This is a genomic window from Micromonospora sp. NPDC000663, from assembly GCF_042898105.1.
In the GTDB taxonomy this organism is placed as follows: Bacteria; Actinomycetota; Actinomycetes; order Mycobacteriales; family Micromonosporaceae; genus Micromonospora.
This window is the reverse complement of the sequence record NZ_JBIAYR010000007.1, coordinates 112,310-166,494: the sequence shown is the minus strand read 5'-3', so window position 1 is coordinate 166,494 and position 54,185 is coordinate 112,310. Positions and strand designations below refer to the sequence as shown.

General features: G+C 72.6%; 61 protein-coding genes (2 of these 61 running past the window's edge). 32 read left to right on the top strand and 29 right to left on the bottom strand.

Annotated elements, in window-relative coordinates:
- Positions 1-218, top strand: the final stretch of a protein-coding gene (locus ACFY1S_RS23100) for a phosphoesterase (RefSeq protein WP_387121585.1). 1,291 nt of this gene lie to the left of the window's left edge; only the last 218 of its 1,509 coding nucleotides appear in the window; its start codon lies off the left edge, out of view; its stop codon occupies positions 216-218.
- 96 nt (positions 219-314) lie between these two features.
- On the opposite strand, the gene ACFY1S_RS23095 is transcribed toward ACFY1S_RS23100, so the two are convergent.
- Positions 315-875 (bottom strand): MarR family winged helix-turn-helix transcriptional regulator, encoded by a 561-nt coding sequence (locus tag ACFY1S_RS23095; RefSeq protein ID WP_387121582.1) that lies wholly within the window; start codon positions 873-875, stop codon positions 315-317.
- 102 nt (positions 876-977) lie between these two features.
- On the opposite strand from ACFY1S_RS23095, the gene ACFY1S_RS23090 reads away from it, so the two are divergent.
- The 3 genes from ACFY1S_RS23090 to ACFY1S_RS23080 are packed head-to-tail and all read left to right on the top strand — an operon-like array spanning position 978 to position 4,442.
- Positions 978-2,543: an LLM class flavin-dependent oxidoreductase gene (locus ACFY1S_RS23090; protein ID WP_387121579.1), complete on the top strand. Its 1,566-nt coding sequence runs from the start codon at positions 978-980 to the stop codon at positions 2,541-2,543.
- A 49-nt stretch (positions 2,544-2,592) separates the two neighbouring features.
- Positions 2,593-3,189: an ArsR/SmtB family transcription factor gene (locus ACFY1S_RS23085; protein ID WP_387121576.1), complete on the top strand. Its 597-nt coding sequence runs from the start codon at positions 2,593-2,595 to the stop codon at positions 3,187-3,189.
- A complete protein-coding gene (locus tag ACFY1S_RS23080) occupies positions 3,186-4,442 on the top strand; it encodes an MFS transporter (RefSeq protein WP_387121573.1) in 1,257 nt (418 codons plus the stop codon). Before ACFY1S_RS23085 ends, ACFY1S_RS23080 begins: the two co-directional genes overlap by 4 nt.
- 7 nt (positions 4,443-4,449) lie before the next feature.
- Here ACFY1S_RS23080 and ACFY1S_RS23075 read toward each other — a convergent pair whose 3' ends face one another.
- The 4 genes from ACFY1S_RS23075 to ACFY1S_RS23060 form a co-directional block, all read right to left on the bottom strand.
- Positions 4,450-5,145, bottom strand: coding sequence for an alpha/beta fold hydrolase (locus ACFY1S_RS23075; protein WP_387121570.1), 696 nt, complete (start codon positions 5,143-5,145; stop codon positions 4,450-4,452).
- Positions 5,146-5,184: 39 nt separating this feature from the next.
- Positions 5,185-5,565, bottom strand: coding sequence for a VOC family protein (locus ACFY1S_RS23070; RefSeq protein ID WP_387121567.1), 381 nt, complete (start codon positions 5,563-5,565; stop codon positions 5,185-5,187).
- Positions 5,566-5,611: 46 nt separating this feature from the next.
- A complete protein-coding gene (locus ACFY1S_RS23065) occupies positions 5,612-6,649 on the bottom strand; it encodes an SMP-30/gluconolactonase/LRE family protein (RefSeq protein WP_387121565.1) in 1,038 nt (345 codons plus the stop codon).
- 107 nt (positions 6,650-6,756) lie between these two features.
- Positions 6,757-7,167, bottom strand: a complete 411-nt coding sequence (locus ACFY1S_RS23060) for an MmcQ/YjbR family DNA-binding protein (protein ID WP_387121562.1) — start codon at positions 7,165-7,167, stop codon at positions 6,757-6,759.
- A gap of 141 nt (positions 7,168-7,308) precedes the next feature.
- Here ACFY1S_RS23060 and ACFY1S_RS23055 point away from each other — a divergent pair, with 141 nt between their 5' ends.
- Entirely contained in the window at positions 7,309-9,111 is a 1,803-nt protein-coding gene (locus ACFY1S_RS23055) for an acyl-CoA dehydrogenase (RefSeq protein ID WP_387121559.1), read from the top strand.
- Positions 9,112-9,117: 6 nt separating this feature from the next.
- Here the strand turns inward: ACFY1S_RS23055 and ACFY1S_RS23050 are convergent, their stop codons facing one another.
- Together ACFY1S_RS23050 and ACFY1S_RS23045 are read right to left on the bottom strand one after the other, a co-directional pair.
- Positions 9,118-9,294: a hypothetical protein gene (locus ACFY1S_RS23050; RefSeq protein WP_387121556.1), complete on the bottom strand. Its 177-nt coding sequence runs from the start codon at positions 9,292-9,294 to the stop codon at positions 9,118-9,120.
- A 211-nt stretch (positions 9,295-9,505) separates the two neighbouring features.
- Positions 9,506-10,219, bottom strand: a complete 714-nt coding sequence (locus ACFY1S_RS23045; RefSeq protein ID WP_387121553.1) for a spermidine synthase — start codon at positions 10,217-10,219, stop codon at positions 9,506-9,508.
- A 127-nt stretch (positions 10,220-10,346) separates the two neighbouring features.
- On the opposite strand from ACFY1S_RS23045, the gene eccB reads away from it, so the two are divergent.
- Entirely contained in the window at positions 10,347-11,732 is a 1,386-nt protein-coding gene (gene eccB, locus ACFY1S_RS23040; RefSeq protein ID WP_387121550.1) for a type VII secretion protein EccB, read from the top strand.
- A gap of 12 nt (positions 11,733-11,744) precedes the next feature.
- On the opposite strand, the gene ACFY1S_RS23035 is transcribed toward eccB, so the two are convergent.
- The 4 genes from ACFY1S_RS23035 to ACFY1S_RS23020 form a co-directional block, all read right to left on the bottom strand.
- Positions 11,745-12,350: a class I SAM-dependent methyltransferase gene (locus ACFY1S_RS23035; RefSeq protein ID WP_387121547.1), complete on the bottom strand. Its 606-nt coding sequence runs from the start codon at positions 12,348-12,350 to the stop codon at positions 11,745-11,747.
- A gap of 73 nt (positions 12,351-12,423) precedes the next feature.
- Entirely contained in the window at positions 12,424-13,290 is an 867-nt protein-coding gene (locus tag ACFY1S_RS23030) for a carbohydrate ABC transporter permease (protein WP_387121543.1), read from the bottom strand.
- Positions 13,290-14,246, bottom strand: a complete 957-nt coding sequence (locus ACFY1S_RS23025) for a carbohydrate ABC transporter permease (protein WP_387121540.1) — start codon at positions 14,244-14,246, stop codon at positions 13,290-13,292. The genes ACFY1S_RS23030 and ACFY1S_RS23025 overlap by 1 nt, the downstream gene beginning before the upstream one ends.
- Positions 14,243-15,637, bottom strand: a complete 1,395-nt coding sequence (locus tag ACFY1S_RS23020; protein WP_387121537.1) for an ABC transporter substrate-binding protein — start codon at positions 15,635-15,637, stop codon at positions 14,243-14,245. Before ACFY1S_RS23020 ends, ACFY1S_RS23025 begins: the two co-directional genes overlap by 4 nt.
- Before the next feature lie 114 nt (positions 15,638-15,751).
- Between ACFY1S_RS23020 and ACFY1S_RS23015 the strand changes: the two genes are divergently transcribed.
- The 5 genes from ACFY1S_RS23015 (at position 15,752) to ACFY1S_RS22995 (ending at position 19,908) form a co-directional block, all read left to right on the top strand.
- Entirely contained in the window at positions 15,752-16,789 is a 1,038-nt protein-coding gene (locus ACFY1S_RS23015) for a zinc-binding alcohol dehydrogenase (protein ID WP_364376511.1), read from the top strand.
- Positions 16,790-17,611: a TIM barrel protein gene (locus tag ACFY1S_RS23010; RefSeq protein ID WP_387121532.1), complete on the top strand. Its 822-nt coding sequence runs from the start codon at positions 16,790-16,792 to the stop codon at positions 17,609-17,611.
- A complete protein-coding gene (locus ACFY1S_RS23005) occupies positions 17,608-18,984 on the top strand; it encodes a hypothetical protein (protein ID WP_387121529.1) in 1,377 nt (458 codons plus the stop codon). Before ACFY1S_RS23010 ends, ACFY1S_RS23005 begins: the two co-directional genes overlap by 4 nt.
- Before the next feature lie 56 nt (positions 18,985-19,040).
- Entirely contained in the window at positions 19,041-19,439 is a 399-nt protein-coding gene (locus ACFY1S_RS23000) for an NUDIX domain-containing protein (RefSeq protein ID WP_387121526.1), read from the top strand.
- A gap of 61 nt (positions 19,440-19,500) precedes the next feature.
- Positions 19,501-19,908 (top strand): DUF2267 domain-containing protein, encoded by a 408-nt coding sequence (locus ACFY1S_RS22995; RefSeq protein ID WP_387121523.1) that lies wholly within the window; start codon positions 19,501-19,503, stop codon positions 19,906-19,908.
- Between the two features lie 24 nt (positions 19,909-19,932).
- On the opposite strand, the gene ACFY1S_RS22990 is transcribed toward ACFY1S_RS22995, so the two are convergent.
- Positions 19,933-20,169, bottom strand: coding sequence for a flavin reductase (locus tag ACFY1S_RS22990; protein WP_387121520.1), 237 nt, complete (start codon positions 20,167-20,169; stop codon positions 19,933-19,935).
- Positions 20,170-20,248: 79 nt separating this feature from the next.
- Complete coding sequence (locus ACFY1S_RS22985; RefSeq protein ID WP_387121517.1) at positions 20,249-20,503, bottom strand: hypothetical protein; 255 nt, start codon at positions 20,501-20,503, stop codon at positions 20,249-20,251.
- A 212-nt stretch (positions 20,504-20,715) separates the two neighbouring features.
- Between ACFY1S_RS22985 and ACFY1S_RS22980 the strand changes: the two genes are divergently transcribed.
- Entirely contained in the window at positions 20,716-21,483 is a 768-nt protein-coding gene (locus ACFY1S_RS22980; protein ID WP_387121514.1) for a DUF5753 domain-containing protein, read from the top strand.
- On the top strand, positions 21,474-21,665 hold the full coding sequence (locus ACFY1S_RS22975) for a DUF397 domain-containing protein (protein ID WP_387121511.1): 192 nt from the start codon (positions 21,474-21,476) through the stop codon (positions 21,663-21,665). Before ACFY1S_RS22980 ends, ACFY1S_RS22975 begins: the two co-directional genes overlap by 10 nt.
- 120 nt (positions 21,666-21,785) lie before the next feature.
- Here ACFY1S_RS22975 and ACFY1S_RS22970 read toward each other — a convergent pair whose 3' ends face one another.
- Positions 21,786-23,012 (bottom strand): hypothetical protein, encoded by a 1,227-nt coding sequence (locus ACFY1S_RS22970; protein ID WP_387121508.1) that lies wholly within the window; start codon positions 23,010-23,012, stop codon positions 21,786-21,788.
- A 26-nt stretch (positions 23,013-23,038) separates the two neighbouring features.
- Positions 23,039-23,554: an NUDIX hydrolase gene (locus ACFY1S_RS22965; RefSeq protein WP_387121505.1), complete on the bottom strand. Its 516-nt coding sequence runs from the start codon at positions 23,552-23,554 to the stop codon at positions 23,039-23,041.
- A 63-nt stretch (positions 23,555-23,617) separates the two neighbouring features.
- Between ACFY1S_RS22965 and ACFY1S_RS22960 the strand changes: the two genes are divergently transcribed.
- Complete coding sequence (locus ACFY1S_RS22960) at positions 23,618-24,109, top strand: type II toxin-antitoxin system PemK/MazF family toxin (protein ID WP_354818926.1); 492 nt, start codon at positions 23,618-23,620, stop codon at positions 24,107-24,109.
- Between the two features lie 6 nt (positions 24,110-24,115).
- Here the strand turns inward: ACFY1S_RS22960 and ACFY1S_RS22955 are convergent, their stop codons facing one another.
- The gene (locus ACFY1S_RS22955) at positions 24,116-24,766 is read right to left on the bottom strand and encodes a flavodoxin family protein (RefSeq protein WP_387121502.1); all 651 of its coding nucleotides are present in this window, start codon (positions 24,764-24,766) and stop codon (positions 24,116-24,118) included.
- A 194-nt stretch (positions 24,767-24,960) separates the two neighbouring features.
- Here ACFY1S_RS22955 and ACFY1S_RS22950 point away from each other — a divergent pair, with 194 nt between their 5' ends.
- Complete coding sequence (locus tag ACFY1S_RS22950) at positions 24,961-25,950, top strand: phosphotransferase (RefSeq protein ID WP_387121498.1); 990 nt, start codon at positions 24,961-24,963, stop codon at positions 25,948-25,950.
- A gap of 18 nt (positions 25,951-25,968) precedes the next feature.
- On the opposite strand, the gene ACFY1S_RS22945 is transcribed toward ACFY1S_RS22950, so the two are convergent.
- Positions 25,969-26,619 (bottom strand): GGDEF domain-containing protein, encoded by a 651-nt coding sequence (locus ACFY1S_RS22945; RefSeq protein ID WP_139584594.1) that lies wholly within the window; start codon positions 26,617-26,619, stop codon positions 25,969-25,971.
- A gap of 267 nt (positions 26,620-26,886) precedes the next feature.
- Between ACFY1S_RS22945 and ACFY1S_RS22940 the strand changes: the two genes are divergently transcribed.
- The 6 genes from ACFY1S_RS22940 to ACFY1S_RS22915 all read left to right on the top strand — a co-directional run bounded on the left by ACFY1S_RS22940 (position 26,887) and on the right by ACFY1S_RS22915 (position 31,751).
- Positions 26,887-27,126, top strand: a complete 240-nt coding sequence (locus ACFY1S_RS22940) for a DUF397 domain-containing protein (protein WP_151488475.1) — start codon at positions 26,887-26,889, stop codon at positions 27,124-27,126.
- Between the two features lie 125 nt (positions 27,127-27,251).
- Positions 27,252-28,139, top strand: a complete 888-nt coding sequence (locus tag ACFY1S_RS22935) for a helix-turn-helix transcriptional regulator (RefSeq protein ID WP_364376469.1) — start codon at positions 27,252-27,254, stop codon at positions 28,137-28,139.
- Positions 28,140-28,269: 130 nt separating this feature from the next.
- Positions 28,270-29,313: a substrate-binding domain-containing protein gene (locus tag ACFY1S_RS22930; RefSeq protein WP_387121494.1), complete on the top strand. Its 1,044-nt coding sequence runs from the start codon at positions 28,270-28,272 to the stop codon at positions 29,311-29,313.
- A gap of 2 nt (positions 29,314-29,315) precedes the next feature.
- A complete protein-coding gene (locus ACFY1S_RS22925) occupies positions 29,316-29,510 on the top strand; it encodes a hypothetical protein (protein WP_364376463.1) in 195 nt (64 codons plus the stop codon).
- 105 nt (positions 29,511-29,615) lie between these two features.
- Positions 29,616-31,052, top strand: a complete 1,437-nt coding sequence (locus ACFY1S_RS22920; protein WP_387121490.1) for a serine/threonine-protein kinase — start codon at positions 29,616-29,618, stop codon at positions 31,050-31,052.
- Positions 31,053-31,085: 33 nt separating this feature from the next.
- The gene (locus ACFY1S_RS22915; RefSeq protein ID WP_387121487.1) at positions 31,086-31,751 is read left to right on the top strand and encodes a histidine phosphatase family protein; all 666 of its coding nucleotides are present in this window, start codon (positions 31,086-31,088) and stop codon (positions 31,749-31,751) included.
- On the opposite strand, the gene ACFY1S_RS22910 is transcribed toward ACFY1S_RS22915, so the two are convergent.
- The 4 genes from ACFY1S_RS22910 to ACFY1S_RS22895 are packed head-to-tail and all read right to left on the bottom strand — an operon-like array spanning position 31,748 to position 34,415.
- Positions 31,748-32,257 carry a GNAT family N-acetyltransferase gene (locus tag ACFY1S_RS22910; RefSeq protein ID WP_387121484.1) on the bottom strand — a complete coding sequence of 170 codons (510 nt, stop codon included), beginning with the start codon at positions 32,255-32,257 and terminating at the stop codon, positions 31,748-31,750. The genes ACFY1S_RS22915 and ACFY1S_RS22910 overlap by 4 nt on opposite strands.
- A 10-nt stretch (positions 32,258-32,267) precedes the next feature.
- Positions 32,268-32,765: a DinB family protein gene (locus tag ACFY1S_RS22905; RefSeq protein ID WP_387121481.1), complete on the bottom strand. Its 498-nt coding sequence runs from the start codon at positions 32,763-32,765 to the stop codon at positions 32,268-32,270.
- Positions 32,766-32,811: 46 nt separating this feature from the next.
- On the bottom strand, positions 32,812-33,642 hold the full coding sequence (locus ACFY1S_RS22900; protein WP_387121478.1) for an MOSC domain-containing protein: 831 nt from the start codon (positions 33,640-33,642) through the stop codon (positions 32,812-32,814).
- Between the two features lie 20 nt (positions 33,643-33,662).
- Complete coding sequence (locus tag ACFY1S_RS22895) at positions 33,663-34,415, bottom strand: carbon-nitrogen hydrolase family protein (RefSeq protein ID WP_387121475.1); 753 nt, start codon at positions 34,413-34,415, stop codon at positions 33,663-33,665.
- Here ACFY1S_RS22895 and ACFY1S_RS22890 point away from each other — a divergent pair.
- The 3 genes from ACFY1S_RS22890 (at position 34,414) to ACFY1S_RS22880 (ending at position 37,266) form a co-directional block, all read left to right on the top strand.
- Positions 34,414-35,196, top strand: coding sequence for a DedA family protein (locus ACFY1S_RS22890; RefSeq protein WP_364376445.1), 783 nt, complete (start codon positions 34,414-34,416; stop codon positions 35,194-35,196). The genes ACFY1S_RS22895 and ACFY1S_RS22890 overlap by 2 nt on opposite strands.
- Positions 35,197-35,934: 738 nt before the next feature.
- Positions 35,935-36,492 carry a hypothetical protein gene (locus tag ACFY1S_RS22885; protein ID WP_387121471.1) on the top strand — a complete coding sequence of 186 codons (558 nt, stop codon included), beginning with the start codon at positions 35,935-35,937 and terminating at the stop codon, positions 36,490-36,492.
- A 354-nt stretch (positions 36,493-36,846) separates the two neighbouring features.
- On the top strand, positions 36,847-37,266 hold the full coding sequence (locus ACFY1S_RS22880; protein ID WP_387121468.1) for a protein-tyrosine phosphatase family protein: 420 nt from the start codon (positions 36,847-36,849) through the stop codon (positions 37,264-37,266).
- 127 nt (positions 37,267-37,393) lie between these two features.
- Here the strand turns inward: ACFY1S_RS22880 and ACFY1S_RS22875 are convergent, their stop codons facing one another.
- Positions 37,394-39,676, bottom strand: coding sequence for an ATP-binding cassette domain-containing protein (locus ACFY1S_RS22875; RefSeq protein WP_387121465.1), 2,283 nt, complete (start codon positions 39,674-39,676; stop codon positions 37,394-37,396).
- Positions 39,677-39,841: 165 nt separating this feature from the next.
- On the opposite strand from ACFY1S_RS22875, the gene ACFY1S_RS22870 reads away from it, so the two are divergent.
- From ACFY1S_RS22870 to ACFY1S_RS22860, 3 genes are all read left to right on the top strand, one after another.
- Positions 39,842-40,591, top strand: coding sequence for a MerR family transcriptional regulator (locus ACFY1S_RS22870; RefSeq protein WP_387121462.1), 750 nt, complete (start codon positions 39,842-39,844; stop codon positions 40,589-40,591).
- 10 nt (positions 40,592-40,601) lie between these two features.
- A complete protein-coding gene (locus tag ACFY1S_RS22865) occupies positions 40,602-41,807 on the top strand; it encodes a D-alanyl-D-alanine carboxypeptidase family protein (protein WP_387121459.1) in 1,206 nt (401 codons plus the stop codon).
- Positions 41,808-41,877: 70 nt separating this feature from the next.
- Positions 41,878-42,717 carry a peptidylprolyl isomerase gene (locus ACFY1S_RS22860; protein ID WP_387121456.1) on the top strand — a complete coding sequence of 280 codons (840 nt, stop codon included), beginning with the start codon at positions 41,878-41,880 and terminating at the stop codon, positions 42,715-42,717.
- A 127-nt stretch (positions 42,718-42,844) separates the two neighbouring features.
- On the opposite strand, the gene ACFY1S_RS22855 is transcribed toward ACFY1S_RS22860, so the two are convergent.
- Entirely contained in the window at positions 42,845-43,882 is a 1,038-nt protein-coding gene (locus ACFY1S_RS22855) for a LacI family DNA-binding transcriptional regulator (RefSeq protein WP_364376901.1), read from the bottom strand.
- A 231-nt stretch (positions 43,883-44,113) separates the two neighbouring features.
- Between ACFY1S_RS22855 and ACFY1S_RS22850 the strand changes: the two genes are divergently transcribed.
- From ACFY1S_RS22850 to ACFY1S_RS22830, 5 genes are all read left to right on the top strand, one after another.
- Positions 44,114-45,082 carry an acetylxylan esterase gene (locus ACFY1S_RS22850; protein WP_387121453.1) on the top strand — a complete coding sequence of 323 codons (969 nt, stop codon included), beginning with the start codon at positions 44,114-44,116 and terminating at the stop codon, positions 45,080-45,082.
- A gap of 39 nt (positions 45,083-45,121) precedes the next feature.
- Positions 45,122-45,955: a M15 family metallopeptidase gene (locus tag ACFY1S_RS22845; protein WP_387121450.1), complete on the top strand. Its 834-nt coding sequence runs from the start codon at positions 45,122-45,124 to the stop codon at positions 45,953-45,955.
- A 156-nt stretch (positions 45,956-46,111) separates the two neighbouring features.
- Entirely contained in the window at positions 46,112-47,422 is a 1,311-nt protein-coding gene (locus tag ACFY1S_RS22840) for an RICIN domain-containing protein (protein WP_387121447.1), read from the top strand.
- Between the two features lie 94 nt (positions 47,423-47,516).
- A complete protein-coding gene (locus ACFY1S_RS22835; protein WP_387121444.1) occupies positions 47,517-47,873 on the top strand; it encodes a hypothetical protein in 357 nt (118 codons plus the stop codon).
- A gap of 764 nt (positions 47,874-48,637) precedes the next feature.
- A complete protein-coding gene (locus tag ACFY1S_RS22830; RefSeq protein WP_387121441.1) occupies positions 48,638-49,837 on the top strand; it encodes an RtcB family protein in 1,200 nt (399 codons plus the stop codon).
- A 42-nt stretch (positions 49,838-49,879) separates the two neighbouring features.
- Here ACFY1S_RS22830 and ACFY1S_RS22825 read toward each other — a convergent pair whose 3' ends face one another.
- The 6 genes from ACFY1S_RS22825 to ACFY1S_RS22800 form a co-directional block, all read right to left on the bottom strand.
- The gene (locus ACFY1S_RS22825; protein ID WP_387121437.1) at positions 49,880-50,158 is read right to left on the bottom strand and encodes an SCP2 sterol-binding domain-containing protein; all 279 of its coding nucleotides are present in this window, start codon (positions 50,156-50,158) and stop codon (positions 49,880-49,882) included.
- Between the two features lie 9 nt (positions 50,159-50,167).
- Positions 50,168-50,671 carry a maleylpyruvate isomerase N-terminal domain-containing protein gene (locus ACFY1S_RS22820; protein ID WP_387121434.1) on the bottom strand — a complete coding sequence of 168 codons (504 nt, stop codon included), beginning with the start codon at positions 50,669-50,671 and terminating at the stop codon, positions 50,168-50,170.
- Positions 50,672-50,776: 105 nt separating this feature from the next.
- On the bottom strand, positions 50,777-52,270 hold the full coding sequence (locus ACFY1S_RS22815) for an MFS transporter (protein WP_387121431.1): 1,494 nt from the start codon (positions 52,268-52,270) through the stop codon (positions 50,777-50,779).
- A gap of 33 nt (positions 52,271-52,303) precedes the next feature.
- Positions 52,304-52,933, bottom strand: a complete 630-nt coding sequence (locus ACFY1S_RS22810; RefSeq protein WP_387121428.1) for a TetR/AcrR family transcriptional regulator — start codon at positions 52,931-52,933, stop codon at positions 52,304-52,306.
- Positions 52,934-53,046: 113 nt separating this feature from the next.
- Complete coding sequence (locus tag ACFY1S_RS22805; RefSeq protein ID WP_387121425.1) at positions 53,047-53,940, bottom strand: Gmad2 immunoglobulin-like domain-containing protein; 894 nt, start codon at positions 53,938-53,940, stop codon at positions 53,047-53,049.
- Positions 53,937-54,185, bottom strand: the 3' portion of a protein-coding gene (locus ACFY1S_RS22800; RefSeq protein ID WP_387121422.1) for an ATP-binding protein. The gene runs 1,200 nt beyond the window's last position; the window shows 249 of its 1,449 coding nt (coding positions 1,201-1,449); its start codon lies beyond the right edge, outside the window; it ends in the stop codon at positions 53,937-53,939. Before ACFY1S_RS22800 ends, ACFY1S_RS22805 begins: the two co-directional genes overlap by 4 nt.

Below are 54,185 nucleotides of genomic sequence, written 5' to 3'. Positions count from 1 at the left end.
CCACCACGAGCGTGGTGGCCAGGTTCGGCCCGCGCGACTGGCGTCGACAGGGCGACGAGTACGTCATCAGGCACACCCTGCGCAACGTCGAGGCCGACACGTACGCGCGGGTGCGCGGCACCAGCACCGACGAGGCCGAGCCGCTCGCCGACGGGCTGGAGAGCCCGTGGGACGATCTGTGGTTCTACTCGAACCCGGTCTTCGTGCACGTGCGCTGATCCGCAGGCACAGCGGGTCCGCCGGAGCCGCTCGACGCACCAACTGTCGGGCGGCGCCAGCGGACCCGTGCCGTATCCGGCGCCGGCGGCTGGTGCTCAGGAGGCGCTGGCGCGGCGGCCGGCCCGGCGCGCGCCGGTCGGTGGCTCGGTCGTGTCTGGCCGCACCTGCTCGACCACCTCGCAGAGGTTCCGCAGCGGGTCGGTCGCCTGGGTCGAGCAGGCGACGCGTTGCAGCAGGGCCCGCAGCGTCGCCGACTCGGCAGGCGTGAGCGCCCCCAGCAGGTGTGCCTCGACCTGTCGCAGCGCCCGCCGTCGCTGCTCCCAGGCCGCCCGGCCGGTGTCGGTGACGTCCACCAGCCGGCTGCGTCGATCGGCCGGGTCGGCCCGTCGGGCGACGAACCCGGGCCGCTCCAGGTCGTCGATCAGGTACGTGAGCACCGTGCGGTCGATGCCGAGTTCCTCGGCGATCGCGCCCTGGTTGCGGGCCGGCCCGTTGGCGGCGGCGGTGAGCACCTGGTAGCCGCGCGGGCCACCGGGGAAGTCGGCCAGGGCGTGCTCGGCCGCCTTGATGTGGCCCCGGAACACGATCCCGAGCATCCAGCCCAGGTCGTCGTCGAGCGGATCGGGCCGGTCCGGCCGGTCGGTGGCACCCGTCATAGGACGACAATAGCGCAGCACGGCATACCTTGTTGGCAGAAGATGTTCTGTCTGGCATAAGGTTGTGCGCATGACGCATTGCGCGGAACGGGAGGCTCGCAGATGAGCGACTACGGCCACGAGCTGATCTTCGGCTCGTTCACCACGCCCGGCAACGACGATCCGGACCGCACCGTCGGTCTCGCCCTCCTGGCCGAGCAGGTCGGGCTCGACCTCGTGACCTTCCAGGACCACCCGTACCAGCCACGGTTCCTCGACACCTGGACGCTGCTGAGCTTCGTGGCGGCCCGCACCGATCGGGTGCAGCTGTCGGCGAACGTCACGAACCTGCCGCTGCGCCCACCTGCGGTGCTCGCCCGCAGCGTCGCCAGCCTCGACCTGCTCACCGACGGCCGGGTCGCGCTGGGTCTCGGCGCGGGCGCGTTCTGGGACGCCATCGAGGCGATGGGCGGTCGACGGCTGACCGCCGGGGAGGGCGTACGGGCGCTGGAGGAGGGCATCGAGGTCATCCGGCAGATCTGGGACGCCGAGGCGCGCGGCGGCGTCCGGGTCGACGGCGAGTTCCACCGGGTGGTAGGCGCCAAGCGTGGGCCGTCCCCCGCCCACGCGGTGCCGATCTGGCTGGGAGCGTACAAGCCGCGCATGCTGGCGCTCACCGGTCGCCGGGCCGACGGTTGGCTGCCCTCACTGGGCTACCTCCAGCCCGGTGACCTGGCCAAAGGCAACGCCATCATCGACGACGTCGCACGCGAAGCGGGCCGCTCGCCCCGGGACGTGCGCCGGCTGCTCAACATCTCCGGCACGTTCTCGACGGTCGGGCGCGGACAGCTGAACGGCCCCGCCGAGCAGTGGGCGCGCGAGCTGGCCGAGCTGGCTCTGGGCGACGGCGTCAGCACGTTCATCCTCGCCAGCGACGACCCCGACGACCTGCGCCGGTTCGCCGGCGAGGTGGCGCCCGCCGTCCGCGAGCTGGTGGCCACCGAGCGCGAGCGGGGCGACGTGCCCGCCGCGGTGCCGCCGGTGGCCGTCGCGCCGGCGGCGCCTCCGGCGCGGGCGAGGGTGACCGCCGGCGCCTTCGCCGTGGTACCGACCCCCGACGACGGCCGGCGGCTCAGTGACCGCCAGGTGTGGGACGAGTCGGCCCGCCCGACCGGACCGGCGCCCGATCCGACGCGCACCTACACCGCGCACGAGCAGGCGAACGGCCAGCACCTGGTGCAGGTGCACGACGGGCTGCGGGGTGAGCTGGCCCAGATCCACGATCTCATCGAGCAGGTAGCGGCAGGTGAGATCGACGCCGGCGCCGCCCGTTCCCACATCAACACGATGACCATGCGGCAGAACCGGTGGACGCTCGGCGCGTACTGCGAGTCGTACTGCCGCATCGTCACCACCCACCACACCATCGAGGACCAGGCGCTCTTCCCGCGCCTGCGGCAGGCCGATCCCCGGCTGCGTCCGGTCATCGACCGGCTGGAGCAGGAGCACCACGTCATCCACGACGTGCTGGAGGGGGTCGATCGCGCCCTGGTGGCGTACGTCGGAGCGCCGGACGGCCTGGCCGAGCTGCGCGCCGCGGTGAACCTGCTGACCGACACCCTGCTGTCGCACCTGAGCTACGAGGAGCGCGAGCTGGTCGAGCCGTTGGCCCGGTTGGGGGTGAGCTGACCGCCCCGGGGGCTTGCCCTCGAATGACGTGAGAGACTACTTTCGAAACATGTCTCTCAAGAACCCGTACGGGGATTTCGAGATCACCGAGCCGCAGGCGCTGCGGGCGCTCGCCCATCCGGTGCGGCTCGCCATTCTCGACCGGCTCCAGCGGCACGGCCCGGCCACCGCCACCGGGCTGTCGCCGCACGTCGGCGCCACCCCGTCGGTGGTCAGCTGGCACCTGCGGCACCTCGCCACGTTCGGCCTGGTCACCGACGCCGAGGGCACCGCCAGCAAGCGGGAACGCTGGTGGCAGGCAGCCGCCCGCGGCTTCCGTTTCAGCCTGCCGGACGACGCCGAGGGGCAGGCCGCCGGCCGGCAGCTGCGCGGCGAGATGTTCGCCAGGTACGCCGAGACGCCGCAGCAGTGGTTGCTGCACGAGGAACCCCGGCTGGACGCCGAGTGGCGGGGGCTGGCCGGGGTCGCCAACACGCGGTTCGTCGCCACCCCCGACGAGCTACGGGAGCTGGAGAGCGCCATCGAGGAGTTGCTCGCCCCGTACGTGCGGCGCGAGGACGACGAGACGCCACCGGACGGCGCGCGGACCGTGCGGATGTTGCGCTACCTGCTGCCCGAGACCGGCGACGACAGGTCCGCGTCATGACCACCGTCGACACCGCGCCCCCGCCAGCCCTGCACCGTGACAGGCGGTTCCGCACCTTCTGGATCGGCGAGACGATCTCCCAGTTCGGTGACCGGATCAGCGAACTGGCCCTGCCGTTGATCGCCGTCACCCTGCTCGCCGCGACGCCCGTGCAGGTAAGTGTCCTCACCGCGTTGATCTGGCTGCCCAACCTGCTGGGCCTGTTCCTGGGCGCGTGGGTGGACCAGCGCACCCACAAACGGCGGCTCCTGATCATCGCGGACCTGATCCGGGCGGCGGTGCTGTTCAGCCTGCCGGTGGCCTACCTGTTCGACGCGATCACCCTCACCCAGCTCTACCTGGTGGCGCTGCTCACCGGCGTCGGAGCGGTGCTGTTCGCCATGGCGCACCAGGCGTTCTTCGTCGCGCTGGTGCCCCGGTCGGCGTACGTGGACGCGAACAGCAAGCTGAGCATGAGCCGGTCGCTGTCCTTCATCGCCGGGCCGGCCGTCGGCGGTGGGCTGGTCCAGGCGCTCAGCGCGCCGGTGGCGATCGTCGTCGACGCGGTGTCATTCCTCGGCTCGGCGCTGCTACTCGGCCGTATCCCGGTCACCGAGTCGCCCCCACCGCCGAGTCAGTCGTCCACCCTCCGGCTGGTCCGCGAAGGGCTCGTGCTGGTGCTGCGCCACCCGGTGCTGCGCGCCGCGCTCGGCTGCACCACCACCGTCAACTTCTTCACCTTCATCACCGCCGCGCTGCTGGTGCTGTACGCCAGCAACGACCTGCACCTGTCGGCGGGCGCCATCGGCGTCGCCTTGGGTGTTGGCGCGCTCGGCGGGCTGGCCGGCGCCGCGCTCGCCCCCCGGGTCTCGCGCGCCATCGGGCTCGGCCGCACCGCGATGATCGGTGCGGTGCTGTTTCCCGCACCGCTGGCGCTGACCGCCCTGATCGCCGGCCCCACCTGGGCGAAGGTGGCCACCCTGGCCGCCATCGAGCTGGTATCCAGCGTCGGGGTGATGCTGATGGACGTCAACCTCAACGCCCTGATCGCCGCCGTCACGCCCGACGACGCGCGTGGCCGTCGGGCCGGTGCGTACAGCGCCGTCAACTACGGCATCCGGCCGCTGGGCGCGCTTGTCGGCGGCGCGCTGGGCACCACCATCGGCCTACGGCCGACCCTGGCCGTCGCCGGGTTGGGCGGCACGCTCGCCGTGCTCTGGCTGCTCGCGTCACCGGTACGCCACATCGCCAACCTCGACGAGGCGGCGACCTGACCGCCGGTCAGCCGGCCGCCTCCAGCAGCAACCGCGCCAACTCGGCCGGCTGGGAGAACATCGGCCAGTGGCCGGTGTCCATCGTGACCAGACGCCACTGCTCGCTGGTCAGTAGGCCGGCGACTGTGTCGTTGGGCTCCGGGCCGTCGAGCAGGCACTTGACGTACGTCGCCGGCAGCTCGCCCAGCGGCCGGTCGAGCACCGCCGGCTCGGTGAGCGACGCCCCCGGGTGCGGGGTGGCGCCCCCGATGAGCCGGGCGACCTGCTCGTCGGTGAGCCCCTGGCCGTCGAACTCGGCCGGGCCCGGCGGCGGCCAGTAGCCGCCGTTGTCGGCGATCAACGCCTCGAACACCTCCCGACCCTGCCACCAACCGGACGCGAACGACAGGCCGTCGACAGGCACCTCCGCGTCGACGAAGACCACCCGGGTCAGCCGGTCGCCGATCCGCTCGGCGGCCTGCCCCACCGGGATGCCCGAGTAGCTGTGCCCGACCAGCACCACATCGCGCAGGTCCCGTCGCTCGATCTCACCGACGATGTCCCGCACGTGGGTCTGCTGCCCGGCGGGCGCGTGCCGCCTCTCGGCCAGACCGGAGAGGGTCAGCGGATGGACGCCGTGCCCGGCCGCACGCAGCTGCGGAGCCACCTCGTCCCACGCCCACGAGCCCAGCCACGCCCCCGCCACCAGAACGAATTCAGCCATGGCGGGGACCCTAGCGTCGACCTGTGACAGCACGGCGGTTCAGGACCAGGTTCGGGCCTGCGCCGCGAAGACCTCCGGTGGGCTCTCCACCGGCAGCACGCACAGCAGGTGGCCACCGGGCGCCCGCAGGATCCGGCATTCCAGCCACCGCGTCACCTCGGTCGCGCCAAGACCGATCAGCCGGGCGGTCTCGGCCGCCACGTCGTCGGTCTCGATGTCGAGGTGGTAGCGCGGCGCGTCGTCGACCGCCTGAACGGCGGTGACCAGCCCCGGCAGGGCCCCGTGCAGACCGACGAACTGTGGCTCCTCGGGATGGGTGCGGGTGGGCACACCCAGGGCCGCGGACCAGAACTCCGCCGCCCGGGCCGCCTCCGCCTTCGGCGCGTCGATGAGCAACGCGTACACACGGCTTCGATGCATGCGAGGCAGGATATCGACGACTCCGCCGCCCCGCCCGACCCGTCGCTCAGCAGTGGTCCAGCGGCGGTGGGCCGACGTCGACAGGCAACCGGTAGATCCGGACCGGATAGTCGACTGCCGCGTGCCCACCGTTGAGCCCTGCGGTCAGGTGCAGTTGGGCCGCCGGCATCCACAGGTGCCCGTCGGCGTCGAGCCACATCGCGTCCACCCAGGACAGACGGGGGTCGTCGACGAGCGTACGCACACCACCGTCGGGAGCCAGTGCCAGGATGCGCCGGCGTTCCACGTCGCTGAGGTAGATGGTGCCGTCGGCGTCGATCGCCGTACCGCCGGTGCTGGGCGTGGCGCACCATGGCTCCACCCGACGGGCCAACTCGTCGGCGGAGACAGTCGGGTCGTTAAGCCATCGGATGCCGATCCGGGACATGCCGCCGGATGCCGGTTGGTAGTACAGCCACCGCCCGTCCGGCGACACCTCCAGCTGGTCGGCGTGGACGCGCACCTCGGCACCGGCGGGATCGCGCAAAGCCCGGCCGTCGGCGACAAGCGTGCCGCCCACCGTGCTCGGATGTCCGTCCAACACCCGCCGGCACCGGCCCGAGTCGAGGTCCAGCACGATGAGGCCTGGCGCACCCGCGTCGGTGAGGTACGCGGTGCCACGGTGGAACCGGACGTCGTCCACGTAGCTGTCGGGACGTACCGCCTCGTCGAGACGGTGGATCCGCTCCACCCGGTCGCCGTCCACGTCGACCACGATCAGCCGTGCTCCACCGGGCACCTGCCGCCCGCCGATCTGCGGCGCCCCCGAGTCGACGATCCACAGCTTGCCGTCCGGCCCGGCGCGCAGGCCGTTGACGTGGACGAACGCGCCGTCCGCCGACTGGCCCACCCGGTTCCACGCGGCGTCCGGGTACGGCCGGCGACCGCCGCCCGGCAGCGCCTCGGCCACCTGCACCCCCGGCCCGTCCGCCGACGGGTAACTCAGGAACACACGACCCCGCAGGGTGGTCACCCCCGTGCACACCCGGTCCTCGGCGCGCACCGACGTCAACCGGGGATCCTCCTCGGTGCGAAGCAGGGACACCGGTCCGCTCCTCATCCACTCGGCGGCGTCTCGACTCGGCGGCCGACGGGACCGACCACCATCGGCGCGGTATCCCCGAGCCGGAACCCGCGAAACGCCTGCCGCTCTCACACCGGGCGGTCGACCAGGGCGGCGAGCCGTTTGGGCGCCAGCACGCAGTAGCTCTCGGTGAGCAGCTCGCCGACCTCGTCCCAGTCGGTGTCGTCGGACAGGACCATGCCCATCACGTCCCGGCCCCAGTCCGGCTTGTAGAAGGGGTGCCCACAGCCCAGGAGGCCGGCGATCTCGTCGAGTGGCGACCGGAAGACCAGCAGGCAGGCAGGCCGGTCGAGCGCCGCCGCGCGCGCGTGCACCGCCTGCCGGGCCGGGTCGACGGTGAGCACGTGGGCGAAGGTCCGTCTGCGGATCCGCCAGCGGACGCCCACCCAGGCCGGCTCCTCGTACGTCTCCGGCAGCCCACGGCAGATCGGACGCAGCCGGTCGAGGATCTCGGGGTCGACGTCTCCGGGCGCGCTCACGGGCCGTACCCTAGTGACCGGGTACGACACGTCCCCGAGTCGCCGGGCTGTGGTGTGCGCCCGGTCGATCCGCCAGTATGGGCCGGGGCGATGTCGGGCCGTCGCCCGCGCCGACCCGCCCCGTGCCCGCTGAGGAGTACCGTGTCGTCCACCCTGCTCTCCCGCCGCGACCTGGACTTCCTGCTGTACGACTGGCTGCGGGTGGCCCACCTCGTCGAGCGTCCCCGCTACGCCGAGCACTCCCGGGAGACGTTCGACGACGCGCTGGACCTCGCCGAGCGGGTGGCCACCGAGCAGTTCGCCCCGCACAACCGGGCTGCCGACCTCACCGAGCCCACCTTCGACGGGCAGCGGGTGCGGCTCATCCCGCAGATCCGGGCGGCACTGGACAGCTTCGCCGAGACCGGCCTGCTCACCGCCGGGCTGGACGAGTCGGTCGGCGGCCTGCAACTGCCACACGCCGTCGCCGCCGCCTGCTTCGCCTGGTTCCAGGCCGCCAACGTGGCCACCTCCGCGTACCCGATGCTCACCCTCGGCAACGCCAACCTGCTGCTGACGTACGGCAGCGTCGACCAGGTGGACACCTACGTACGGCCCATGCTGGACGGCCGGTTCTTCGGCACCATGTGCCTGTCCGAGCCGCACGCGGGCAGTTCGCTCGCCGACATCACCACCCGTGCCGAGCCGCAGGACGACGGCACCTACCGGCTCTTCGGCACCAAGATGTGGATCTCCGGCGGTGACCACGAGCTGGCCGAGAACATCGTCCACCTGGTGCTGGCCCGGATCCCCGGCGGGCCGCCCGGGGTCAAGGGAATCTCGCTGTTCATCGTGCCCAAGGTGCTGGTCGGCACGGACGGGTCGCTCGGCGAGCGCAACGACGTGGTGCTGGCCGGGCTCAACCACAAGATGGGCTTCCGGGGTACCACCAACACCCTGCTGAGCTTCGGCGACGGCCGGCACACTCCCGACGGCCGGCCCGGGGCGGTGGGCCACCTCGTCGGCGCCCCGCATCAGGGGCTGGCGCAGATGTTCCACATGATGAACGAGGCCCGGATCGGCGTGGGGGCCGGCGCGACCGCGCTGGGCTACACCGGCTACCTCAAGAGCCTCGCGTACGCCCGGGAACGGCCGCAGGGCCGGCCGGTGGGCGCCAAGGACCCGGCCGCGCCGCAGGTGCCGATCATCGACCATCCCGACGTACGACGGATGCTGCTGGCGCAGAAGAGCTACGTGGAGGGGGCTCTCGCGCTGGTGCTCTACTGCGCGAGGCTGCTCGACGAGGAGAAGACCGCCCCGGCGGACGCCGACCGTGAGCGGGCGCACCTGCTGCTGGAGGTGCTCACCCCGATCACCAAGAGTTGGCCGTCGCAGTGGTGCCTGGCCGCCAACGACCTGGCGATCCAGGTGCTCGGCGGCGCCGGCTACACCCGCGACCACGACGTGGAGCAGCACTACCGGGACAACCGGCTCAACCCCATCCACGAGGGCACCCACGGCATCCAGGCGCTGGACCTGCTCGGCCGCAAGATGACCATGCGTGACGGCGCGGGTCTGTCGCTGCTGACCGAGAAGATCGGGGACACCGTGGCCCGGTGCCGCAAGGCCGGAGGGGAGCCCGCCGAGCTGGCCGACCGGCTCGCCGACGCGGCGGACCGGGTGGTCGCGGTGACGCGTCGACTCTGGGCGGATGGCGACCCGGTGCTCGCGCTGGCCAACGCCAGCGCCTACCTGGAGGCCGTCGGGCACGTGGTGATCGCGTGGATGTGGCTGGAGCAGTGGTTGGCGCTGCCACCCGAGGAGGCCGGCGACGCGTTCCACGCCGGCAAGCGGCAGGCCGCGCGTTACTTCCTCACCGTCGAGCTGCCCCGTACCGGCCCGCAGTTCGACCTCCTGGACAGCCGGGACCGCACCGCCCTCGACATGCGTACCGAGTGGTTCTGAGGCGCGTCAACGCCGACGGGTCTGGTGCTGGACCGCCTGCCGTCCCTTGACGAAGGCGAGCACGATCACCGCGACGAGCGCGATCAGCCCGATGATGACCAGCCAGCGAACCGCCTCGAGGATCAGCCCGAGCAGGATCAGCACACCGGCGACGACGCCGACGACCCAGAGCAAGGCACGCATCTCGACCTCCCGTGACGGGTGGCCGCTCGACACGACGACCCCGGAGCGGAACCTTCCCGCCCCCACAAACCCCAAACCCCACCCCGCCCTCCCGGCCGCCCTTTCGCGATCTTGCACTTACTGCCGGGACAACAGCTGGCAAAAGGGGCGAATTGGCGACCGAAAGTGCAAGATCGGCGCGGGGCGCGGGGCGCGGGGCGCGGGGGCGCTGTTAGGGCTGGGATACGTAGACGGTGTTGGCGGACTGGCCGCCCGTGAGGGGGTTGGCGAACGGTACGACGTGCGCCTGCGTGGTGCCGAACACCTCGCCGAGAGTCGCGGTGAACGCGTCGTCGGGTGGGTCGTCCGACCACAGCGCGAAGACCCCCTCCGGGCGCAGCAGCGCGGCCAGCCGGCGGAGGCCCTGCGGCGTGTAGAAGTCGGCGTGGCTGGGGTGCAGCACGTTGCGTGGTGAGTGGTCGACGTCGAGCAGCACGGCGTCGAACCGCCGGCCGGGCTCGTCGGCGTCGAAGCCGGTGCCTCCGGCGACCGCCGCGAAGAAGTCGGCCTGGACGAAGCGGGTTCGCGGGTCCTCCGCGAGCCCCGCGGTGAACGGCAGCAGCCCGCGCCGGTGCCAGTCGATGACATCCTCGATCGCCTCGACCACCAGCAGCGACCGGACTCTCGGGTCGTCAAGCGCGGCCTTGGCCGTGTAACCGAGACCGAGGCCGCCGACCACCACGTCCAGGGTGTCGCCGGTCAGCGCGGCGAGGCCCAGCCGGGCCAGCTCGATCTCCGCGACCGGGAAGAGGCTGGACATCAGGTACTCGTCGTCGAGCTTGACCTCGTACACCTCGACCTGCAGTGCCGGGTCGAGACGCCGACGCAGGCTGATCTCGCCGATCGGAGTCTCCCGCCAGGCCAGCTCCTCGAAACGCGCGCCCACGGTGCCCTCTCGCCGCCAGATTCGTCCCCGCATGGTATCCGTCGGGGCCGCGCCGGCAACGCAGGGTCCACGGGACATCGACGCACCGCATATCCTGTGCCCGGCCGATCCAGTGGGAAGGGGCCTCATGCCGTCGCGGCAGGACCAGCTGCACTCCTACCAGTTCAGCGTCCAGCGGGCGGTCGCCGCCCTGGTCATGCGGGAGACCGACCCCGCGCAGTCGCCGTTTCGACGGCTGGCGGGCGCCGGCCTGGCCGGCGTCCTGGTCGCGGCGATCGGGCTGGGCGGCTCGGCGTTGTACGGTCTGTTCGCCGGCGGTGGCAAGGGGTGGCGGGACCCGGGCGCGGTAATCGTCGAGAAGGAGTCCGGCGCCCGGTTCGTCTACCGCGAGCAGAAGCTGCACCCGGTGCTCAACTACGCCTCGGCGTTGCTGATCGTCGGCGCGGACACCTCGAAGACAGTGCTCGTCTCGCGGCGTTCGATCGACGGCGTGCCGCGCGGGCTGCCGTTGGGCATCGCCGACGCACCCGACTCGCTGCCCGCCGCGGGCCGCCTGGCGACGACGGGGTGGACTGTCTGCTCGGCGGTCCCGGCCGGTGCTGACGGCGAGGGGCCCCGCTCCGCGCTGCTGATCGGCGCCGAGCCCGGCGGCGGGTGGCCGCTTGGCGACGACGCGCTGCTGCTGCGCCACCCCGACGGGGGGCTGCACCTGGTCTGGCACCAGCGGCGCTATCTGGTCCGCGACGCCAACCGGGTGCTGGCGGCCCTGGCCACCACCCGTACGCGTGCGGTGCCGGTGGCGCCCGCCCTGCTCAACGCCCTGCCCGCCGGCGTCGACCTGGCGCCGCTCGACCTGCCCGACCTGGGCCGGCCCAGCACCGGTGTGCCGGGCGCCAGCGTCGGCCAGGTCTACCTCGTGCGCAACTCCGGCGGCGGTCGGCAGTACGCGGTGGCGCTCGACGCCGGGTTGGCGGGGATCACCGAGTTGCAGGCCGGCCTGCTGCTGGCCACCACCGCCCAGGGTGAGCCGGCGCCCATGACGCTCGGGCAGTTCGCCGCGCTGCCCACGGTGCCCGACCTGACCCCGAGCGGCCCGACGGCCCCACCACCTGTCCCGCCCCGGCTCGCCGCGGCCGACGGCGCGGGCCTCTGCACGCGCGTCGGCGACGACGACGGGGTGGGCGAGGTGCGCTGGGGCGTACCGCTGCCGGACCTGGCGGCCGTGCCACGGACCGCGCCGGCCGGCGGCGCGGTCCTGGCCGACCACGTGGTGGTGGAGCCGGGCCGGGGCGCGGTGGTCGAGGCGGCGGCGGCGCCCGGCGCGTCCGGCGGCACGGTGTCCGTGGTCACCGACCTGGGCCGGCGGTACGTGGTGGCCGACCGCGGCGTCCTCGCGATGCTCGGCTACCGCGACGTGCGTCCGGTGCGGCTGCCGGCCGGCCTGGTGAGCCTGGTGCCGGCCGGCGCGACCCTGGACCCGGCGGCCGCGCGGGCGGTCGCCGCCCCCGGCTGAGGCGGGGCGGGGTCAGTCGGCCGGGCGGCGCAGGACGCTCACCGCGAAGTCCGCGTCGTCGCGCCACGGCCGCAGGTCCCAGGTGGCGAAGCGGTGTTCCAGGCGCAGGCCGGCGGCGACCGCGTCGGCGTCGAACGCGGTGAGCGGATAGCCGCGTTCGGTGCCGAAGCCGACCGCCAGGACGCCGTCCGCGCGCAGGTGCCCGGCGAGCCGGCGCAGCACCTCCGGTTCGGTGCCGACGGCGACGAACGCGAGGACGTTGCCGGCGAGTACGGCGGCGTCGAACGGCTCGGCCTCGCCCAGCGCGGGCAGGTCCAGCTCGGCCAGGTCGGCGACGAGCCAGTGCGGGCCGGGGTAGTCGGCGCGGGCGGCCTTCACCAGCGCGGGATCGGCGTCCACGCCGACGACTGTGTGCCCGCGCTGGGCCAGCGCGGCGCCGACCCGGCCGGTGCCGCTGCCGGCGTCGAGGACGCGCGACCCGGGTGCGACGAGTGCGTCCACCAGACGGGCCTCGCCGGCCAGGTCCGCGCCCTCGGCGGCGAGCTTGCGGAACCGGTCGATGTACCACTGCGAGTGCTCCGGACCGGTGTCGGTCGCCCAGCGGGTCGGGTTGGCCATACGGTCACGGTAGCCGGGCCGGCGGGGGCGCGGCGGGCGGCCCGGGGAGCCGGCCCGGCTACCTGTGGACGGGTCAGCCCTTCTCCGCGCCGCTGGTCAGCCCCTCGGTGAGCAGCCGTTCGCTGGCGAAGAAGAGGATCACGATGGGCAGGGTGAGGACTACCGATCCGGCCATCAGCACCGTCTTGGGCACCTCCACCCCGTCGGCGAGCAGGGACAGCCCCAGGGACACCGTCCACCTGTCGGGTTTGTCGACAAGGAACAGCAGGGCGAAGAGGAACTCGTTCCAGGCGATCATGAAGTCGTACAGCGCGACCGCCATGATCGACGGCATGGCCAGGGGCAGACTGACCCGGCGGATGATGCCGAGCCGACCGGCCCCGTCGATGGCTGCGGACTCCTCCAGACTGACCGGGATGGTCTCGAAGTAGTTCTTCAGCATGTAGACCGAGACCGGCAGGGTCTGCGAGATGTAGACCAGGACCAGCCCGAACAGCGAACCGCGCAGACCGGCCCGGGTGAAGACCACGAACAGCGGGATCGCGATGACTATCGACGGGAACAGGTAGACCGCCAGGAACAGGAAGTCCACCTGCCGCCGGCCGAAGAACCGCAGCCGGGCCACCGCGTACGCGCCGGGGATCGCCACCACGAGGGTGAGCACCGTCGCCGCGACGGCCACCAGGCCGCTGTTGCGGATGAAGGTGAGGAACCCCTGGCCGCCGTCGGCGGTGGCCTTGAGCACCTCGGCGTACGTGGCGACGGTCAGCTCACCGAAGCCGACCACCAGCGCCCCGGGGTCGAGCAGCAGCCGCTCGATGGGGCGTACCGACAGGACCAGCATGTAGTAGAAGGGAAAGACGGTGACCACCAGGAACACGGCGATCACCAGGCGGCGCAGCCAGCGCAGGCTCACCGTCTCGACGGTGTCGCGGTCCATCAGCCCACCCTCCGTCCGAAGAAGCGCAGGTAGATCAGCACGAACACGATGAGGACGACGGCCAGGACGACCGCCTGCGCGGCGGCGGCGCCGATGTCGGTCCGCGCGGTGAGAAAGTCGTACACCCGGACGCTCACCACCTCGGTGCCGGCCGAACCGCCGGTGAGCAGGTAGACGTCGTCGAACTTGTTGAACGTCATGATGAAGCGCAGCACCCCCAGCAGGGCGATCACCGGGAGCAGCTGCGGCAGCAGGATGTGCCGGAACCGCTGGGTGGGTGTGGCGCCGTCGACCCGGGCGGCCTCCTCCAGCTCACCGGGCACCGCTTGGAGCCGGGCCAGCAGGAACAGGAACGCGAAAGGGAAGTACCGCCACGCCTCGAAGGCGATCACGGTGGCCAGGGCTGTCGACTCCTGCGTGAGGAACGGCACCGGGGCGTCCCAGCCGAGCAGCCGTTGACCCCAGTGGTTGACGATGCCGAGCTGCGGGTCGAGCATCACCTGCCAGACGAAGGTGACAGCGACCACCGGCGCCACGTACGGCAGCAGCATGGACGCCCGGACCAGTGTGCGGCCCCGGAACGGCCGGCGGACGACCAGGGCGGCGACGAGGCCGAGCGCGATCGACCCGACGGTGCCGCCGATGCTGTAGATCAGCGTGACCCACAACGTGTCGGCGAAGCCGGGGGTGTGCAGCACCCGGTCGATGTTGTCCATGGTGAACTCGCCGAACAGGCCGGTCTTGCGCAGTGTGGCGAGCCGGACCCGCTGGAAGGCGAGCACCACTGTCCACACGATCGGGATGCCGATGACCGCGATGGTGACGAGCAGGGTGGGTGCGACGAGCGCGAGCCCGGCACGGGATTCGCGGCGGCGCAGGGTCAGTGGTCGGCGCCGTGGGGGCTCCGGCCGCTCCCGGGTGGGGGAGCGGCCGGGGCCGGGCGCGGTGGTGGTCAATTGACGCCCGACTTGATGGCGTCGACGTCCTTCTTGGCCCGTCCGGCGGTGGCCGCCGGATCGGACTTGCCGGCGATGAGGTCGCCCAGCACCTTGGGCACCGGCAGTTCTCCGAGCATGGCGCCGACCAGCTTGCCCTGGCCCTGGGTGAGCCCCCACCGCCCGAAGGTGTCCGGGCTGCGGCGCAGGGTGGCCAGCACCTCGTCGCCGTACACGTCGGCGAGGGGCTTCTTGGCGTCCACGCCGGCCTGGCTGGTGTTCCAGGCGGTCAGGTACGCCTCCGGCTCGGCCGGGGTGCCCTTGCGCACCGGGAAGCGGCCTTCGGGGGACATGCCGAACCAGCGCGGGTAGCCGTCGCTGAGCATGTACTCCACGAAGGACTTCGCGGGGTCGGTCACCGCGCCGTCCAGCACGGCCCACGAGCTGATCTCGCCGTACTGGGCCGGTTCGGTGCCGTTCGGCCCCTTGATGGCGGTGACGAACCCGCTGTTCTTCGCCAGGAACGTCGGGTCGGCCTGGCACTGCGGGCAGGTCGGCTTGGCGTCGCTGCGCAGCCCGGCCAGTTCGTCGAGGATGAACGGCGACCAGATCACCATTGCCGCCTTGCCGGCGAAGTAGGTGGCCCGGGTGGTGTCCACGTCCTGCGCGCCCTTGGTCGAGCTGGTGCGGATCAGGTCGCCGTAGAAGCGGAACGCCTCGACGCACTGCTGTGAGTCCAGGGTGACCTTGCCGGAGTCGTCGGTGAGCTGACAGCCGTTGGCAAGCGCCAGGTGCTCGAAGGTCTGCTGGGTGAACACGTCGCTGGGGGCGGTGGCCGCGGTGATCCCGGCCACGCCGCCGGTGTTCAGTTTCGCCGCGGCGTCGGTGATCCGTTCGTACGTGTCGGGGGTGGGGAGGCCGGCGGCGGCGAACAGGTCCTTTCGGTAGACGAGCAGTTGCCCCCACCCGTCGCTGGGTACGGCGAGCTGCTTGCCGTCGTCGGCGGTCAGCTCCAGGGCCCGGGGGGAGAACGTCTGCCGGCCCAGCTTGTCGACGACCTCCGCGTTCGCCGAGGCGTGCAGCAGCTCGTTGCCGGCGAGCGTACGGATGCCGGCCAGGGAGACCGAGCCGACGACGTCGGGCAGATCCCCGGCGGCGGCGTTGGCGGCGATCAGAGAGGGGAACTGGTCCTCGTTGACAGTCACGAGGTCGACCTGGATCCCGGTCTTCGCGGTGAAGTCCGCGATGATCGCCTTGGTGGCGGTGACGCGGTCGGCGACGTCCTCCAGACTCCAAACGGTGATCTTTTTGCTGTTGCTGTCGGATCCGTCATCTCCGCAGGCCAGCAGGGTGGACGCGGTCAGTGCCATGATCAGGGTGGTGGCGAGTATCCGCCTCGGAGGTGCTGACATCGGTGGCACTCCTCTCGAAGGGTACATACGGGATTCAACACCTTCGATAGATCAATGACAAGACATATAGCGATTTTTGCTATCCTGGAGCCCAGTGCTACCGGGATGTGACACATGGGCAACTGGGTGGTCTCTCTCGCCGGGCCTCGACGGATCAGCCTCGAGCCCTGCCCCCCGGATCCGCTCGGCCCCGGCCAGGTCCGTGTCCGCACCTGCTACTCGGGCATCTCCGCCGGCACCGAGCTGACCCTCTACCGGGGCAGCAACCCCCGACTCAGCAAGGACTGGGACGACGCCGCCCGGATGTTCGTCCCCCGACAGACGCCGGTGCCCTACCCGCTCGTCGGCTTCGGCTACGAGGAGGTCGGCGAGGTCGTCGAGGTGTCGCCGGAGGTCACCGACCGGCACCCGGGGCAGCTCGTGTGGGGCATCTGGGGGCACCGGGCCGAGGCGGTGCTCGCCGCCGACGCGGTCCGTCCGCTCCCCGCCGGGCTGGACCCGCTCGCCGGCGTCTTCGCCCGGCCCGGCGCCATCGCGCTGACCGCCGTGCTCGCCGCTGACCTGCACCTTGGCGACTGGGTGGGTGTGTTCGGACAGGGCGTCATCGGTCTGCTCGCCACCCGACTCGCCGTGCTCTCCGGCGCCCGGGTGGTCGCCGTCGACCGGGTGCCCGACCGGCTGGAGCACGCTGCCCGCTACGGCGCGCGGAGCATCGTGGACGCCGGCGTCGAGTCGGCCGCCGCCGTGCTGCGCGGGGCCACCGGCGGTCGGGGCGCGGACGTCTGCCTGGAGCTGTCCGGGGCGTACCCGGCCCTGCACGAGGCCATCCGCTCGACCGCCCACGCCGGCCGGGTCGTGGCCGCCGGCTTCTACCAGGGCCAGGCCGACGCGCTCGGCCTCGGCGAGGAGTTCCACCACAACCGCATCCAGTTGGTGGCCGCCCAGGTCTCCGGCCCCACCCCCGCGCCTAGCATGGCCGGCCGGTGGACCGGGGACCGGGTGGCGCAGACCTTCATGGACCTGGTGGCTGAGCGCAGCGTCGACCCGTTGCCGCTGGTCAGCCACATCGTCGACGCCAGCGCGGTCGCCGACGCCCTCGCGCTGCTCGACCGCGGCGCCGGTGACGTCCTCCAAGTGGTGTTGAGGTTCTAGATGACCACCATCGCGCTGGCCTGCCAGGAACAACTCCTGCCGGGCACCAACCTGATCCAGAAGTACGCCCTCGCGTCAGCCCTCGGCTACCAGGGCATCGAACTGCGCGGACGCGGCGACCTCGCGTTCGCCCGCCGGCTGCCGGAGCTGCGCCGGGCCCGCGCCGCCGGGGTGGTGATGCCCACCGTCTGCGTCGAGATGGACCACTTCATCGGCGACTTCGACAGGGCCCGGTCCGCCGACGCCGTGCGCAACCTGCGCTCGCAACTGTCGGTGATCGCCGAGCTGGGCGGCGTCGGGGTGATGACCCCGGCCGCCTGGGGGATGTTCTCCCGGCGGCTGCCGCCGTTCGAGCCGCCCCGCCCGCCGGCCGGCGACCGGCAGGTCCTCCTCGACGCGCTCGGCGAGCTGGGCGAGCACGCCCGGGCCGAGGGGGTCACCCTCTTCCTGGAACCCCTCAACAGGTACGAGGACCACATGGTCAACCGGCTCGACGAGGCGGTCGCCCTGTGCGCGGCGCTCGCGCTGCCCTCGGTGCGGGTGGTCGCCGACACCTTCCACATGAACATCGAGGAGGACGACGTGCACCGGGCGCTGCGGGCCGCCGCGCCGTACCTCGGGCACGTGCAGGTAAGCGACTCCAACAGGTACCAGCCCGGTGCCGGGCACCTGGACTGGCCGGCGCTGATGCGGACCCTGCTGGAGCTGGACTACCGGGGCTGGCTGGCCCTGGAGTGCCGGTTGCGCGGTGACCCGGTCCGCGCCCTGCAACAGGCCGCCACGGTGCTGCGGCACGCGCTGCCCCGGCGGGCCGCCGCATGAGCGCCGAGGTCGGGCCGGCACGCGTCGGCGGGACCGCCGTGGCCCGTACCGGTGGTCCCGCCGACCTGGCCGGGCTGCGGCGGCTCGCCATCGACACGCTCGACTCCAACTGGGAACACGACCACACCGTGCCGTCGCGCACCCTCTACCCGCACCAGTGGAGCTGGGACTCCGCGTTCATCGCGATCGGCCTGGCCCAGATCCGCCCCGAGCGGGCCTGGACGGAGCTGGACAGCCTGTTCCGGGCGCAGTGGGCCGACGGGCGGGTGCCGCACATCGTGTTCAACCCGGCGCTTCGCGTCGGCTCGTACTTCCCGGGGCCGGAGCTGTGGGGCTCGGCGACCGCCGAGGGGGCGCCTGCCGTGCACACCTCCGGTCTGGTCCAGCCGCCGGTGCACGCGCTCGCCGCGTTGCTGGCGTACCGGCGGGCACCCGGGCAGGCCAGCCTGGCCGCGTTGCGCCGGCTCTACCCGGCGCTCGTCGCCCAGCAGCGCTACCTGGCCGGACGGCGGGACGTGGCGGGCGACGGACTGGTCTGCGTCGTGCACCCGTGGGAGTCCGGACTGGACAACAGCCCGGCCTGGGACGAGCCGATGGCGGCGGTGCCGGCCGAGGCGGCGGTCATGCGCGCGTACCGTCGGCACGACACCGCGCACGCCGACGCCGCGCACCGCCCCACGGACCTGGACTACGCGCGGTACCTGGCGATCGTCGCCGCCTACCGGGAGCACGGCTACACCGACCGGGGCCTCGCCGAGCGCCACCCGTTCCTGGTGGAGTGCCCGCTGTTCAACGCGGCGTACGGCGGGGCCGAACACGCCCTCGCCGAGATCGCCGTGCTGACCGGCGCCGACCCCGGGCCGCACCGGGTCCACGCGGCCCGGATCACCGAGGCGCTGGTCCGCCGGCTGTACGACCCGGGCACCGGCACGTTCCAACCCCGCGACCTGCGCACCGACCGGCTGCTCGGCGCGCGGACCGTGCTGGGGCTGACGCCGCTGATCCTGCCCGACCTGCCGGCGCGGCACGTCGACGCGCTCGTCGTCGAGGCGACCTCGGCGCGCTTCGGGATCGCTAGGCGGATGGACCGGCCGCTGCCCAGCCACGACCGCACCGCGCCGGACTTCGAGCCGCTTCGCTACTGGCGTGGGCCGAGCTGGCTGAACGTCGGCTGGCTGGTACGTCGAGGGCTCGCCGCGCACGGGCATCCGGACCTGGCGGCCGGGTTGCGCCAATCCATGATCGGCCTCGTCGCCGGCGCCGGATGCCACGAGTACTTCCACCCCGACACGGGCGTCGGGCTGGGCTCACCGGCGTTCGGGTGGACCGCCGCGCTGCTGCTCGACCTGCTGGCCGACGAGCCGGCGCGCTGAGCGGCCCCGCCGCCCGTGATAGCGTGCCCGCCCCAACGCTCGGGGGAGGGGACGGCATGGCCGAGGTCGACAAGGTGGCCTGGATTCTCGTACGGGACGGGCTGGTGCTCAGCACCCGCTCCCGGGGCAAGGACGTGTGGTACCTGCCGGGCGGCAAGCGCGAGCCGGGGGAGACCGACCTGGAGACCCTGCGCCGGGAGATCGACGAGGAGTTGAGCGTCGCCGTGGACGTACGCGACGCCGTGCACCTGGGCACGTTCACCTCCCAGGCGCACGGGCACGCGGCCGGCACCACCGTCCGGATGACCTGTTACCGGGCCGGGTACGAGGGACGCCTGCGGCCGGCCGCCGAGATCGCCGAGATGGCCTGGCTGGGGTACGCCGACAGGCACCGCACCTCCCCGGTCGACCAGGTCATCTTCGCGCACCTGCGGACGGCGGGTCTGCTGCGCTGAGCGCCGTTTGCCGAGCGTGCGCCCGGGTAAGCGCGGGACCCGTGGCGGACAGGAGGGCGGCGTGCGGTTTCCCCGCTTCATCGACGCGGTGTCCCGGCGCTCCGGGCTGCCGACCGAGCAGGCTGCCGTGGTGGCGCGTGCCGTTCTCCAGACGATGGCCGAACGGGTCACCGGCGGCGGGAACCACGACCCCGCCGGTCAGCTCCCTGACGAACTCCATCCGTACCTGCGCGGCCCGGACCGCGCGCCGGCCGCGTCGGCCGTCGCCGCCGGGCCTGCGGAGTTCCTGCGACGGGTCGCCGATCGGGCGGGTGTCGACGAGGCGACCGCCCGGGCCGGCACGGGGGCGGTGTTCGCGACGCTGCGCGAGGCCGTCACGGTGCGCGAGTTCCGGCAGATGGTGGACGCCGTGGCCCGTGATCAGGAAGGCGGCGTGACCCCCGCCGTTCCGCCGTCCGTCGGGGAGTGACCCCACGCAGGACCGCCCGTGCGGTCATCGGGCCGATGCCCACCCGGTGAATCGTTCGCGCAGGCCGGCCGACGATGCGGACACTCCGAGGTCGACTGCCGCTTCCACGCCCACCGCCGCCAGGTGGACCAGCAGAGCCGCCCGGTCGTTCCGGTACTCGGCGAGCAGGCGCAGCTTCGCCGGCGAGCACGGCCAGGCGATTCCGCACGCCCGGCAACGCCAGGTGGGCCGCGCGGGCAGGTGGTCCGGGCGGCGGCTCACACCGCCACCCGTCGGGGTACGGCGGGGCGGCGGCGCGGCGGCGCGGGCGGACCGGGCAACCGGTGCGCGCCGGCGGGCATCAGGTACAACTCCCGGCGGGCCACCGCGTCCCCGTCGCGCCCAACTCGTAGCACTCGATCCAGACCCAACCGTGGTACGTGTGCCGCTCGGCCAGTACCCTGATCACGCGCACCGTGATCGGCCTGACGAACTGCGGGCTCGCGTCCCGGGTCAGGCGCAGCACGTCGCCGGACCGGATCGTCCCCGCCTGCGCCTGCGCCTGCGCGTCCCGTCCCGCCGCTCCCGGGGCTGGCCTCCTGCGTGCGTCTGACATGGATTCCCCTCGCGTGCGGTGTTGGAAGGGGGCCCGGCCTCGGTGCTCGCCGTCGGGTCGACCGGCCCCCGCTACGAACGCGCTCGGCGGGCTTCGTACGCCTCCACCGCTCGCGCCGTCTCACCGACTACCCTTCCGAGGGTTGTCGAACAATCACACAGCGTTAGATGATTTCTTCGGAACGCTCCATTTGCTCCCGAAGGGACGCGGGCATGAACCATGCATTCGTCGCGGCACTCGCCGAAGCCTCCGAGACGGCCGAGAGCCTCGCCTGTCGCATGGGGATCCACCCGAAGACGGTGGCCCGCTGGGCAAACCCGGGACGTGTCCCGCAGACCCGACATCGTGCCGAGGTGGCGAAGATCCTCCGCAAGGACGTGGTCGACCTGTGGCCGGACATCGTCAACCGCAGGGAGCCGGTCTGGTTCCGGCCGCGGGTCGACATCGAACGCGAGGCGGTCGCCCTGCGCGCGTTCCAACTCGCCTGGGTGCCGGGCCTGCTCCAGACCGAGGCCTACGCCCGCGCCACGCTCGCCTGGGAAGCGCTGACAGCGACAGAGGTAGACGAGTTGGTGTCCGCTCGCATGGATCGGCAGGCGATCCTCAGCGGTGAACGTGGGCCGCTTTTCGTGGCGGTGCTGGATGAGGGAATCATCCGTCGCGGTATCGCCGGAGGGCGCTCTCTCATGGCGGATCAGCTCGCTCACCTCATCACCTGTGCCGATCTGCCGAGCGTGCAACTCCACATCGTGCCCAGCGAGGCGATCGCCTACCCGGGACTGAACGGGCCGTTCACCCTCGCAGAGCTGCCAGACGGCACCCGCGTGGGTCATGTGGACAGTCAGGCGCAGGCTCAAATAGTCGACCAGACGTCGGAAATTGCTACCCTCGAGCGACGATGGGAACGCATCCGGGGCGAGGCCCTTCCCCGAGGGCGGTCCCTGGACCTCCTGAGAGAAGCGGCAGCATCATGGACGTGACCGGCGCGCGGTGGCGCAAGAGCACCAAGAGCGGAAGCAACGGCGGTGACTGCGTCGAGGTTGCCGACAATTTGCCCGGCGTCGTCCTGGTCCGTGACACGAAGAACCGCGACGGCGGCACCCTGGCGTTCGCCCCGGCCTCCTGGCGGGCGTTCGTCACCGCGACCGCCGCGCGGTCGTAAGCAGGTCTGGCCCAGCAGCAGCCCCGGTGATCGACTCCGTATCGCTGATGTGGCGGTATCCGGGCCACTCGGATACCGCCACATCGGCGATGTTGAGCTGATCACGCAAGAGCGCGGCGGTCAGGCGTCGGCGTCGGGTAGTTCGTCGGGCTCGGCGATCCAGGCGGAGAAGACAGGCACGCCGTGCCACGGGCCGGTGGTCCCGTCGGACCGTCTGTCGGTGGCGACGGCGACCACCGCGTACGGGTGGCCGAAGCGTAGTTCGGCGGTGCGGCGGACGCCCTCCGGCGGCAGGCTCGTCAGCCCGAACATGCCGGTGACGGCAGCCGCCTCGAAGCCGTACCGCCCGAACGTCGCCATCGCCACCTGCCGCGCCTCGAAGTTCCGCACCGGCAGGGCCAGTGCCTTCGCCAGCGTCGCCGACGCGGCGGCGAAGCCGAGCGCCGGCCCGGCCAGGTCGTGCTCGCTGCGCGCCGACCAGCAGGGCAGCACCGCCGTGTGCCGTTCCTCGCGGCCGTCGCGCGCACGGGTCCGTACCCTCTCCTCACGGATCGTCCACAGGGGAGTATCGCCGAGCGGCAGGTCGAACAGTGCGCGGTGACCGGCCGGTGCCGCGCCGTCGGCCGCGCCCGCGCTGATCCGGTACGCGGCGGCCAGCACATCGGCCGGCGGCACCTGCGGCGCGGCGGCCACCGACAGGACGACGAGGCCGGCGCCGTCGTCCACCTGGGCCGACGCGGCGTGCGTGATCACGTCACCGGCCTCCGGGGTCGTGGCGATCGCGCACCGGTGGCCATGCTCGGGGGTGCGCAGCGCGCGGCGCAGCTGGCGTGCCCAGAGGCTGTCCGCGCCGAGCGCGCGGGCGTCGGCGACGTCGAACGGCTCGGCCCAGGAGATGCGGGTGGCCAGGGCGCTGGCGAGGGCCAGCACCACGTCCGGCCCGACGTTCAGCGGGAACCGCTCGATCAGGCCGAGCGTGTGCTCGCGCGCCCAGGCGTCCAACCCGGCCTGGTCGGGCAGCACGCCCACCTCGGTCGTCGCGGGCAGGGCGGCCCGCCAGTCGGCCGGCCCGCCGTCGCCCTCGCCGGGCCGGTGCCAGAGCGCGGTGGCGGACGCGACAAGCGGGTGCGGCGCGTCCAGCAGCGCGCGGGCGATCGTGGCGGCGGTGTCCAGGTCGGTGCCCAGGGCTTCGGTCAGCGGCCCCTCGGCCCGGTCGGGTGCGGTCGCGGCGGCCAGCGCGAGCAACAGCCAGGCTCCGAGCGGCGAGGCGACGTGGTGCCGGTCGCCGATCGTGGTGTGCAGCCGCCCGGCGTACGCGGCCAGCGGCCCGTGCAGGTGGGTCGTCATGCCCCCACTCTGCCCGCCGGCCCGCCTCACGACCACAGCTCGAAGGGTTCGTCGATCTCCTCTCCGGCCAGGAAACCGGTGATCAGCCGGGGGAGTTGACCCGGGTAGAAGCGGTCCCGGCTGGCCACCACCTCCGGCAGCGGCCACCAGCGGAAGCCGAAGTAGTCCTCCAGCTCGTAGTCGAGCCGGTGCGCCTCGTCCACATCCGGACCGGGGCCGGTCAGCCGTACGGTGACGACAACCTCGTCCTGGACGTGCCGCACCTGCCGGTGCAGAAAGCTGGCCCGCCGCCGCCAGGTCGGCTCGCCGATCTGGTCGGCGGCAACGACGAGACCGGTCTCCTCGCGCAGCTCCCGCACGGCCGTGTCGCGGTACGTCTCCCCGGCGTCCATGCCGCCGCCGGGCAGCTCCCACCAGGTGCCCAGCCGGGGATGGTCCGGATCCCGGGTGTGGAACAGCAGCACCCGGTCGCCCTCGTCCAGGACCACCACCCGCACGGCACGCCGTTCGAGGATCGGCAGGTCGTCGGGCAGCTCGCTCATCGGGCCAGTCTGCCGCAGCACCGCCCGCGCCGGTGCGCCGCCGGGGCCGGTAGGCTGCCCGCCGTGGCTGGACTGTTGAGGAACGTGGCGGCGCGCATCTCCCGGGTCGGCGCGGCGATCCCGTCGCCCCGCCGTACCGGGCCGGGTCCGGCGCAGGTGGCCCGCCGTCGCCAGGTCAGCGCCCTGCAGCGGCGGGAGCTGACCTACGCCCCGGAGCGGGACGGCCAGGCCGACCCCGGCGAGATCGTCTGGACCTGGGTGCCGTACGAGGACGACCCCCGGCAGGGCAAGGACCGGCCGGTGCTCGTGGTCGGTCGGCACAGTCGGACGCTGTTCGGGTTGATGCTGTCCAGTCAGAGCGAACGGGACGGGCAGCGGCACTGGTTGGCGCTCGGCCCGGGCGAGTGGGACCGGGACAACAGGCCGAGCTGGGTACGGCTCGACCGGGTGCTCACCATGCGTGAGGACAGCATCCGCCGCGAGGGCGCGATCCTGGACCGGCCCCGGTTCGAGCGGGTCGGGCAGGCACTGCGTGCCGGCTACGGCTGGCGCTGACCTCCGTCAGGCCGGTTCGCGGCTCGGGCCGACCGCTGCGCCGCGCGCGTCCGGCGGCGGGTACGGCTGGTCGGCGAGCAGCCGTGCGAGGTGCGCGCTGTTCAGCGCGAGAGCCTTCGTCGTACGGCCTGTGGTGTCGTCCTTTGGCCCGGCGTCACGGTAGTCCACCTTGTGCAGTGCCTCGCCGACCCAGTACGTCGCGCCGGCGGCGGGGCAGGTGAAGCCCACCTCGTTGAGCGCCTGCTGCACCTGGCCGATGGTGTGGTGCGCGCCGTCCTCGTTGCCCACGACGGCGACGCCTCCCACCTTGCCGTAGGTCAGGAGCCGGCCCTCGGCATCGGTCTCGGAGAGTTCGGCGTCGAGGCGTTCGAGGACCATCTTGCAGACGCTCGACGGCTGACCGAGCCAGATCGGCGTGGCGATGACGAGGATCTGCGCGGCCAGCAGTTTGGCGCGGATCGTGGGCCAGCCGTCGCCGTGCCCCTCGTCGGTGGACACCCCGAAACGCACATCGTGGTCGACGACCCGGACCAGGTCGCCGTCCACGCCCTGCGTGGCAAGCTCGGTCAGGACCTCCCGGCCGAGCTGCTCGGCGCTCGACGGCGCCGGCGACGGCTTGAGGGTGCAGTTGAGTACGAGGGCGCGGATGCTCGCCACGTCTGTTCCTCTCGGCCGTCGGGCGCTCTCACCGTGACCCCATACCCGGGCGCCGGACCGAATCACGCGGGCCGAATCACCCGGACAGGTGAAAGCGGCACAACCCGAGCCGATCCGGTCAGGGTCGCCGCCGCCCCGCTGCCCTAGCGGTAATTCGGTGGGGCCGGCCGTCCATCCGGTGGCAGGGTGTCGGCGTGTCCTCCGAGGTGGCCGAATGGGTCCGTACCGACTTCGGCCTCGACATGACCACGATGGACGCGGTCACCCACGGCGCCGACCGGTACGCCCAGCTGTGGCGGGCGCGGGCCGTCGACGGAACCCGGTACGCCGTGAAGCTCAGCGGGGGCGGCACCTCGGCGGGGCTGGCGGTGTCCGCGTACCTCGCCGGGCAGGGCGTGCCGGGCGTAGCCGCGCCGCTGCGTACCCGGGACGGGCGGCTGTGGGCCGACCGCGACGGCCGCCGCCTCACAGTGGTGCCGTGGGTCTCCGACACCCGGGCGCTCGACGCTCCGATGACCGTGGCGCACTGGCGCTCCTACGGCGAGGTGCTGGCGGCGGTGCACGCCGTGCCGGTCACCGACGAGCTGGTGCGGCTGCTGCCGCGCGGCGGGTCCGCGTACCCCCGGATCGTGGCCGCGACCCGGGCGGTGGCCCGACGGCTGCGCGACCCGGCACCGGATCCGGTGGCCACCGACCTGGCGGCGGTCTGGTCGGCGGCGGCCGACCGGGTGTCCCTGCTGACCCGCGCCGTCGAACGCCTCGCCGTCGACCAGCCCCCGGGGACGCCCGTGGTCTGCCACGGCGATCCGCACCTGGGCAACCTGCTGCTCGGCCCGGACGGTCAGGTCTGGCTGATCGACTGGGACGACGCGGTGCTCGCGCCACCCGAGTGCGACCTGATGTTCGTCACCGGTGGGGTGCTCGCCTTCGCGCCGGTCACCGCCGAGCAGCGGGAGGCGGTGCTCGGCGGCTACGGCGGGACCGAACCGGACCCGAAGCGGCTCGCCTGGTTCCTCGCGGTCCGCGCGCTCGACGACCTCAGCGACTGGACCCGCCAGGCACTGGATCCGGGCGCCGACGAGGCCGAGCGGGCCTTCGCCCGCCGGATCGTCCGGGGACTGGTGTCGGCGAACGGCCTGGTCACCCTCGCCGAGGCGGCGCTGCGTGACCTCGCCCGGCGGTGACCGCGCCGGTGTGGCAGCTCAGTGCTCGGCCAGCGGGACGCTGTCGACGAGCTGCCGGGGTGAACGGGCGCCGCCGAGGCTCTTCGCCTGGTACATGGCCGCGTCGGCGCGACTGAGGGCGTCGGTGAGCTGAGCCGGGCCGGTCACCGGCGCGAGCCCCACCGAGGCGGTCACCCGTACGCTGCACCCGGCCAGCCGGATCGGCGCGGCGACGGTCTCGCTGAGCCGTCGCGTGGCGTGGTCGATCCACCGCCTGTCGATGGTGGGGCTGGCGAGCAGCCCGGCGAACTCGTCCCCGCCCAGGCGGGCGACCAGGTTGTCGCCGGCGAACCCGGCCAACCGCTCGGCCACGCTGATCAACACCTGGTCGCCGGCCGCGTGGCCGTACCTGTCGTTGATCTGCTTGAAGTCGTCCAGGTCGAGCACGACGGCGATCAGCGGCTCCCCGGCCGCGTCGGTGAGCAGGGCGGCGGCGAGCCGGTAGAAGGCGCGGCGGTTGGGCAGGCCGGTGAGCGGGTCGTGGCTTGCCGCGTGCCGCTCGGCGGCCAACTCGGCCTGTAGGTGGCCGATCTCGGCCTCGGCGCGCACCGCCCTGCGGCGCAACTGCCAGGAGGAGAGCAGCGCACCCGCCGCGCAGATGCCGGAGGCGACACTCATCGGATCCGGCAGGAGCCCTCCCATCAGCGCGACCGCCTCCAGTCTCCGGCCGACGCGGCGCACACCGTGCCGGGCCCGTTTCCCCCGGGTGGTTGCCCAGCCCAGGGTTACTCAACGTGAACGGATGCGCACCATTCACGTGCGTTATCATGCTCGCCGTCCGGTGCAGATGCAATAGCAGATGCACGTGCAGAATTGTCCGACGTCGTTACCGCACCCCCTCGCCGTCACCGCTCCTCCCACGGGCACCGGCGGGCTCGTGAGCAGAAAGACTTCCTCATGCAGCAGCCACCCAATGGTGTGCCGATCCATCAGTTGCCCCCGTTGACCTGGCAGAAGAGCCGCCGCAGCAACCCCAGCGGCAACTGTGTCGAACTCGCCGAACTGCCCGGGGGAGCCGGCATCGCGGTCCGCAACTCCCGACATCCGGACGGGCCGGCGCTGATCTACACAGTGGACGAGATCGCCGCGTTCGTGCTCGGCGCGCGGGACGGCGACTTCGACCATCTGATCAACTGACTGCCCCTGCCGGGCCGACCGAATCACCGGTCCGGAGGAGTTCACCTCACTGTCGGTCCATGGCATGCTTACACGTCGGTCGGGCCGGGTTCCCGTCCGCGAGGTCGGTATCCGGAGGTCCGCACGTGACGATGGTTCCCGCCGAGGGAGGCCCGACAACCGGGCCCACCGTGCTGCGCATGCTGCTCGGCGCCCAACTGCGCCGTCTGCGGGAGTCCAGCGGGGTGACCCGGGAAGGCGCCGGCTGGGAGATCAGGTCCTCCGAATCCAAGATCAGTCGGATGGAGCTGGGCCGCGTCGGCTTCAAGGAACGCGACGTGGCCGACCTGCTCACCCTCTATGGCGTCACCGACGAGGGTGAGCGCGAGGCGCTGCTCAAGCTCGCGCGGGACGCCAACAGCCCGGGCTGGTGGCACCGCTACGGCGACGTGCTGCCCAGCTGGTTCCAGTCGTATCTGGGCCTGGAGGCGGCGGCCGCGCTGATCCGCAGCTACGAGGTGCAGTTCGTCCCCGGGCTGTTGCAGACCCGGGAGTACGCTCGCGCGGTCGTCCTGCTCGGGCACGGCTCCGCCGGCTCCGCCGAGATCGACAGGCGGGTGTCGCTGCGGATGCAGCGCCAGCAGTTGCTGCAGCGGGACAAGCCGCCGCAGCTCTGGGCTGTGGTGGACGAGGCGGCGCTGCGGCGGCCGATCGGCGGCGCCGAGGTGATGCGCGGCCAGCTCACCGCACTCATCGAGGCGACCAAGTCACCGCACATCCGCCTCCAGGTCATCCCGTTCGCCGCCGGGGGGCACGCCGCGGCCGGCGGCGCCTTCACCATCCTGCGCTTCGGTGACCAGGAGCTGCCCGACATCGTCTACATCGAACAGTTGACGAGCGCGATCTACCTCGACAAGCGCGACGACCTGGAGTATTACGCCGTCGCGATGGAGCGGCTCTGCGTCGAGGCCGAGCCGCCGGAGCGTACGCCGGAGATCCTCGGGCGGCTGCTGGAGGAGCACTACCAGGCGTGATGCCCGCCCGCGGCAACTGAGCGTTCGCGGGCCTTTCGTATTGACCGTCGCCGACTCGTCGGGCTAGTCTCTGTATCGATACAGTCTGGATCGATACAGAGGGGTGCCGGTGAAGCCAACACTGCAAGCCGTGGCGGACGCCGTCGGCGTCTCCCGCAGCACCGTGTCCAACGCGTACAGCCGCCCCGACCAGCTCTCCGCCGCCCTGCGCGAGCGCATCCTGGACGCCGCCCGCCAGCTCGGCTACCCCGGCCCCAACCCCACCGCGCGATCGCTGCGGCGTGGCTTCGTCGGCTCCATCGGGGTGCTGTTCACCTCCCAACTCTCGTACGCCTTCACCGACCCGTTCGCGGTCCGCTTCCTCGCCGGTGTGGGGGAGGCGACCGAAAGACACGGCACCAGCATGCTGCTCGTGCCGCTGCCCCAGGCCCAGACCGACGCCCGACGGGCGGTGGAGAACGCCGCGGTCGACGGCTTCTGCGTCTACTGCGTGGCCGACGAGGAATGGGCCCTGGACGTCATCCGGGCGCGCGGGCTGCCGTACGTCAGCACCGCCCCCCGCGACGACGCCGGCGCGGACGAGCGGTTCGTCGGCATCGACGAACGGGCCGCGGCGTACAGCGCCGCCGCGCACGTGGCAGGTCTCGGCCACCGCCGGGTGGCCCTGCTCGCCGACGGGGTGCTGCCCGACGCGCCGGCCGGGCCGCTCACCCTGTCCGGGGCGCACGAGGTGCGGCACCCGACGACCCGGGGCCGGCTCACCGGCTTCGCCGACGCGTTCGCCGAGGTCGGCGTCGACTGGGCCGACCTGACCCTGCTCAACGCCCCGGGCAACAGCCGCCAGGCCGCGGCCGCCGCCGTCGCCGGACTGTTCGACGGACCGGCACCACCGACCGCCGTGCTGGCCGGCTCCGACGTGCTCGCCCTCGGCGTGCTGGACGTTCTGGCCCAGCGGCCCGGCGGCCCCCACCCGCCGGTGTCGGTGACCGGCTTCGACGACGTCCCCGAAGCCGCGGCGGCCGGCCTCACCACCGTCCGGCAACCGGCGAAGGAGAAGGGCCGCATCGCCGCCGAACTGCTGCTCGACCCGCCCGCGGACGCCGCGGCCGGCCATGTCCTGCTACCCACCGCACTCGTCGTCCGGGCCTCCACCGGACCTGTCCCGAGGAGTTGATCATGGAATACCCGACCGGATACGTCACCGCTCTCGACGCCATGAGCCGCCACGTCAACTCGGCCCGCCCGGACGCCCCCGTCCAGGTCGAGCGCGTCCGCCGGCCGCTGCTCGCCCCGAGCAGGCAGGCGACAGCCGTCGCCCTGCGCCGGCTCGCCGACCGGATCCAGCCCCGACCGGTGCCCCGCTGCTCCTGACCACCGCCCATTTGGGCATGAGCGGGACGAAGGGTGCCGGCTCGGGCACGCAGGGTGGTCGAGTGGGAACTCGCCAGGCAGACTGGTGAAGCCATGTCGCCCTTCATGCCCACCCTCCGTCTCCACGACCGCTACGTACTGCACGAGCGGATCGGTCTCGGTGGCATGTCCGAGGTGTGGCGGGCCGACGACGAGGTGCTCGGCCGACCGGTCGCCATCAAGGTGCTCGCCGGGCAACTCGCCGCCGACCCGCAACTGCGGGCCACCATCCAACGCGAGGCCCGCGCCGCGGCCCGGCTGACCCACCCGCACGTCACCCAGGTGTACGACTACGCCGAAGCGACACTCGCCGGCGGCGTCGTCGTCCCGTACCTGGTCATGGAGCTGGTCGAGGGGCACAACCTGGCCGACCGGCTGCGTACCGGCCCGCTGCCCTGGCCCGAGGCGGTCCGGGTGGCCGGGCAGATCGCCGCCGCCCTGGCCGCCGCGCACCGCATCGGGGTGGTGCACCGGGACGTCAAGCCGGGCAACGTCATGCTCACCGACACCGGCGCCAAGGTGCTCGACTTCGGCATCGCCGCGCTCGGCGGGCTCGACAGCCAGTCCGGCGAGCCGCTGATGGGCACACCCGCGTACTTCGCCCCGGAACGCCTCACCGCCGGCCCACCCGACCCGGCAAGCGACGTGTACGCCCTCGGCGCGCTGCTCTACCGCACCCTCACCGGGCAGGCGCCGCTGCCCGTGCAGAGCTGGGAGGACGCCCTCGACGTGCACCGGCGGGGCACGCCGGTGCCGCCGCTGCGGGTGGCCGGTCTGCCCTCCGACATCGCCGAGCTGACAGTCGCCTGCCTCGCCGCCGACCCGGCCCGCCGCCCGTCCGCCGCGCACCTGGCCCGCCGGTTCGGAGCCGGTCAGCCGGTCGAGCCTCCTACCGAGCTGCTGCGCCTCCTGCCCAGCGCCCACCCGCCCACGCTGATCGACCGCTCGGCGGCCCGCCCCCAGCCCGTACCGGTAGAGGCCCCACCGCGCCGGCGTTCTCGCAGGCGCGCCGCCGTGCTGGTCGCGGCCGGCCTTGCGGCGCTGGTCGGCGGGGGCGCTCTGCTCGCCCAGAACCTGGACACTCCCGAACGTCCCGCCCAGGTCGCCGGCCCGCCGCCGAGCAACACCCCGTCGCCCCGACCCAGCACCCAGTCGCCGACGCCGGCGCCGCCGTCCGCGTCCCCCGCCCCCAGCAGCGCCGCGCCCTCGACGGTCGGTCAGCAGGTGCCGGTCAGCCTGCGCCAGGTCACAAACGAGTTCACCGCGACGCTCGCCGAGGCGCAGGCCCGCGGCGAGATCGACCGCCGGACGGCCGAGGACCTGCGCGACGACCTCGCCGATGCCAACCGTCGGTCCCGGGACCGCGCCAAGCGCGTCGCGGACCTGCGCGAACGCATCGCCGAGCTGGTCGACAGGGGCAGACTCTCCGCGCGGACGGCCGCCGACCTCGACAGACTGCTCGGTCAGGCGAGCACCTTCTCCACCGACCGTACGGACGACTGATCCATCCGCCTGTCTCACTGGCATGATGGGCCGATGCGGACACGGTTGATCTTCGTGCGTCATGGTGAGTCGGTCCACCAGGTCGACGGGACCGTTGGCGGACCGCACGGATGTCGCGGGCTGACCGCGCTCGGCCACGACCAGGCACACCGGCTCGCCCGACGACTCGCCGAGGACCACGCCGTCGACCGACCGGTGGCGGTCTACTCGTCGGTGCTGCGCCGGACCGTCGAGACCGCGCAACCGATCGCCGCGGCGTTCGGCCTACGTGCCGTGGCCGACTGCGGTCTGTGCACCTGGCACACGCCCCCGTACGCCGACGGCCTGCCGCTCACCCGTTTCCGGAGCGAGCACGCCGCGGTGGGCGGGGGGCTGTTCCGGCCGTTCGAGACCGGCAACGAGAGCTGGGCCGAACTGGTCGTCCGGATCAGCCGGGCGATCATGGAGATCGCGCAGCGGCACCGGGGCTCCACAGTGGTCCTCGTCGGCCACACCGCGACCGTCGAGGTCGCCTTCCACGCGCTCGCCGCCCAGCCGCTGCACCGGGGGTTCGACCTGGTCATCGCGCCGGCCTCGATCACCGAATGGACCACCGACCACGACACCAGCGCCTGGCCACCGGCCCGCTGGGCCCTGCACCGCTTCGGTGACACCGGCGGGTGGGCCACAGGCCGATCCAGCATCGGCGGGCCGGCCTAGAGGCTGACCCAGTACCGGCGGGCCGGGCCCAGCTCGGTGTCCCGGACGTCCTCCAGGACGCCGCGGTGACGCTCGATCGTCCGCGCCGACGCCACATTGTCCGCCGCGCAGACGATCAGCACCCGGTCCAGGCCGAGCGTCCGCGCCTCGCCGAGCATCCGGCCCAGCGCCCAGGTCGCCAGCCCTCGCCGTCGCGCGGACGGCCGGATGCCGTACCCGATGTGACCGGCGACGTGCAGCTCGTGCCGCAGCGCGATCCCGCCGAGCACGCGGTCGTCCTCGACGATCCACCGGTGCGTGCACGGCGCCTGACCGGCGTCCAGCGGCGTCGCCGGATCCGCCTGGCCGGTCAGCCGGCGTACCCAGGCCGCGAATCCGTCAGGTGAGCGCACCTCGTCGGACGGCCGCAACCCGAAACCGTCCTCGTGGACGCCGGGACCCCACTCGTCGTGTGCGTCGAGCCAGGCGCCGTGCAGACCGACGGTGGGCACGACCAGCTCGGGCATAGTCGACCCGTCAGTCGTTCAGGATCTGCTCGCGCAGGATCTCCGCGTGCCCACAGTGCTGAGCCAGCTCGCGCAGCACGTGCAGATAGACCCAGCGCAGCGGCAACGGGCCACGGCGGTTGCCCCGGAGCAGGTCGTCCAGCCCGAGCGACGCCGTGGCGCGGCGGGACGCCTCGCACGCCTCGCGATGTGCCCGCTGGATCGTGGCGATCGTGTCGGCGTCGTCCAGGACGAACGACTCGTCGGGCGTAGCCGGGATGCCGATCTCAGCTCGCGAGCGACAGGTGACAGCCTCGTCGAACCAGACCTTCTCGACGAACGTCGCGTGCTTCACCAGACCCAGCAGCGTGGTCCGCGACGGCACCAACGACCGGCGGGCCTGCTCCTCGGTCAACCCGTCCAGGTAACCGTCGAGCGCCGTGCGGTGCTCGTCGATGAACGCCTCGAACTGCGCCTGCGCCGGCTGGCCGACGACATCCTCGGCGAACGTGGGCGGGAAAACGGTCATGAGGGAAGCATTCCAAGCCGGCCGGTCGAGAGCAACCACGGCACGCTCACCCGAGCGTGACACGGTCGCCGTCGGCCACCCGACCGGCGCGGACCACCCTGGCGTACGCGCCGACGCACGGCTGCGGGCCCATCCCGGGCAGCGGCTCGACCCGGTTGAGTCGGGCGGGCGCCCGCAGCGCCTCGGCCTCGCGGGGCAGCGGCCCGTGCGCGAGCGTCGGCACCGCGCAGCGCGGCGTCGGAGCGAGCACGGCGAGCGCCAGGTCGGGGCCGACACGCAGCTCCCGGCCCACCCAGTCGTTCTCGGCGAAGGCCTCCGTCTCCATGTCGAGCACCAGGTTGGGCCGGTAACGGTCGACAGTGCCGGCCCCGGACGGCAGGCTCCCGGCGATCCGGTCCAGCGTCGCTGTGGTGACCAGGTGGATGGGGGCGAAGTCGAAGAAGGTGCCGGGCGCCACCGCCCCGAGGCGGCTCTCGTCGGCCGGGACCTCGTCGGTCAGGCCGGCGGCGAGCACCGCGTCCGGGTGGGACCGCAGCAGGGTGGCACCCTCCGGCAGGGTGTCGACAAGGATCACCTCGTGGCCCGCCGCGGCGCTGAGCGCCTCGTCGACGGCGGGGTCCGCGGCCGACAGGTGTCGCCCGTCGGGCAGGGTGATCCGGACCGGGTCGGGCGCCCCGCCGGTGGCCCGCAGGGTGAGCAGGTCACGCCAGCGGTGCGGTTGCTTGGCGCTGGCGACCCGTCCGCTGGCCCGGTCCAGCAGGGCCAGCGCACGATCACCCACGACGCCGGCCACACCGACCTCGGCGGCCGGGATCCGTTCGCCGAGCAACGACTTCACCGGGTATCGCCGCAGCTGCGCCAGCCGTCCTGAGATCATCCCGCCACCCTAACCGGGGTTCAGTCGATGCTCACTCGAACCAGTTCTCCAGGTGCCGTACCTGCCCGTGCGCACACCTCGCCCTGTGGCGTCCAGACGCCGGAACGCCCCGCCGCCTCCGTGTAGTCGCCACCTGTCGACCCGGCGAAGCTCGCCATCGCCACCCACACCCGGTGCGTGACGGCGATCCGGTGGGCCCGCTGGTCCACCACTGCGGTATCGCATGCCGACTCCAGCACCCCCGCCGCGTACACGTCGATGCCGAGCGCGACCGTGCGCTGCGCGTGCGCGGCGACGCCTGTGTCCTTGCAGACGGCAAGCCCCAGCCGCCATCCGTCCACAGTGAGCACCCCCGGTGTGTCACCCGGCCGGAACCGGCGGGCCTCCGCGCCACCCAGGCACATCTTGCGGTACGCCACTGTCACACCGTCACCGGTCACGGCCAGCACCCCGATGTGGTCACCGACGACCGGAGCGCCCGCCAGCGCCAGCGCCCCCGTCTCGGCGCACGCCCGCACCAGCGGCGCCAACCGTGGGTCGTCGGTGGGCACGACAGGGGCGTCCAACTCGTACCCGGTCAGCGACAGCTCCGGAAAGACCACCACCCGGGCACGCGCCGCGCGGACCGCGTCGGCGTGCGCCCGCGCGTTGGCCGCGACATCAAGGGGTACGCACAATGGCTGCGCCGCCGCGAGCCGCAGCGGGGTACGGTCGGCCGCGCGTACGGCGGCCTCTCGGTTGGCTCTCAGGATCGGTTCGTAGCGTGTGGGCATGATTCGAACGTCGCACGCCGTGCTCGCCACCGGAACCCCTGCCGCCGCCGCGGAACCGCCGCAGGGCGGCATCGTCGGCTACGTCAGCGACCTGGTGGAACGGCTCGGCGGCCCGGGGGCGGGCCTGGCGGTGGCGTTGGAGAACCTGTTCCCCCCGATCCCGAGCGAGGTGATCCTGCCGCTGGCCGGGTTCGTCGCCGCGCAGGGTCGGATCAGCCTGTTCGGTGCGATCTTCTGGACCACGCTCGGCTCGGTGGTGGGCGCGCTGGCGCTCTACCTGATCGGCGCGTCACTGGGCCGCGACCGGATGCGCGCCATCGCGGCCCGGCTGCCGCTGATCAAGCTCAGCGACGTGGACCGGACCGAGGCGTGGTTTCTGCGGCACGGCGTGAAGGCTGTCTTCTTCGGCAGGATGATCCCGATCTTCCGGAGCCTGATCTCCATCCCGGCCGGGGTGGAGCGGATGCCCGTACCTGTCTTCCTGCTCTACACGACGCTGGGCAGCCTGATCTGGAACACCACCTTCGTGCTCGCCGGCTACCTGCTCGGCGACAACTGGCACCTCGTCGAGGGGTACGTCGGCACGCTCCAGAAGGTGGTCATCGTGGTCTGTGTGGCGGGCGTCGCGTGGTTCGTCGGATCCCGGGTGCTTCGCGCCCGCCGCGCCGCACGGAACCCCGAACCCACCGCCCCCGAACAGCGCTCGCCGAACGGGGTGCCCGACCCGGGCGGTCGCGGCACTCTCTACCGCAGCGGCTCGTGGCCCGCCAACGACCGCTAGACAGGCGATCCGTGACAGTCGGCCGAGGTGCGCGCGCTGCGGCCGCGCCTGTCCGGTCGGCTTCAGGCCCCCGGAGTCCGGACAATCGACCGCTTCGGCGACCGCCCGGACGCCCAATTCGCCCCCGAAGGACGCGTTGTCCCTAATGGTTCCTTCCGTCATGATCAGCCGGGTCTTGATCGAAACAACATCGCGAGCTGGCGGTGTCCCGGCGTCGCGGATGCCGCCGTATCGGCGATATGGAGTGAATCATCGCCCTGAGCGCCAGGGGTGCCCCCGCCCGGCGTGTCCGGCTGGGGTGTTTGTCCGGTCTGGGGTGGTATGGGTGGTGACCTGTCGCACCGGTGCGGCGGAATCGTGGCGGGCCGGGGGTCGTTACATACTCTGACGATCGCAGGACCACGGCCACTCGGCCCACCCCACCACGGGTTGGAATGCCCGGCCAGGCCCGCTCGTTGCAGACCCCCCGGCGCCGCCTCGATGTGGTGCCGCCGGCCCCGGAATGACCCCGGTCCGCCGATCGTTACACCGACCCCCGGGCACCGCCGAGATGTGGGTGCCGCCGGATGGGCCCACCCCCCGGAATGACCCCGGCCCCCGGGTCGTTACACCCGGACCCCGGCGCCGTGAGCCCCCGGCTCGCTGGCCGCCGACCCCCCGACTTTGTGCAGCGCCGGACGAGGTGCTCACACCCGGCTTGTCACGCGGGTGTTTCCTACCCCCGAAGGAGCTACCCCCATGAACACGATCATGCGCAAGAGTGTGCTGTCCGTTGCTGGTCTGGCCTTCGCCGGTGGCGTCTTCGCCGGCCCCGTCGCCGCCCACGCCGCCACCCCGGTCGACGCCAAGCCCGCCGCGGTGCAGGTGGCCGCGTCGAAGCCGCAGGGCGAGCAGTCGCACATCACCCTGAACGACGAGCAGAGCGCCAACGTCAAGGCGATCATCGCCGCGACGAAGAAGGCCGGCCTGCCCGAGCGGGCCGCGGTCATCTCCATCGCCACGAGCCTGCAGGAGTCGAAGCTGGAGAACCTCGGGCACCTCGGCGACCGCAACGACCACGACTCGCTGGGCCTGTTCCAGCAGCGCCCGAGCTCGGGTTGGGGCACGCCGGAGCAGATCACCAACCCCGAGTACTCCACCACCGCGTTCCTCAAGGGTCTCAAGCAGGTCGACGGGTGGCAGGACATGGCGTTGACCGACGCCGCGCAGACCGTGCAGGTCTCGGCCTACCCGGACGCCTACGCCCAGTGGGAACAGCAGGCCACCGACCTCGTGGCCCAGCACTGGAACAGCTGACCCACCGCACGACCCGACCCGATGGCCGGCACCCCGCAACGGGGTGCCGGCCATCGGCATGTCCAGCCGAGATCGTGGACAGTTCCCGTCAGCCACGAACGGAAACCGTCCAAGATTTTCTTGGAGGCGGGAACAGTGGGCGGGGCTGGCGGGTTGTGGATGGGTGTCGGTGTGACTCAGTGTCCCCGGGCCTCACCTAATATTGCCGTCGCGGAACACCGTTCGGCTGGAGCCGCGTCGCGCCACTCGCCGAGAGGCGACCTGCACACCGACACCTGCGCCGCCCCCGACCCACCCGGGCCGGGGGCGGCGCTGTCCGTACCTGCCGTCGGGCCGGCGCGGCACAATGCTCAGGTGTCTGTCGTTCAGCCCTGGTCCGGGCAGTCGGGTGTCGTCGTACTGCCGAGTGGCGCGAGCGTGCGCGGACGCCGCATCGCGGCGGAGGCCTCGTCTGCCGACTTTGCCCTGTTGTTGGCCCCCGGCCCGGAGCCGGCGTGGGCGCACCGGCGGATCCGGTGGCCCGACTTCTGGGTTCCGCTCGACCGGGCCGATGCGCTCGACGCCCTGCGGGAGGCCCTGCGCCGGGCACACGGCGGCGAACGCGTCGAAGTGGCCTGCCGAGGTGGAGTGGGCCGGACGGGAACGGCGTTGGCCGCGCTGGCGATCCTCGACGGCCTGCCAGTCGAACGGGCGGTGCCGTGGGTCCGCACGGGCTACCACCCGAAGGCCGTGGAGACCCCCTGGCAGCGACGCTGGCTCCGCCGCGTCACCTGACACCCGTCACCGGCGCTTCACCTGACCCCCGCCGGCCGCGCGGCGCCCACGCCCGCCCGCGCCGCCCTCCCATCCGCGCCGCCCACGGCCCCCGCCCCCGCGTGCCGGCGGACGCCAACCCGCGCCGTCAGCCTTGGCTGATCCGCGCGGGCTCGTTGACGTACTCGCGCAGGTGGGTCGCGGTGAGGGTGTCTCCGTGCGCGACCAGCTCGGTAGGTGTGCCGGTGAAGACGACCCGCCCGCCGTCGTGCCCCGCGCCGGGGCCGAGGTCGATGAGCCAGTCCGCGTGTGCCATGACCGCCTGGTGGTGCTCGATGACGATGACCGTGTTGCCGGCGTCGACCATGCGGTCGAGCAGGGCCAGGAGTTGGTCGACGTCGGCCAGGTGCAGGCCTGTGGTGGGCTCGTCGAGGACGTACGTGCTGGTCTTCTCGCCGAGGTGGATGGCGAGTTTGAGTCGTTGCCGTTCCCCGCCGGACAGGGTGGTCAGGGGTTGGCCGAGGCTGAGGTAGCCCAACCCGACGTCGACCAGCCGTCCGAGGATGAGGTGCGGGAAGAAGTCGTACGCCTCGGTGACCGACATGGCGAGCACCTCGCTGATGTTCTTGCCGCGCAGCGTGTACGTGAGCACCTGGTCGGTGAAGCGTCGCCCCTCGCAGCGTTCGCAGACGCTTGCCACGCCGGCCATCATGGCCAGGTCGGTGTAGATGAGCCCGATGCCCTTGCAGGCCGGGCAGGCGCCCTCGGAGTTGGCACTGAACAGTGCCGCCTTGACGCCGTTGGCCTTGGCGAAGGCGGTACGGATCGGGTCGAGCAGCCCGCTGTAGGTGGCCGGGTTGCTGCGCCGCGATCCGCGGATGGGGGACTGGTCGACGATCACCACACCGGACCGGCGGCGCAGCGACCCGTGGATCAGGGAACTCTTGCCGGAGCCGGCGACACCTGTGACGACGGTGAGCACGCCGAGCGGGATGTCGACGTCCACGTCGCGCAGGTTGTGCAGGTCGGCGTGCCTGATGGAGAGCTGCCCGGTGGGTGGGCGTACGGCGGCGCGCAGGGTCACCCGGTGGTCGAGGTGCCGGCCGGTGAGCGTGTCGGAGCGGCGCAGCCCTGGCACGTCGCCGGTGAAGCAGATCCGTCCACCGTTGGTGCCGGCGCCGGGCCCGAGGTCGACCACGTGGTCGGCGATGGCGATGGTCTCCGGCTTGTGTTCGACCACCAGCACGGTGTTGCCCTTGTCGCGCAGCCGCAGCAGCAGGTCGTTCATCCGGGCGATGTCGTGCGGGTGCAGGCCGACGGTGGGTTCGTCGAAGACGTACGTGACGTCGGAGAGGCTGGACCCGAGGTGCCTGACCATCTTCACCCGCTGCGCCTCACCGCCGGACAGGGTGGCCGACTCGCGGTCCAGGCTGAGGTAGCCCAGCCCGATCTCGACGAGGGAGTCGAGCAGGTCCCGCAGGTTGGCGATCAGCGGCGCGACGCCCGGGTCGTCGACGCCGCGTACGAACGCGGCAAGGTCGCTGATCTGCATGGCGGAGCAGTCCGCGATGGTGCGTCCGGCGATCCGGGAGGACAGGGCCGCCGCGTTGAGGCGGGTGCCGCCGCAGTCGGCGCAGGTGGTGAAGGTGACCGCACGGTCGACGAAGGCGCGGATGTGCGCCTGCATCGACTCGCGGTCCTTGGTCAGGTAGAGCCGCTTGACCTTGACGGCCAGGCCCTCGTACGTCCAGCTGTTGCCGCCCACCTTGATCTTCGTGGCGGGTTTGTGGAGGAAGTCCTCCCACTGTGCCGGGGTGTAGTCCTGGAGTTTGACGTCCGGGTCGAACAGGCCGGAGCCGACGATGGTCTGCCAGTACCAGGAGTCGACGGCGAAGTTGGGAACGGTGATCGCGCCGTCGTTGAGGGAGCGCTCGACGTCGACAAGCTCGTTGACGTCGAGGTCCGAGACACGTCCCAGCCCTTCGCAGGTCGGGCACATGCCCTCGGGGAGGTTGAAGCTGAACGCCCCCGCCCCGCCGATCTGCGGCTGGCCGAGCCGGCTGAAGAGGATCCGCAGCATGGCGTACGCGTCGGTGGCGGTGCCGACGGTGGAGCGGGAGTTGACGCCCATCCGTTCCTGGTCGACGACGATGGCGGCGCTGAGGTTGCGCAGCGAGTCGACGTCCGGGCGGTTGAGGTTCGGCATGAACGACTGGAGGAACGCGCTGTAGGTCTCGTTGATCATGCGCTGGGACTCGGCGGCGATGGTGCCGAACACCAGCGAGGACTTGCCGGAGCCGGAGACGCCTGTGAAGACGGTCAACCGGCGCTTGGGGATGTCGACCGAGACGTTTGCGAGGTTGTTCTCCCGCGCCCCACGTACCTCGATCATGTCGTGGCTGTCGGCGGCGGACCAGGCTGGCTGCGACATGCGGACCCTTCAGAGATCGTGGCGGGGCGGTCCCCGCCGAGCATCTGACGGATTAAATTGTCTCATTCATCCCCATGTAGAGGCTTTGACGGCCGCTACCGCGTGCCCGATGGCGGAAAGGGCGGAGAAGTCTCAAATCGCGTGTCAACCACTACTGTTGCCGACGTGGACGTCGGGCCGAAGGACCGCCTGCGTGCCGTGGACCTGGCCGCCACCGTCGGGATCTCGGTGCAGCAGGTGCGCAACTACGTCGAGCAGGGAGTGCTGCCGCCGGTGCGGCGCACCCCGAGCGGCTACCGGATCTTCACGAGCGAGCACTCCCGGGCGTTGACCGTGGCGCGGCGACTCGCCGAGGGGCACGGCTGGGGTCGTACCCGGGAGATCATGGCGGCGGTGCACACGGGTGACCTGCCGGCGGCCCTGGCGGCGCTCGACGGCGGCCACGCCGAACTGGACCGGGAGCGGGCCGACATCCGCCGGGTGCTCGGCGCGTTCGAGACCGTGCTGGCCGCAGCTCCGGCGGCCCGGCCCGCGCCGCGCCGGGGCGTCCGGATCGGCGAGGTCGCCGCCCTGGTCGGGGTCCGGACCTCCCAGCTGCGGCTGTGGGAGGCGCGCGACCTGCTGCGCCCGACCCGCGCGCCGGGCACCAACTACCGGGTGTACGACGAGGCCGAGCTGCGCGCCGCGCAGGTCGTCGCGCTCCTGCGTCGGGGCGCGTACCCGTTCGAGATCATCGAGGCGGTGCTGGGGGAGCTGCGCACCACCGGCAGCGCCCAACGGGTCCGCGCCGAGCTGGCCCGCCGCGAACAGGACCTGCACGCGCGCAGCCTGCGCCGCCTGCGGGGGAGCGCCGCGCTGCACGACTACCTGCGGCAACGAGCCCAACCCGTCCCGCCGGGCGATCTTGTTGACTAGGGTCGGGCTCATGAGAGCTGCGCTGCTGGCGGCCACCACGTCCGCCGTCCTGCTCGCTCCCGCGCCGGCCGCCGCGGCCCCGGGTGCCACCGCGACCGTGCGGTGCCCACGGGCGGCGGCTCCCGCGATGTCCCGGCCGCCCCGACCCTCGCCCCCGCCCGCCGTGCCCGCGCAGCGGACGGTCGGCGGTGCGGGGCTGGCCACCGACGGGCTGGTCGTGCCGGCCGGCGCCGGTACGCCACCGGCTGTCAGCGCCACCTCCTGGCTGGTCGCCGACCTGGACACCGGGCAGGTGCTCGGCGGGTGCGGCCCGCACGAGTACGGCACCCCGGCCAGTGTGCAGAAGCTCCTGCTGGCGGCCACGATGATGCCCCGCCTGGATCCGAAGCAGACGGTCACCGTCACCGACGAGGACATGAACATCGAGCCCGGCTCCTCCGCCGTCGGCCTCGTCGAGGGCGGCCGGTACGCCATCGAGACCATCTGGCTCGGTCTGCTGCTCAACTCCGGCAACGAGGCCGCGAACGCGCTGGCCCGGCTGGGCAGCGGAACGGACCGCGCGGCCGACGGCGTACGCGCCATGAACGACGAGGCGCACCGGCTCGGCGCCCTCCAGACGCACGCCGTCACCCCGTCCGGGCTCGACGGCAAGGGGCAGTTCACAAGCGCGTACGACCTGGCGCTGATCGCCCGGGCCTGCTTCGCCCAGCCGGCGTTCCGGCGGTACGCGCTCACCGAACAGGCCCCGATCCCGGCCCAGCCGGCGCAGCGGACCAAGGGCTTCCTGATCCAGAACGAGAACCAGCTCATCTACCGGTACCCGGGCGCGCTCGGCGGCAAGACGGGCTTCACGGATCTGGCCCGGCACACGTACGTCGGCGCGGCCGAACGGGGCGGCCGGCGGCTGGTGGTGACCCTGCTGGGTGCCGAGTCGGCGCCGAAACGCGGCTGGGAGCAGGGCGGCTCGCTGCTGGACTGGGGTTTCACGGTGCCCCGCGACGCGAGCGTCGGTCGACTCGTCGAGCCGGGGGAGTTGACCGCCACCCCGTCGGCGGCGCCGGCGTTGGCGGCACCGGGCGGACCGCGGCCGGCGGCGGCGAGCGGACCGGCGCACTCCGGCTCGGGGTGGCTGTGGTCGGTGACCGTGATCAGCGGCGCCGGGGTGCTGGTGCTGCTGGGCGGCCTGCTGTGGCGCCGGCGCCGTCGGCTGCCCTGACGCATCGACAACAGGCCACGACGTCCATAGACTCCGGTCTTTCTGGCACCACGAGTCCAGGAGGATCCCTGTGCCGAGTGAACTCGAACCGCGCCCCGGGGTGGTGGCACCCCGCCGGCCGGCGCGCGCGCTGACCCGCCTCGCGGGGGTGACGCTGCTCGCCGGAACGCTCGTCGCGGGCGTCGCCGTGGCGCCGCCCGTGGCGTCCGCCGCCGCGCCGGCCGACACGGCGACCGTGTCCGCCTCCGATGCCGCCACCCGTCCGCCGCGCACCACCCACGGGCCGTGCGCGTACACCGAGACGCCCGACGAGCCGGCGGCCCGTCCGGTGCCGCTGCCACCGGACCCGCGGCGTACGCCGGCCCGGGGCAGCGTCCGAGTGACATTGTTGACCAACCACGGGCCGATCGGGTTGACCCTGGACCGGTCGGCCGCCCCGTGCACCGTGCAGAGCTTCCTGCACCTGGTGGGCAAGCGCTTCTACGACCGGACCCCGTGTCACCGGCTCACCGCGTACCCGACGCTCAGCGTCCTGCAGTGCGGCGACCCGTCCGGTACGGGCGAGGGCGGCCCGGGCTACAGGTACCGCGACGAACTGCCTACCGACCTGCCGCCGGCGCCGACCGACCCCTCCGGGGAACGTCGGGTCTACGCCCGGGGCGTGCTGGCCATGGCAAACGCCGGGCCGGACACCAACGGCAGCCAGTTCTTCCTGGTGTACGCCAACTCGGCGCTGCGACCGAACTACACGATCTTCGGCGAGGTCGACGCGGCGGGGCTTGCCACGCTGGACCGGATCGCCGCCGGGGGAGTGGCGCCGACGGCCGAGGACCCGGCCCCGGTCGACGGGGCGCCGGCGTTGCCGGTGGACATCCGCCGGGCGGTCCGTTCGCACCACCACCACCACTGAGCGACAGGCGCGGTGGGCGGCTCGGGTCGCTCACCGCGCCATCGGTGATCCACAGCTCCGCCGGCCGGCGGAATTTTCGGCAGCCGATCGGTAACGGCGTGACCAGCGTCCGAGGTGGTTCCAGCCGTCACGCCGAGGCGGGCGACCCGGTCGGCGGCGCGGCGGTGCTGTCCCTTACGACCAGCTCGGTGGCCAGCTCGACCCGGGGCGAGTCGATACCCTCGCCCTGGGACAGCCGCAGCACCGTCCGTGCCGCCAGCCGGCCCATCTCGACAAGCGGTTGGCGCACAGTGGTCAGCGGCGGGGACGCCCACCGCGCCTCAGGCAGGTCGTCGAAGCCGACCACGCTGACGTCGTCGGGGACCCGCAGCCCGCGCCGCCGGATGGCCTCGTAGACGCCGAAGGCCATCTGGTCGCTCGCCGCGAAGATGCCTGTCGGCGGGTCGGCGAGGTCCAGCAGTGCCGTTCCGCCGGAGAACCCGGAGGCGTGGTAGAAGTCACCCGGGTAGATCAGCTTGTCGTCGATCGGGATGCCCGCCGCCTCCAGCCCGGCCCGGTACCCGTCGAGGCGGGCCCGGCTGCACAACAGGTGCGTCGGCCCGGCCACGAACCCGATGCGCCGGTGCCCGATCGACAGCAGGTGCTCGGTCGCGGCGAGCCCGCCGGACCAGTTCGTGGCGCCGATCGTCGGCACGTCCATGGCGGGTACGCCGGCCGGGTCGACGACCACCACCGGCACGTTGAGGCGACGCAGCTGCGCGTGCAGCGGTGGGCTCAGGTGCGAGGTCACGAAGATGACGCCGTCGGTGGCCCGGGTGCGCAGGTTCTGCAACCACTGCCGGGCGGCGGTCGGCTGCCTGTGGATCGCGGAGACCACGGTGCCGACGCCGGCGCCGTGCCCGACGTCCTCGACACCCCTGATGATTTCCACGGCCCAGGGGCTGTCCAGGTCGTTGAAGACCAGGTCGACGAGGCCGGCGCGGCGGACGCTGCGGCTGCTGCGCCGCCGGTAGCCGTGGTGGCGCAGCAGCTCCTCGACCCGTTCCCGGGTGTCGGGGGCCACATCGGAGCGTCCGTTGAGCACCCGCGAGACGGTCGGCACCGACACGCCCGCCTCCCGTGCGATCGCGGTGATGGTCACCCTGCGTCCGTCGTCCGCGCCCACCCGCGTCTCCTTCACCGCCTCCGGAGGCGACCGCAGAGCCGTCGCCGCCGTGTGTGCCGGAACGGCGTGCACCGTTCCTCGCGCCATCTTGCCTCACCGGCGGGGGTTGACGACATGCCAGGTCGGTTCTAGCGTTCCCGGAGTTGCGGAAGGTTTCCGGACGTCTTTCGGCACCTTTCGCTCCGCCGGGCCGCCGGGCGGCTGTTCGACGCAGCGTCGAGAGGACGTCACGTGTACACGGACCTTCCCGAGGACCAGTTGCGCGGTTACCGCAGCGCGGTCCGGGACCCGGGGGACTTCGACCAGTTCTGGGCCGCGACGCTCACCGAGGCACGCGACGCCGGGTGGCCCGTGCGGGTCGAGCCGGTGGAGACCGGGCTGGCCGGCATCGACGTCCTCGACGTGACCTTCGCGGGCTTCGCCGGCCAGCCGGTCCGGGCCTGGCTGCGGGTGCCGCGCGCGGCCGGGACCGCGCTGCCGACAGTCGTGCAGTACGCCGGCTACGGCGGCGGACGCGGGCACCCGATGGAGAACCTGCTCTGGGCGGCGGCCGGGTACGCGCACCTGCAGATGGACACCCGGGGGCAGGGATCGGGCTGGAGCCGCGGCGACACCCCGGACCCGGGCACCGCCGGCCCGGAGGCGCCCGGGGTGACCACCCGGGGTATCGGCGACCCGCGCACCTACTACTACCGCCGGCTGATCACCGACGCCGTGCGGGCGGTGGACGCCGTCCGGACCCTGCCGGTGGTCGACCCGACCCGGGTGGCGGTGCTCGGGCACAGCCAGGGCGGCGGTTTGGCCCTGGCGGCCGGTGCGCTGGCCCCCGGCCTGCGGGCGGTTGTCGCGTTCGTACCGTTCCTCTGCGACGTCCCGCGTGCCGTGGTGGTCACCGACGCCCGCCCGTACCGGGAGATCCGCGACTACCTGGCCATCCACCGCGACGCCGAGGAGCGGGTGTTGACCACCCTGTCGTACGTCGACGGGGTCAACTTCGCGCGACGCTGCCGCCGGCCGACCCGGTTCTCGGTGGCGTTGATGGACGACATCGTGCCGCCGTCGACGGTGTACGCGGCCGTCAACGCCCACGCCGGGCCTACCGAACTGTCGGTGTGGCGGTACAACGGTCACGAGGGTGGCGGCATCGACGACGACGAGGCGGCGCTGCGCTTCCTGCGGGAGCACCTGCTCGACGGCTGATCAGGCGCGGGGCCTGACCAGGGCTGATAGACAGGACTGGTGCGTCATCGCATCGGCGTCCTGCTCGCGCTCGCCGCGCTGCTCGGCGGCTGCCCGCGGCCCGAGCCCCACCCCGCGCCGGCCGTGCCGCCGCCGACCCCGGCGGTGAGTGCGAGCCCCACGCCCACGCCCGCCGAGCGGCTGCCCGGGTTCGTGGTCCTGACCGACGTCGACAGGCGCATCCGGACCGACATCAGGTACGCCACCGCGCACAACTTCGTCGGCCGGCCGATCGCCGGCTACACCGAGCCACTGTGCCTGCTCACCCGGCAGGCGGCCGAGGCGTTGCGCCGGGCGCAGGACGCCGCGCTGGCCGGCGGACACAGCCTCAAGGTGTACGACTGCTACCGTCCGCAGCCGGCCGTGGACGACTTCGTCGCCTGGTCGAAGCGGCCCGGCGAGCAGCAGACCAAGGCCGAGTTCTACCCGGACGTGGCCAAGGACAGGCTCTTCGCCGACGGCTACGTCGGAGCGCCAACGGCCCACAGCCGGGGCAGCACCATCGACCTGACCCTTGTCGACGAGCCTGCCGCCAGCCAACCCCCGTACCGGCCGGGGCAGCCGCTTGTCGCCTGCACCGCGCCGCGCGGTCAGCGCTTCGAGGACAACAGCATCGACATGGGTACGGGGTTCGACTGCTTCGACCCCCGGGCGCACACCGCCGACTCCCGCATCACCGGCACGCCCCGGGAGAACCGCCTGTTGCTGCGGCGGCTGATGACCGACGCCGGTTTCGTGAACTACGACCGCGAGTGGTGGCACTACCGCCTGCGTGACGAGCCGTACCCGGACACGTTCTTCGCCGCGCCGGTCGCCCGCTCGTCGGTCGGCTGACGCCCGACGGTCAGGTCCAGTAGAGGATCCGGCAGGCGAGTCGACGGCGATTGACGCGATCACGTCAGAGGAATAACCTTTCGTCTATCTGTAAACAATGTGAACAGATGTTCATGTCGACGCGGCGGCGCGCGTCCCCAGCGAAGGGACGATCAGGTGATCGCAGAACTTCCGGCCCGTACCGGACGGATCCTCGCGGTGTTCGTCGCCCTCGTCGTCGCGGTGACCGCCGGCGTCGCGGTCACCGCGACACGCGGCGCGCAGGCCGCGCCGACGTTCAAGGTCCTGGCCTTCTACAACGGCACCTGGGACGCCGCGCACATCGACTTCGACAGGGACGCCCGGGCATGGTTCCCGCAGGCCGCCGCCCAGTACGGCTTCTCCTGGGAGTCGACCACCAACTGGAGCCTGCTGAACGCCGCCAACCTGGCCCAGTACAAGGTCGTCATGTTCCTCGACGACGCACCGCCCGCCGCGCAGCGACAGGCGTTCGAGCAGTACATGCGCAACGGCGGGGCGTGGATGGGCTTCCACGTCAGCGCCTGGACCGACAACCCGTCGAGCTGGAGCTGGTACTACAACACGTTCCTCGGCTCCGGCTCGTTCCAGACGAACACCTGGGGGCCGACCCGGGTCACCATGCGCGCGGACAACCGCACCCACGCCGCCACCCGCAACCTCCCGGCGACGTTCCCGTCGTCGATCAGCGAGTGGTACTCCTGGAGCAGCGACCTGCGGCAGAACCCGAACATCGACATCCTCGCCTCGGTCGACCCGTCCAGCTTCCCGATCGGCACCGACCCCAACCAGTCCTGGTACGGCGGCTACTACCCGCTGGTCTGGAGCAACAGGCAGTACAAGATGCTGTACGCCAACTTCGGCCACAACGCGATGAACTACAGCACCAACACCGGGCTGTCGTCCACGTTCGACAGTGAGCAGCAGAACCGGCTGCTGATCGACGGGCTGCACTGGCTCGCCGGCGCCAGCACCGTGCCCCCGACCACGCCCCCGCCGAGCGACGGGCCCATCTCGCCGACCGCCTGGCACACGGTGGTCAACCGGGGCAGCGGCAAGTGCGTGGACGCGCGGGCCGCCGGCAGCGCGAACGGCACCGCCATCCAGCAGTACGCCTGCAACGGCAGCGCCGCCCAGCAGTACCAGTTCGTGTCGACAAGCGGCGACTACCTGCGGGTCAACAACCGCACCAACAGCGCCCAGGCGCTCGACGTGACCGACCGCTCGACCGCCGACTCGGCGCCGATCCAACTCTGGTCGTACAGCGGCGGCACCAACCAGCAGTGGCGGGCCGAATCCGAGGGCGGCGGCTACTACCGGCTGGTCAACCGCAACAGCGGCAAGTGCCTGGACGTGCCCGCGGCGTCCATGGCGGACGGCGTCCAGCTCATCCAGTACACCTGCAACGGCACCGCGGCCCAGTCCTTCCGGCTGGTGGCCCTGTCGTAGCTGCGCGGGCCAGTTCTTCGGCTCCGTCACCGCGACACTCTCCGGCGGTGCCGGAGCCGAAGACGACTGGTACCGCCACAAGCGGTGGTACGCCGTGCTGCACCGGTTCGACGCCGACGGCGTGCACACCGACTCGGACATCTGGTTCGCCGGCACCAGTGCGGACGAGCAGGGCTCCATCGACCGGGCGGAGGCCCGCCTGCTCGAATGGCTCGACGCGCTGCCCGGCCGCGCCTACGGAGACATCGCCATCGGGCTCTTCCAGGTCGAGGCCGACGGGCACGTCTTCGGGCTGGTCGACTGGTCCCACGAGTACGACGGCGGGACCACGCCGAGTTCCTCCCCGACGACCTGGCTTCGACCCGCCCTGGGACGGCTGCTACGACACCTGAGCCCCGCCTCGCCGCTGGGCAGCCGGCCGGGGACGCACCCCCTGGTCCGCGCCCTGTAGAGCTGCCCCACGAACGGGGCAGGCAAGAGAGCGTGCGGTCCGCACCGCAGAACCCACGTCGACACCGCGACCACGGCCATGCCCAGCCCGGCCCGGCCCGCAGCACCGGGACCAGCCGACCATGAGCGGTGCCGGGGCCGTCGCGGGCCGTTGTTGGCGGCGCTTCCCCTCATGCTGGCCCCAGGTGGGCACGCTGCCCCAGGTGGGAACGCTGCCCAGGTGGGCACGCTGCCCCAGGTGGGCACGCTGCCCCCCGGTGCGAACGCTGCCCCATATTCGGGGCAGCTCGACAGGCCGCCAGAGTGATCACCCCGACCGGACAAGGCCGCCTAGGCCGCACCACGGCCAGGCGGTCAGGCCACGGCAAGGCCACGGCAAGGCGCGCTGACGCAATATCCTTTGCGGACACCTCCTGCCCCACCTACCGTCATGCGGAGTACGGCCGACCGAGCACACGCGGGGGGAGCACGCCATGTCGCAACGGACAACCATCGACGCCACCCGGCGGGCGCCGGGTGCCGGCGCCGTCTTGTCGTCCGCCGCGTCGTACCGGTGTCTCAGCCGGTGCATGCGGGACCGCAACCAGGACCGGTACCAAGGGCAGCGACCTCGCTGACGCCACACGCGTCAGGCGTGGCCGCCCACCCCCTGCGGGTTGGCGGCCCTTTCGTATCCGCCGAAATTTCGCGCCGGTTTCATCTGGCGCGCGATCATTTCTGGTCAGCATTAAGCGATTGGTGCCGGCCTGACTCGAGGAGACCACGATGGGATTCACCCCTCTCGCCGGCACCCGGGCACCCGTCCGGGTCTGGACCGACCCGTACGCCATCGAACCGCAGGCCGCCAAGCAGCTGCGCAACATCGGCGCGCTGCCCTGGGTGCAGGGCGTCGCCGTCATGCCCGACGTGCACTTCGGCAAGGGCGCGACGGTCGGCTCGGTCATCGCCATGCGGCAGGCCGTCTCGCCGGCCGCAGTGGGCGTCGACATCGGCTGCGGAATGTCTGCGGTCCGGACCTCGCTGACCGCCGCCGACCTGCCGGACGACCTGGCCACGCTGCGCTCCGCGATCGAGGCCACCATTCCGGTCGGCTTCGCCCAGCGCACGGACTCGGTAGACACGCGGCGCATCCGCGGTCTGGAGCAGCGCGGCTGGGACGACTTCTGGGGTCGGTTCGCCGGCCTGGACCGGCGGGTGGCGCAGCTGGAGACGCGGGCGCGGCGACAGCTCGGCACCCTCGGTGGGGGCAACCACTTCATCGAGGTCTGCCTGGAGCAGGGCGGCGCCGACGAGGGGCGGGTCTGGCTGATGCTGCACTCCGGGTCCCGCAACATCGGCAAGGAGCTGGCCGAGCGGCACATCGGGGTGGCCCGGGGCCTGCCGCACAACGCCGACCTGCCGGACCGGGACCTGGCGGTGTTCCTCGCCGGCACGCCGGAGATGGACGCCTACCGCCGGGACCTGTGGTGGGCGCAGGAGTACGCGCGGCGCAACCGGGCAGTCATGCTGGCCCTGCTCTGCGGCGTGGTGCGTGAGCACTTCCCGCAGGTCGGCTACGACGAGCCCATCTCCTGCCACCACAACTACGTCTCCGAGGAGAGCTACGACGGGGTGGAGGTGCTGGTCACCCGCAAGGGCGCGATCCGGGCCGGCCGGGGCGACCTGGGCATCATCCCCGGGTCGATGGGCACCGGGTCGTACATCGTGCGGGGCCGGGGTAACCCGGACGCGTACTGCTCGGCCTCGCACGGGGCCGGTCGGCGGATGTCGCGGGCCCAGGCCAAGCGGACGTTCAGCACCGAGGACCTGGCCGCGCAGACCGCAGGTGTGGAGTGCCGCAAGGACGCCGGGGTGGTCGACGAGATCCCCGGCGCGTACAAGGACATCACCGAGGTGATGGCCCAGCAGGAGGACCTGGTGGAGGTGGTCGCCCACCTCAAGCAGGTGGTCTGCGTGAAGGGCTGAGCAACCGTGCGGGCCGGGTCGACCGGCCCGCACGGCTGTCGGTCAGAACCCGGCGAAGACGCGGCGCAGGTCGTCCAGGGTCACCGGTCCGGTCACCCGCACCCCGTCCGGGGTGTGCTGCGGGCCCAGCCGCCCGGTGGCCAGCCGCAGCCACGCCTCGGCCGGGGCGGTCAGCTCACCGTCGGGCTGCTCCGGCGCGTCGACAAGCGCGACCGTCTCGCCCAGCCGCAGCCCGTACGTCCGCTCGGGCTCGCTCAGGCGCAGCAGCAGGGTGGCCTCCCGGCCGGCCAGCTCCTGCGGCCGGCTGGTCCAGGCCAGCATCCCGCCGATCTAGTCGAGCAGCAGCGACGTCGCCTCCGGCGTGACCGCCGCGAACGGGTTGAACGCCACCTCGACGTCCCACTGGTGCAGGGCGAACTCGCTGAGCCGGAAACGGGCCGCGGTGGCCAGGTCCACAGGTTCGGGCAGGAACCCGAGGTCGATCCGCAGCGTCGAGCGGGTCTCGGCGTCCAACGCCTCGTACGCCTCGACGAGCCGCTGGTTGGCGGCGAGGAAGCCGGCGGCGTGCTCGGCCGGCGCCATGGCGTCCCAGCGTGCCCAGACGCCCTTGTTGAAGTCACCGTCCGGGCCGGGCGCGCCGGTGCGGGCGGCGTCCAACGACGCCAGGGTGATCTCCGCGCCGCTGCCCAGGTGACTGAGCACCTGGGACACCTGCCACTCGCTCGCTCCCGACGGTCGGAGCAGGTCGTCTTCCTTGAGGTCCCGGACGAGCGCGGCAAGCTCCTCGTGGCCCGTGCGCAGAGCGGTGATGATGCGGTCGGCAGGTGTGGACATGGGTCTCCTCAAACGGACGTTCGACGGTGATCGGGACGCTACCGGACGGGGCCGCCGGCCGGTCCACCCCCGACGGGAGCGGTCCGGCCGGCGACGGCGCTCGGATCAGCCCATGTGCACTGTGTTGCCGGTCGGGATGTCTTCCTTGCGCACCTTGACCAGGACCAGCGTGACAAGCCCGGCGAGCACGATCAGGGCCGCGCCCCAGGCGAACGCCACCCGGTAGCCGTGCACCAGCGCCTCGATCTGGTTGACCGGGTTCGGCACCCGACCGACCAGGTACGCGGCGACCGCGCTCGTGTACATGGTGTTCAGCAGCGCGGTGCCCAACGAGCCACCGATCTGCTGGGTGGCGTTCAGCGTCGCGCTTGCCGCGCCGGCGTCGTGCTCGGGCACCCCGACGAGGGCGAGGCTGGACAGCGGCACGAACGTGAAGCCCAGACCCATGCCGAGGACGACCTGGGCGGGCAGCAGCAGGGTGAGGAACGACGTGTCCACGTCGATCCGGGTCAGCGCCAGCATGGCCACGGCGGCGAGCACGGCACCACCGACCATCAGCGGCTTGGCGCCCACCCGGGGCATCAGCTGACTGGCGCCACCCGCCGCGATCAGCACACCGGCGGTCACCGGCAGCGAGGCCAGCCCGGCTTCGAGGGGCTTGTACTGCAACACGACCTGGAAGTAGAAGGTCAGGAAGAGGAACGCGCCGAACAGGCCGGCGCCGATCAGCGTCGAGGCGAGGTACGCGCCACCCCGGTTGCGGTCCAGGATGATCCGCAGCGGCAACAGCGGGTGGTTGGAGCGCAGCTCGATCACCACGAAGGCGGCCAGGAGCAGCACGCCGGCGGCGATGAAACCGAGCGTCGCGGTGGCGTCCCAGCCGTCCTCGGCGGCCTTGGTGAAGCCGTAGACCAGGGAGACCAGGCCGGCGGTGACCACGATCGCGCCGGGCACGTCGTAGCGGGTGTTGCCGTGCGCCCTGCTCTCGGGCACCAGCGGGAGCGCGAAGGCGATGGCGAGGGCCGCCACCGGGATGTTGACCAGCAGGCACCAGCGCCAGTCGGCGTACTCGGTGAGCACCCCGCCGAGCAGCAGGCCGACCGCCGACCCGCCGCCGGCGATGGCGCCGTACACCGCGAAGGCCTTGGCCCGCTCGGTGGCCTCGGTGAACAGGACGGTGAGCAGGGCGAGCGCCGCCGGGGCGAGCAGCGCACCGAAGGCGCCCTGCAACGCGCGGGCGGCGAAGAGCATCCCGCCGGTGGTGGCCAGGCCGCCAAGCGCGGACGCCAACGCGAATCCGGTCATGCCGACCAGGAAGGTGCGCTTGCGACCCCAGTAGTCGGCGATTCGGCCACCGAGCAGCAGTAGCCCGCCGAAGGCCAGCGTGTAGGCGGTGACCACCCACTGCCGGTTGGCGTCGCTGATGCCCAGGTCGGCCTGGGCCTGCGGCAGCGCGATGTTCACGATGGTGGCGTCGAGGACCACCATCAGCTGCGAGATCGCGATGACCGCCAGCGCGATCCAGCGCCGCGGGTGCGGCGCCCCTGTCGACGTCCCGGCGCTGGGCGCGCCGGGGGCGGTCGAGGTGGTTCCGGGCATGGTGAAGCCTCTCGTGTTACGGATGTCGATGGATCAGGCCCGGGACGGGCGATCGGGGTGGTAGCGGAGCACCGGGATCAGCACCTGGTCGACGACCTGGGTGAGGAACGCGTCATCGGCGGGCAGGCCGTGCGCGAGGATCCGGGACATGGTGAGCGCGGGCGCCAGGTCGTGGAACAGCTCCCGTTCACCGGCCTCGGGAGGGATCTCCCCCCGGGCGGCGGCACGGAGCAGGATGGCTGTGGTGGCCACCCTGCCTGCGGGCAGCACCTGGTGACGGACCAGGCGTTCCAGCTCGGGACTGGTCCGCATGGCGAAGGTCAACGCCTGCATCAGGTCGCAGTCGGCCACGCAGATCGCGGCGGTGGCGCGCAGCAGCTCGATCAGGTCGCCGCGCAGCGAACCGGTGTCGGGCGGGTTGTGTACGGCCACCTGGCGACCGCCCAGGGCGGCGACGACCAGCTCGGCCTTGCCGTCCCAGCGCCGGTAGATGGTCGCCTTGCTGACGTGGGCGCGGGCGGCGACGGCGTCGATCGTCATCCGGTCGAAGCCGACCTCGCGCAGCAGGTCGATGACCACTGCGAACAGGTCGCTGTCGGAGCACCGTGCGGCCCGGGCTGCCGGCACACCGGCACCCGCGCCCACCTGCTGACCGCCAAGCATCCCCGAACCCCCATGAAACGATGTCGTACTGACCCTAGTGCGCCGATCGGCGTTCGCGCAGGCTTTTATGATCTGCGTCGCACCTGGTATCGAAACGATGACGTTCTCGCCGATCAGGGTCCGGGGGCGAGCACCACCGGCACCGCCACCGTGTTGATCCGGCTGCCGTCGCGCGCGGACACCTCGTACACCTCGACGGTCCCGCGCTGCTCCCGGGCCGTGCGCCAGCCGACCACCACGCGGTACGTGCCCCGGCAGCCACTGCCGCAGCTGGCGGTGCCGAAGCCGGTGGCCACCTCCCGACCGGCGGCGTCGAGCACCCGGACGCTGACAGTGGCCTCGAACACGTCGGCGGTCCCGGTGACGGTGAGCGGGGCATCGACCCGGGCGCCGACGCCGGGGGCGGTGACCACGATCGGTGGCAGCACCCCTGGGTAGTCCGCCCGGCCCCTCGGGGCGCCGTCGGCGAAGCGGACCTGGCGCACGGTGGGGAACTGGGTGAGCGTCCACACCACCTGCGCCTCGCGCAGCCGCCCCGCCGGGTCGTCGGCGGACGCGACGGACGGCAGCACCGCCACGCCGTCGGTGATCCGGGTGACCTCGACACCGGCGGACAGCAGGGTGGTCAGCCCGGCTGCGGCCTCGGCCGGCGTGGGTCCGGCGGCCAGTTCGGTGAGCGCCAGCCGGGACGTCGCCACGGTGGCCGGCCGGGTCCGCCGGGTCGGCACGAGCCGGCCGGACCGGACGAACCACAGCTCGACAGTCACAGTGGCCGGCTGCCGGACGCCGGCCGGCGCCGACGGGCGCACCGGGCCGCCGGTGGCCGACGGTGCCGCCTGCCGCGACGGGACGGGCTCCGGGGACGGGGACCGGACCGGTGGCGCGCTCGACGGCCCCGCGACGGGCGCCGGACCGAGATCGCCGGAGCGCGCAGGGCCGCACCCTCCCGCGAGCAGCGCGGCGACGAGCACCGGTGCGGCCAGCCGGGCGGCGCGGGGCCGGCTCACCCCGCACCACCGGGAGCCGTACCGGCCGGGTGACCGGCGTGGTCGCCGTCGGGCCGGTGCGCGGGGTCGCCGACGTGGGCGGGCAGCTCCAACCGGAACCGGGTGCCGGCGCCCGGTTCGCTGCTGACGCTCAGCACGCCGCCGAGCAGGGTGGCGTGTTCCCGGGCGATCGCCAGGCCCAGCCCGCTGCCGGGCGCGGAGCGCGACGGGTCGACCTTGTGGAACCTGTCGAACACGCGCGTCAG

Excerpts from the sequence above, each read along its gene's own strand:
- ACFY1S_RS22890 (WP_364376445.1), top strand. The coding sequence starts at position 34,414 with ATGATTCGAACGTCGCACGCCGTGCTCGCCACCGGAACCCCTGCCGCC.
- ACFY1S_RS23000 (WP_387121526.1), top strand. The coding sequence starts at position 19,041 with ATGGCCGAGGTCGACAAGGTGGCCTGGATTCTCGTACGGGACGGGCTG.
- ACFY1S_RS22865 (WP_387121459.1), top strand. The coding sequence starts at position 40,602 with ATGAGAGCTGCGCTGCTGGCGGCCACCACGTCCGCCGTCCTGCTCGCT.
- ACFY1S_RS22980 (WP_387121514.1), top strand. The coding sequence starts at position 20,716 with ATGAACCATGCATTCGTCGCGGCACTCGCCGAAGCCTCCGAGACGGCC.
- ACFY1S_RS23095 (WP_387121582.1), bottom strand. The coding sequence starts at position 875 with ATGACGGGTGCCACCGACCGGCCGGACCGGCCCGATCCGCTCGACGAC.
- ACFY1S_RS22825 (WP_387121437.1), bottom strand. The coding sequence starts at position 50,158 with ATGCTGGCCTGGACCAGCCGGCCGCAGGAGCTGGCCGGCCGGGAGGCC.
- ACFY1S_RS22965 (WP_387121505.1), bottom strand. The coding sequence starts at position 23,554 with ATGAGCGAGCTGCCCGACGACCTGCCGATCCTCGAACGGCGTGCCGTG.
- ACFY1S_RS22925 (WP_364376463.1), top strand. The coding sequence starts at position 29,316 with ATGGAATACCCGACCGGATACGTCACCGCTCTCGACGCCATGAGCCGC.
- ACFY1S_RS23050 (WP_387121556.1), bottom strand. The coding sequence starts at position 9,294 with ATGCGTGCCTTGCTCTGGGTCGTCGGCGTCGTCGCCGGTGTGCTGATC.
- ACFY1S_RS23020 (WP_387121537.1), bottom strand. The coding sequence starts at position 15,637 with ATGTCAGCACCTCCGAGGCGGATACTCGCCACCACCCTGATCATGGCA.
- ACFY1S_RS23010 (WP_387121532.1), top strand. The coding sequence starts at position 16,790 with ATGACCACCATCGCGCTGGCCTGCCAGGAACAACTCCTGCCGGGCACC.
- ACFY1S_RS23075 (WP_387121570.1), bottom strand. The coding sequence starts at position 5,145 with ATGGCTGAATTCGTTCTGGTGGCGGGGGCGTGGCTGGGCTCGTGGGCG.
- ACFY1S_RS23015 (WP_364376511.1), top strand. The coding sequence starts at position 15,752 with ATGGGCAACTGGGTGGTCTCTCTCGCCGGGCCTCGACGGATCAGCCTC.
- ACFY1S_RS22815 (WP_387121431.1), bottom strand. The coding sequence starts at position 52,270 with ATGCCCGGAACCACCTCGACCGCCCCCGGCGCGCCCAGCGCCGGGACG.
- ACFY1S_RS23085 (WP_387121576.1), top strand. The coding sequence starts at position 2,593 with ATGTCTCTCAAGAACCCGTACGGGGATTTCGAGATCACCGAGCCGCAG.
- ACFY1S_RS23090 (WP_387121579.1), top strand. The coding sequence starts at position 978 with ATGAGCGACTACGGCCACGAGCTGATCTTCGGCTCGTTCACCACGCCC.
- ACFY1S_RS23005 (WP_387121529.1), top strand. The coding sequence starts at position 17,608 with ATGAGCGCCGAGGTCGGGCCGGCACGCGTCGGCGGGACCGCCGTGGCC.
- ACFY1S_RS22970 (WP_387121508.1), bottom strand. The coding sequence starts at position 23,012 with ATGACGACCCACCTGCACGGGCCGCTGGCCGCGTACGCCGGGCGGCTG.
- ACFY1S_RS22905 (WP_387121481.1), bottom strand. The coding sequence starts at position 32,765 with ATGACCGTTTTCCCGCCCACGTTCGCCGAGGATGTCGTCGGCCAGCCG.
- ACFY1S_RS23080 (WP_387121573.1), top strand. The coding sequence starts at position 3,186 with ATGACCACCGTCGACACCGCGCCCCCGCCAGCCCTGCACCGTGACAGG.
- ACFY1S_RS22830 (WP_387121441.1), top strand. The coding sequence starts at position 48,638 with ATGGGATTCACCCCTCTCGCCGGCACCCGGGCACCCGTCCGGGTCTGG.
- ACFY1S_RS22895 (WP_387121475.1), bottom strand. The coding sequence starts at position 34,415 with ATGCCCACACGCTACGAACCGATCCTGAGAGCCAACCGAGAGGCCGCC.
- ACFY1S_RS23035 (WP_387121547.1), bottom strand. The coding sequence starts at position 12,350 with ATGGCCAACCCGACCCGCTGGGCGACCGACACCGGTCCGGAGCACTCG.
- ACFY1S_RS23070 (WP_387121567.1), bottom strand. The coding sequence starts at position 5,565 with ATGCATCGAAGCCGTGTGTACGCGTTGCTCATCGACGCGCCGAAGGCG.
- ACFY1S_RS22810 (WP_387121428.1), bottom strand. The coding sequence starts at position 52,933 with ATGCTTGGCGGTCAGCAGGTGGGCGCGGGTGCCGGTGTGCCGGCAGCC.
- ACFY1S_RS23030 (WP_387121543.1), bottom strand. The coding sequence starts at position 13,290 with ATGGACCGCGACACCGTCGAGACGGTGAGCCTGCGCTGGCTGCGCCGC.
- ACFY1S_RS22920 (WP_387121490.1), top strand. The coding sequence starts at position 29,616 with ATGCCCACCCTCCGTCTCCACGACCGCTACGTACTGCACGAGCGGATC.
- ACFY1S_RS22910 (WP_387121484.1), bottom strand. The coding sequence starts at position 32,257 with ATGCCCGAGCTGGTCGTGCCCACCGTCGGTCTGCACGGCGCCTGGCTC.
- ACFY1S_RS22940 (WP_151488475.1), top strand. The coding sequence starts at position 26,887 with ATGCAGCAGCCACCCAATGGTGTGCCGATCCATCAGTTGCCCCCGTTG.
- ACFY1S_RS22875 (WP_387121465.1), bottom strand. The coding sequence starts at position 39,676 with ATGTCGCAGCCAGCCTGGTCCGCCGCCGACAGCCACGACATGATCGAG.
- ACFY1S_RS22820 (WP_387121434.1), bottom strand. The coding sequence starts at position 50,671 with ATGTCCACACCTGCCGACCGCATCATCACCGCTCTGCGCACGGGCCAC.
- ACFY1S_RS22975 (WP_387121511.1), top strand. The coding sequence starts at position 21,474 with ATGGACGTGACCGGCGCGCGGTGGCGCAAGAGCACCAAGAGCGGAAGC.
- eccB (WP_387121550.1), top strand. The coding sequence starts at position 10,347 with ATGCCGTCGCGGCAGGACCAGCTGCACTCCTACCAGTTCAGCGTCCAG.
- ACFY1S_RS22885 (WP_387121471.1), top strand. The coding sequence starts at position 35,935 with ATGAACACGATCATGCGCAAGAGTGTGCTGTCCGTTGCTGGTCTGGCC.
- ACFY1S_RS22900 (WP_387121478.1), bottom strand. The coding sequence starts at position 33,642 with ATGATCTCAGGACGGCTGGCGCAGCTGCGGCGATACCCGGTGAAGTCG.
- ACFY1S_RS22985 (WP_387121517.1), bottom strand. The coding sequence starts at position 20,503 with ATGTCAGACGCACGCAGGAGGCCAGCCCCGGGAGCGGCGGGACGGGAC.
- ACFY1S_RS22915 (WP_387121487.1), top strand. The coding sequence starts at position 31,086 with ATGCGGACACGGTTGATCTTCGTGCGTCATGGTGAGTCGGTCCACCAG.